The 57,137-nt window shown below is 67.0% G+C and carries 52 protein-coding genes and 2 pseudogenes (1 of these 54 running past the window's edge); 36 read left to right on the top strand and 18 right to left on the bottom strand.

Annotated elements, in window-relative coordinates; translation table 11 throughout:
• Positions 1–645, bottom strand: partial view of a LysM peptidoglycan-binding domain-containing protein gene (locus tag AC1D1A_RS19630; RefSeq protein WP_476873059.1) — the beginning only. The gene continues 750 nt to the left of window position 1, outside the view; only the first 645 of its 1,395 coding nucleotides appear in the window; its start codon is at positions 643–645; its stop codon lies off the left edge, out of view.
• Between the two features lie 308 nt (positions 646–953).
• Here AC1D1A_RS19630 and AC1D1A_RS19625 point away from each other — a divergent pair, with 308 nt between their 5' ends.
• Positions 954–1,307 carry an Rv2175c family DNA-binding protein gene (locus AC1D1A_RS19625; protein ID WP_026266238.1) on the top strand — a complete coding sequence of 118 codons (354 nt, stop codon included), beginning with the start codon at positions 954–956 and terminating at the stop codon, positions 1,305–1,307.
• Between the two features lie 136 nt (positions 1,308–1,443).
• Here AC1D1A_RS19625 and AC1D1A_RS19620 read toward each other — a convergent pair whose 3' ends face one another.
• Together AC1D1A_RS19620 and AC1D1A_RS19615 are read right to left on the bottom strand one after the other, a co-directional pair.
• Complete coding sequence (locus tag AC1D1A_RS19620) at positions 1,444–2,538, bottom strand: polyprenyl synthetase family protein (protein ID WP_028275891.1); 1,095 nt, start codon at positions 2,536–2,538, stop codon at positions 1,444–1,446.
• Positions 2,535–3,062: a RodZ family helix-turn-helix domain-containing protein gene (locus tag AC1D1A_RS19615; protein ID WP_028275890.1), complete on the bottom strand. Its 528-nt coding sequence runs from the start codon at positions 3,060–3,062 to the stop codon at positions 2,535–2,537. Before AC1D1A_RS19615 ends, AC1D1A_RS19620 begins: the two co-directional genes overlap by 4 nt.
• Before the next feature lie 115 nt (positions 3,063–3,177).
• Here AC1D1A_RS19615 and dinB point away from each other — a divergent pair, with 115 nt between their 5' ends.
• From dinB to dnaE, 23 genes are all read left to right on the top strand, one after another.
• Complete coding sequence (dinB, locus tag AC1D1A_RS19610) at positions 3,178–4,434, top strand: DNA polymerase IV (protein WP_476948493.1); 1,257 nt, start codon at positions 3,178–3,180, stop codon at positions 4,432–4,434.
• 295 nt (positions 4,435–4,729) lie between these two features.
• A complete protein-coding gene (locus tag AC1D1A_RS19605; RefSeq protein ID WP_028275888.1) occupies positions 4,730–5,101 on the top strand; it encodes a DUF3040 domain-containing protein in 372 nt (123 codons plus the stop codon).
• 435 nt (positions 5,102–5,536) lie between these two features.
• Positions 5,537–5,965 (top strand): division/cell wall cluster transcriptional repressor MraZ, encoded by a 429-nt coding sequence (gene mraZ / locus AC1D1A_RS19600; protein ID WP_028275887.1) that lies wholly within the window; start codon positions 5,537–5,539, stop codon positions 5,963–5,965.
• A gap of 218 nt (positions 5,966–6,183) precedes the next feature.
• Complete coding sequence (gene rsmH / locus AC1D1A_RS19595; protein WP_476857725.1) at positions 6,184–7,182, top strand: 16S rRNA (cytosine(1402)-N(4))-methyltransferase RsmH; 999 nt, start codon at positions 6,184–6,186, stop codon at positions 7,180–7,182.
• A complete protein-coding gene (gene ftsL / locus AC1D1A_RS19590) occupies positions 7,179–7,865 on the top strand; it encodes a cell division protein FtsL (protein WP_476850414.1) in 687 nt (228 codons plus the stop codon). The genes rsmH and ftsL overlap by 4 nt, the downstream gene beginning before the upstream one ends.
• Positions 7,866–7,906: 41 nt before the next feature.
• Positions 7,907–9,709: a peptidoglycan D,D-transpeptidase FtsI family protein gene (locus AC1D1A_RS19585; RefSeq protein WP_476948492.1), complete on the top strand. Its 1,803-nt coding sequence runs from the start codon at positions 7,907–7,909 to the stop codon at positions 9,707–9,709.
• 180 nt (positions 9,710–9,889) lie between these two features.
• Positions 9,890–11,563, top strand: a complete 1,674-nt coding sequence (locus AC1D1A_RS19580) for a UDP-N-acetylmuramoyl-L-alanyl-D-glutamate--2,6-diaminopimelate ligase (protein WP_476948491.1) — start codon at positions 9,890–9,892, stop codon at positions 11,561–11,563.
• A gap of 6 nt (positions 11,564–11,569) precedes the next feature.
• Positions 11,570–13,147, top strand: coding sequence for a UDP-N-acetylmuramoyl-tripeptide--D-alanyl-D-alanine ligase (locus AC1D1A_RS19575; RefSeq protein WP_476932344.1), 1,578 nt, complete (start codon positions 11,570–11,572; stop codon positions 13,145–13,147).
• Entirely contained in the window at positions 13,144–14,253 is a 1,110-nt protein-coding gene (gene mraY, locus AC1D1A_RS19570; protein WP_028275881.1) for a phospho-N-acetylmuramoyl-pentapeptide-transferase, read from the top strand. Before AC1D1A_RS19575 ends, mraY begins: the two co-directional genes overlap by 4 nt.
• Positions 14,235–15,836: a UDP-N-acetylmuramoyl-L-alanine--D-glutamate ligase gene (gene murD / locus AC1D1A_RS19565; RefSeq protein ID WP_476948490.1), complete on the top strand. Its 1,602-nt coding sequence runs from the start codon at positions 14,235–14,237 to the stop codon at positions 15,834–15,836. Before mraY ends, murD begins: the two co-directional genes overlap by 19 nt.
• A 2-nt stretch (positions 15,837–15,838) precedes the next feature.
• Positions 15,839–17,368: a putative lipid II flippase FtsW gene (ftsW, locus tag AC1D1A_RS19560; protein ID WP_476948489.1), complete on the top strand. Its 1,530-nt coding sequence runs from the start codon at positions 15,839–15,841 to the stop codon at positions 17,366–17,368.
• Positions 17,369–17,378: 10 nt separating this feature from the next.
• Entirely contained in the window at positions 17,379–18,566 is a 1,188-nt protein-coding gene (locus tag AC1D1A_RS19555) for a UDP-N-acetylglucosamine--N-acetylmuramyl-(pentapeptide) pyrophosphoryl-undecaprenol N-acetylglucosamine transferase (protein ID WP_476850420.1), read from the top strand.
• 4 nt (positions 18,567–18,570) lie between these two features.
• Positions 18,571–19,971, top strand: coding sequence for a UDP-N-acetylmuramate--L-alanine ligase (murC, locus tag AC1D1A_RS19550; RefSeq protein WP_476850421.1), 1,401 nt, complete (start codon positions 18,571–18,573; stop codon positions 19,969–19,971).
• Complete coding sequence (locus tag AC1D1A_RS19545; RefSeq protein ID WP_476948488.1) at positions 19,964–20,884, top strand: cell division protein FtsQ/DivIB; 921 nt, start codon at positions 19,964–19,966, stop codon at positions 20,882–20,884. Before murC ends, AC1D1A_RS19545 begins: the two co-directional genes overlap by 8 nt.
• A gap of 254 nt (positions 20,885–21,138) precedes the next feature.
• Entirely contained in the window at positions 21,139–22,356 is a 1,218-nt protein-coding gene (ftsZ, locus tag AC1D1A_RS19540) for a cell division protein FtsZ (RefSeq protein WP_476948487.1), read from the top strand.
• Positions 22,357–22,470: 114 nt separating this feature from the next.
• Positions 22,471–23,247, top strand: a complete 777-nt coding sequence (locus AC1D1A_RS19535; RefSeq protein ID WP_476948486.1) for a purine nucleoside phosphorylase YfiH/LACC1 family protein — start codon at positions 22,471–22,473, stop codon at positions 23,245–23,247.
• Positions 23,240–24,058: a YggS family pyridoxal phosphate-dependent enzyme gene (locus tag AC1D1A_RS19530; protein ID WP_476948485.1), complete on the top strand. Its 819-nt coding sequence runs from the start codon at positions 23,240–23,242 to the stop codon at positions 24,056–24,058. Before AC1D1A_RS19535 ends, AC1D1A_RS19530 begins: the two co-directional genes overlap by 8 nt.
• 87 nt (positions 24,059–24,145) lie before the next feature.
• Positions 24,146–24,676 (top strand): cell division protein SepF, encoded by a 531-nt coding sequence (locus tag AC1D1A_RS19525; RefSeq protein WP_230008814.1) that lies wholly within the window; start codon positions 24,146–24,148, stop codon positions 24,674–24,676.
• 137 nt (positions 24,677–24,813) lie between these two features.
• Positions 24,814–25,122 (top strand): YggT family protein, encoded by a 309-nt coding sequence (locus tag AC1D1A_RS19520; protein WP_230008815.1) that lies wholly within the window; start codon positions 24,814–24,816, stop codon positions 25,120–25,122.
• Positions 25,123–25,286: 164 nt separating this feature from the next.
• Positions 25,287–25,982: a DivIVA domain-containing protein gene (locus AC1D1A_RS19515; protein WP_476948484.1), complete on the top strand. Its 696-nt coding sequence runs from the start codon at positions 25,287–25,289 to the stop codon at positions 25,980–25,982.
• Positions 25,983–26,134: 152 nt separating this feature from the next.
• Positions 26,135–26,713: a signal peptidase II gene (gene lspA, locus AC1D1A_RS19510; protein WP_223916639.1), complete on the top strand. Its 579-nt coding sequence runs from the start codon at positions 26,135–26,137 to the stop codon at positions 26,711–26,713.
• Between the two features lie 25 nt (positions 26,714–26,738).
• Positions 26,739–27,707, top strand: a complete 969-nt coding sequence (locus tag AC1D1A_RS19505; protein WP_476948498.1) for an RluA family pseudouridine synthase — start codon at positions 26,739–26,741, stop codon at positions 27,705–27,707.
• A 118-nt stretch (positions 27,708–27,825) separates the two neighbouring features.
• On the top strand, positions 27,826–31,383 hold the full coding sequence (dnaE, locus tag AC1D1A_RS19500; protein WP_476850425.1) for a DNA polymerase III subunit alpha: 3,558 nt from the start codon (positions 27,826–27,828) through the stop codon (positions 31,381–31,383).
• A 95-nt stretch (positions 31,384–31,478) separates the two neighbouring features.
• On the opposite strand, the gene AC1D1A_RS19495 is transcribed toward dnaE, so the two are convergent.
• The 4 genes from AC1D1A_RS19495 to AC1D1A_RS19480 form a co-directional block, all read right to left on the bottom strand.
• The gene (locus tag AC1D1A_RS19495; protein WP_476873067.1) at positions 31,479–32,336 is read right to left on the bottom strand and encodes an anti-sigma factor; all 858 of its coding nucleotides are present in this window, start codon (positions 32,334–32,336) and stop codon (positions 31,479–31,481) included.
• On the bottom strand, positions 32,323–32,895 hold the full coding sequence (locus AC1D1A_RS19490; protein ID WP_476873068.1) for an RNA polymerase sigma factor: 573 nt from the start codon (positions 32,893–32,895) through the stop codon (positions 32,323–32,325). The genes AC1D1A_RS19495 and AC1D1A_RS19490 overlap by 14 nt, the downstream gene beginning before the upstream one ends.
• A gap of 182 nt (positions 32,896–33,077) precedes the next feature.
• Positions 33,078–33,794: a DUF4397 domain-containing protein gene (locus AC1D1A_RS19485; RefSeq protein WP_230008335.1), complete on the bottom strand. Its 717-nt coding sequence runs from the start codon at positions 33,792–33,794 to the stop codon at positions 33,078–33,080.
• A 140-nt stretch (positions 33,795–33,934) separates the two neighbouring features.
• Complete coding sequence (locus AC1D1A_RS19480) at positions 33,935–34,393, bottom strand: flavin reductase family protein (protein WP_018772361.1); 459 nt, start codon at positions 34,391–34,393, stop codon at positions 33,935–33,937.
• Between the two features lie 195 nt (positions 34,394–34,588).
• Between AC1D1A_RS19480 and AC1D1A_RS19475 the strand changes: the two genes are divergently transcribed.
• From AC1D1A_RS19475 to nrdR, 3 genes are all read left to right on the top strand, one after another.
• Positions 34,589–35,167, top strand: a complete 579-nt coding sequence (locus AC1D1A_RS19475; RefSeq protein WP_230008336.1) for a hypothetical protein — start codon at positions 34,589–34,591, stop codon at positions 35,165–35,167.
• 29 nt (positions 35,168–35,196) lie between these two features.
• A complete protein-coding gene (hisD, locus tag AC1D1A_RS19470) occupies positions 35,197–36,549 on the top strand; it encodes a histidinol dehydrogenase (RefSeq protein WP_374208246.1) in 1,353 nt (450 codons plus the stop codon).
• Between the two features lie 104 nt (positions 36,550–36,653).
• Entirely contained in the window at positions 36,654–37,157 is a 504-nt protein-coding gene (nrdR, locus tag AC1D1A_RS19465) for a transcriptional regulator NrdR (RefSeq protein ID WP_028275865.1), read from the top strand.
• A gap of 196 nt (positions 37,158–37,353) precedes the next feature.
• Here the strand turns inward: nrdR and ppgK are convergent, their stop codons facing one another.
• Positions 37,354–38,157: a polyphosphate--glucose phosphotransferase gene (ppgK, locus tag AC1D1A_RS19460; RefSeq protein ID WP_223916650.1), complete on the bottom strand. Its 804-nt coding sequence runs from the start codon at positions 38,155–38,157 to the stop codon at positions 37,354–37,356.
• 98 nt (positions 38,158–38,255) lie between these two features.
• A complete protein-coding gene (gene map, locus AC1D1A_RS19455; RefSeq protein ID WP_476873069.1) occupies positions 38,256–39,134 on the bottom strand; it encodes a type I methionyl aminopeptidase in 879 nt (292 codons plus the stop codon).
• 117 nt (positions 39,135–39,251) lie between these two features.
• Here map and AC1D1A_RS19450 point away from each other — a divergent pair, with 117 nt between their 5' ends.
• On the top strand, positions 39,252–39,416 hold the full coding sequence (locus AC1D1A_RS19450) for an SPOR domain-containing protein (protein ID WP_018772367.1): 165 nt from the start codon (positions 39,252–39,254) through the stop codon (positions 39,414–39,416).
• A gap of 145 nt (positions 39,417–39,561) precedes the next feature.
• Positions 39,562–41,607 (top strand): phage holin family protein, encoded by a 2,046-nt coding sequence (locus AC1D1A_RS19445; RefSeq protein WP_476948483.1) that lies wholly within the window; start codon positions 39,562–39,564, stop codon positions 41,605–41,607.
• A gap of 50 nt (positions 41,608–41,657) precedes the next feature.
• Here the strand turns inward: AC1D1A_RS19445 and AC1D1A_RS19440 are convergent, their stop codons facing one another.
• The 3 genes from AC1D1A_RS19440 to panB form a co-directional block, all read right to left on the bottom strand.
• A complete protein-coding gene (locus AC1D1A_RS19440) occupies positions 41,658–42,416 on the bottom strand; it encodes an MBL fold metallo-hydrolase (RefSeq protein WP_476887866.1) in 759 nt (252 codons plus the stop codon).
• 23 nt (positions 42,417–42,439) lie between these two features.
• Positions 42,440–42,829: an SHOCT domain-containing protein gene (locus AC1D1A_RS19435; RefSeq protein WP_028275861.1), complete on the bottom strand. Its 390-nt coding sequence runs from the start codon at positions 42,827–42,829 to the stop codon at positions 42,440–42,442.
• 205 nt (positions 42,830–43,034) lie between these two features.
• Positions 43,035–44,000: a 3-methyl-2-oxobutanoate hydroxymethyltransferase gene (gene panB / locus AC1D1A_RS19430; protein ID WP_476850432.1), complete on the bottom strand. Its 966-nt coding sequence runs from the start codon at positions 43,998–44,000 to the stop codon at positions 43,035–43,037.
• Positions 44,001–44,262: 262 nt separating this feature from the next.
• Between panB and glnA (AC1D1A_RS19425) the strand changes: the two genes are divergently transcribed.
• The 6 genes from glnA (AC1D1A_RS19425) (at position 44,263) to AC1D1A_RS19400 (ending at position 50,639) form a co-directional block, all read left to right on the top strand.
• The gene (gene glnA / locus AC1D1A_RS19425) at positions 44,263–45,603 is read left to right on the top strand and encodes a type I glutamate--ammonia ligase (protein WP_028275859.1); all 1,341 of its coding nucleotides are present in this window, start codon (positions 44,263–44,265) and stop codon (positions 45,601–45,603) included.
• Positions 45,604–45,612: 9 nt separating this feature from the next.
• A complete protein-coding gene (locus AC1D1A_RS19420) occupies positions 45,613–48,624 on the top strand; it encodes a bifunctional [glutamine synthetase] adenylyltransferase/[glutamine synthetase]-adenylyl-L-tyrosine phosphorylase (RefSeq protein WP_476948482.1) in 3,012 nt (1,003 codons plus the stop codon).
• 72 nt (positions 48,625–48,696) lie between these two features.
• Entirely contained in the window at positions 48,697–49,113 is a 417-nt protein-coding gene (locus tag AC1D1A_RS19415) for a VOC family protein (protein ID WP_026266248.1), read from the top strand.
• Positions 49,114–49,161: 48 nt separating this feature from the next.
• On the top strand, positions 49,162–49,677 hold the full coding sequence (locus AC1D1A_RS19410) for a GNAT family N-acetyltransferase (protein ID WP_476859841.1): 516 nt from the start codon (positions 49,162–49,164) through the stop codon (positions 49,675–49,677).
• 25 nt (positions 49,678–49,702) lie between these two features.
• Positions 49,703–50,395 (top strand): MBL fold metallo-hydrolase, encoded by a 693-nt coding sequence (locus tag AC1D1A_RS19405; RefSeq protein WP_476948481.1) that lies wholly within the window; start codon positions 49,703–49,705, stop codon positions 50,393–50,395.
• Positions 50,396–50,438: 43 nt separating this feature from the next.
• Complete coding sequence (locus AC1D1A_RS19400) at positions 50,439–50,639, top strand: transcriptional regulator (protein WP_079553982.1); 201 nt, start codon at positions 50,439–50,441, stop codon at positions 50,637–50,639.
• 71 nt (positions 50,640–50,710) lie between these two features.
• Here AC1D1A_RS19400 and AC1D1A_RS19395 read toward each other — a convergent pair whose 3' ends face one another.
• Complete coding sequence (locus AC1D1A_RS19395) at positions 50,711–52,336, bottom strand: hypothetical protein (RefSeq protein ID WP_476948480.1); 1,626 nt, start codon at positions 52,334–52,336, stop codon at positions 50,711–50,713.
• 250 nt (positions 52,337–52,586) lie between these two features.
• Positions 52,587–54,011: a type I glutamate--ammonia ligase gene (glnA, locus tag AC1D1A_RS19390; RefSeq protein ID WP_018772378.1), complete on the bottom strand. Its 1,425-nt coding sequence runs from the start codon at positions 54,009–54,011 to the stop codon at positions 52,587–52,589.
• A gap of 284 nt (positions 54,012–54,295) precedes the next feature.
• Between glnA (AC1D1A_RS19390) and AC1D1A_RS19385 the strand changes: the two genes are divergently transcribed.
• Positions 54,296–54,733, top strand: coding sequence for an RDD family protein (locus tag AC1D1A_RS19385; protein WP_476870588.1), 438 nt, complete (start codon positions 54,296–54,298; stop codon positions 54,731–54,733).
• Positions 54,734–55,091: 358 nt separating this feature from the next.
• On the opposite strand, the gene AC1D1A_RS19380 is transcribed toward AC1D1A_RS19385, so the two are convergent.
• The 4 genes and pseudogenes from AC1D1A_RS19380 to AC1D1A_RS19365 form a co-directional block, all read right to left on the bottom strand.
• A complete protein-coding gene (locus AC1D1A_RS19380) occupies positions 55,092–55,454 on the bottom strand; it encodes a DUF3817 domain-containing protein (protein ID WP_476857752.1) in 363 nt (120 codons plus the stop codon).
• Between the two features lie 230 nt (positions 55,455–55,684).
• Positions 55,685–56,434: a DUF4191 domain-containing protein gene (locus AC1D1A_RS19375; protein WP_243179470.1), complete on the bottom strand. Its 750-nt coding sequence runs from the start codon at positions 56,432–56,434 to the stop codon at positions 55,685–55,687.
• A gap of 90 nt (positions 56,435–56,524) precedes the next feature.
• Positions 56,525–57,010, bottom strand: a pseudogene (locus AC1D1A_RS19370) (lipoyl synthase); the annotation flags it as partial.
• A gap of 2 nt (positions 57,011–57,012) precedes the next feature.
• Positions 57,013–57,135, bottom strand: a pseudogene (locus AC1D1A_RS19365) (DUF4191 domain-containing protein); the annotation flags it as partial.
• Between the last annotated feature and the right edge of the window lie 2 nt (positions 57,136–57,137).

Genomic DNA, 57,137 nt, shown 5'->3' with positions numbered 1-57,137 from the left:
ACCGCCGCCGACCTTGACCTTCTGGCCGGGATAGATCACGGAGCTCATGCCGAGCCCGTTCCACTTGAAGATCTCGGAAAGGCCAACGCCGTGGCGGGTGGCGATGGCGCTCAGGGTGTCGCCGGACTTGACGACGTACACGCTGCCGCCGCCCGAGGCGGGCGTTGTCGGCGTCGATTTCGCCGGTGCGGACGGTTTGGGCGCTGCCGGCGCCGGCGTCGAGCCCGTGAGCTTGATCTTCTGCCCCGGGTAGATGATGGTGTTCGCCTGCAGGTTGTTCAGCTTGAGCACGGCAAACGTGTCCAGGCCGTAGCGGCCGGCAATGGCACTGATGGTGTCGCCGCGGGCGATCGTGTAGACGGCCGGAGCGGCCGTCTGCGCGGGCCGCAAGGCGCTCGGCAGCGTCACCGGGACGGAGGCGGCCGGGATCACTGCCGCCTTCAGGGATGTCGCCGCGTCAGCCTTCGCCTGGGCACGCATGGCGGCCGCGAGCGTTGCCGGGACCGAGCGCACCCGCGATTCGGCTGCGGCAGGCTGGGCGATCGCCAGGGAGGAAAGCACGACGGCGGGAAGCGCCGCCGTCGTCGCCGCGATGAGCGGCAGGCTGCGCCCCGGACGGAGCTGTGGCGAACGTGAGGTTGTCATTGGAAAGATCCTCTTCTCAGCGGCAACGCTGCGGTCAGGCCGGTAGAACTGGTGTTACCAGTGTGACAAAAGTTATTTCTGTTACAAATGTGATCTATGTGAATCTCTCATGAATTGGCAATTAGCACAAGAACCGTTTGACATTCCGCAAACCCGTTTCCGGTGGAGTGTCGTCCGAAAGTCGTTCCAGGGGAGTCCCCCGGTGAAGCCGGGCGGCATTCCGGCGCGGCGGGACCGGCCATGACCGCAGCGTGAATTCTGCGGATGCCGACTAGGCGGCGGGGCACCGGCCGTGGCAATCTTTATGCGTGAGTAATGTAGAAAGCCTCGTGGGCGAATGGCTGCCCCTGCCCGATGTCGCACAGCTTCTGAACGTATCTATCACCAAGGTCCATGCATTGCTGGACGAGCGTGCGCTGGCGGCCGTGAGAATCGGCGACCGGCGCATCCGGTCCGTGCCTGCGGCTTTCATCCAGGACGGGCATGCGGTGGAGAGCCTGAAAGGCACCATTGTTGTTCTCTCAGACGCCGGATACTCGGATGAGGAACTGATCAACTGGCTCTTTACGCCGGACGATTCCCTCCGCGGCCGGCCCATTGACGCCCTGCGGGAAGGGCGCAAGACCGAAATTCGCCGCAGGGCGCAATCACTGGCCTGGTAAAAGCAGACCGGCAGCAACTGCGCCGGCAGCATCCCCCGGACGTGCCATGACGGGCCGTGCACAGCGCAAGCGCCGTGCACGGCCCGCCGCGTTTCCAGGCACCGTTTAAAAAGGCATTGCTGCCGTGAGGGCCGGGTTAAGCGGCGCGGCTGACCGTGGCTTCTGCCAGCCTGCGGAGCGCGGTTTTGGGCAGCTCCTGAAGCGGCAGCAGGTCCAGGGCGGCGAAGGCGGCCTTGCCGAACTCCTCGATGAGCACTTCCGTGGCCTGGAGTGCGCCGCAGTCCACGATGATCCGCCGGATCTCCTCGATGTCCGCGTCGCCGAGATCGGGGCTGCCCAGCTTGGCGTCGATGAACTCTGATTCGGCCGCGGAGGCCTGGTCCAGGGCGAAGGCCACCAGGACCGTGCGCTTGCCCTCACGGAGATCGTCCCCGGCAGGTTTGCCGGTGGTGACGGGGTCACCGAAGACGCCAAGGACATCGTCCCGCAGTTGGAACGCCTCACCGAGCGGCAGCGCGAACGCGGAATAGCCGCGCAGCAGCTCGTCGCCGGCGCCGGCCAGGGCGCCGCCGAGGGCGAGCGGGTGTTCGGTGGAGTATTTGGCCGACTTGAACCGGATGATGGACTGGGCCCGGCTGACGGCCCCGGCGCGGTCCCGCCGGGGCCCGGCGACCTCTTCCAGGATGTCGAGGTACTGCCCGGCCATGACTTCTGCACGCATGAGGTTGAAGATCAGCCGTGCCGGGCTGCCGGAGGCGGCACGGTGTCCGATCTCCGTGAACGATTCCTCGCTGAAGGACAGGCAGAGATCCCCGGTCAGGATCGCTGCCGCGTGGCCGAACCGCTCGCTGTCCAGCGCCCAGCCCTGGGCCTCGTGCAGTTCAATGAACCTGCGGTGGACGCTGGGTCCGCCCCGGCGGGTGTCCGAGCGGTCAATGATGTCATCGTGGATCAGGGCCGCGGCCTGGAACAGCTCCAGGGCCGAGCCGGCGGTGACCACCTCGGCCGCGCCGGCTTCTCCGCCGGCGCCGCGCCACCCCCAGTAGCACATGAGCGCCCGCAGGCGCTTTCCGCCCGTGACCAGGTTTGAGATCGAGCCCATGAGCGGATCGATGTCCTGGGAGATCGAGGCCATGATGGCCTGTCGGCTGGTCAGGAACTCGGTGAGCTTGCCGGCGACGGCGGCCACGTAATCCGCCTGCTCGAGCCGCAGCTGTTCGGCGAGACTCACTTGACGGACTCGGCAGCGACGTTCGCACCGATCGTGAACGTGGACACCCCTGTTGTCTGCATGACGGAGATGTTCACGGTTTCGTTGTCCCCGCGCAGGAAGTCCTTGGAAGGCAGGGCACCGACGGTTTCCCCGGGTACGGGCTTGAATCCCTGCGCCTGCAGCCCCTTGGCGTAGAAAGCCAGGACATCGGCGGCCGGGGCGGTGATGCTGCCGACCAGTGCCGCGGTTGCCGGCACCGTGGTTTTGTCGAAGCTGCTGGAGACCACCTGGGCTCCTGGCATCAGCGGCAGGAGTTTCTGCGGGAAGCCGGGTACGAGGGCGCCGACCGTGGCTGACGTGCCGGGCTCCGCGGAAGGGCTGGGGGGAGCCGTGGTGGAGGACTGCGCAGAGGCGTCCGGGGTCGACGCCGGCGACGCCGCCGGGCTCCCGGTGCCGGCAGGCGTGCATGCGGCCAAGGCCAATAGCGCGCCAGCCGCCGCGATGGCGGCTGCGGCACGTTTGCGCTGTCCAAATACCTTCACAGGGACTTTCCTCCTGGGGTTGAAGCGGAATCAGCCTCCAGTTTAGTCAGTCCCCGGGCATAGGATTGAAGACGTGGGGCCGGACGCAGAGAATCAGCAGGGAGCGCAGAGGAATATGCACCCCAACGGGCCCTCGAATGCGCAGCCCCAGATCCAGCCTGCCGGCAGCCTGGGCGGGGACTCACTGCTGGAACTGCGGCGCAGCAGCATCATGCACGTGGACATGGACGCCTTCTTTGTCTCCGTGGAGTTGCGCAGCCGGCCCGAGCTGAAGGGAAAGCCCGTGATTGTGGGCTACCCGGCGGACCGCTCCGTGGTGCTCTCCGCGTCCTATGAGGCCCGCGCCTTCGGCGTCAGATCGGCGATGCCCATGGTGGTGGCGGCGCGCATGTGCCCCTCGGCTGTCATCATCGAGCCCCGCCACAAGCTGTACTACGAAGTGTCCGGCCAGATCATGGCAATCTTTGGTTCCATCACCGACCTCGTCGAGCCGCTCAGCGTGGATGAGGCGTTCCTGGACGTCGGGGGAGCCATCCGGAGGCTCGGGCCGCCACGGGAGATTGGCGAACTCATCCGGGCCCGCGTGTTCCGGGAGCTGGGCATTACGGCATCAGTGGGCATCGCCGCCAGCAAGTTTGTGGCCAAGATCGCGTCCACCCGCTGCAAACCGGACGGGCTGCTGCTGATCCGGCCGGAGGAAACCGTCCCCTACCTGCACAGCCTTCCCGTCAGTGCGCTCTGGGGAGTCGGCGGCAAGACCGTGGAGGTGCTGGCCCGACGGGGCATCAGGACGGTGGCGGACGTCGCAGCGTCGCCGCTGCCCTCGCTGCGCAAGCTGCTGGGCGCATCGGGGGAGCATGTCTACCGGCTCTCCTGGGGCATCGATCCGCGGCCCGTGACGCCGGTCCGCCTGGAAAAGAGCATTGGTGCCGAGGAGACGTTCGCCACTGACACCGCGGATGACGCGCTGCTTCACAGGGAGCTGCTGCGCCTTTCGCACCGGACGGCGGAGCGCCTCCGCAGTGCCGGTATGCACGCCCGCACCGTGGCGCTCAAGCTGCGCTACGCCGACTTTTCCACTATTTCCCGCAGCCGCACCGTGAGCACACCGATCGACAGCGCCCAACTCCTGTACGCGGTGGCAGTGCAGCTCCTGGAATCTGTGGGTCAGCGGCCCATGACGGTCCGGCTGGTCGGCATCCGCGCCGAGCAGCTGGAAGAGGCCGCCGATGCCCCGCTTCAGCTCAGTCTTGACCGCCGGGACGACAACTGGCGGGCCGCCGAACAAGCCCTCGATGCTGTCACCCGGAAGTTCGGCAACAAGTCCGTCCTTCCGGCCCGGCTCCTGGATTCCGGGGGCGCCCTTGAGTGAACCCGGCCGGAACCCCCGTCGGGCCGCCCGTTCCCAAGGGTTCCGGCGGCGAAAGGGCCTTAAGACTGTCTTTCAGAACAGGCCGCAACAATCTATCCTTATTAATACCTAGGTTTAGGACTACTGGATCGACCGTTAGGGCGACCTGGCCAGCTAAGACCGGCGCGGGAGAGCTGATTTGACCCCCTTTTCACCAATGGCGGTGACGGGGGAACCACTTCGGAATCCCGGGCGTTAGGGAATTAGGGCAATGGCCACGTCATGCCCGGACGTTGGCAGACTTGAGGAGGTCGTGATGCCGCTCTCGGAACACGAACAGAAGTTGCTGGAGCAACTTGAGAAGCAGCTGCATGAGGACGACCCAAAGTTTGCAAGCTCAATGGGATCGGTCCCCGGACGCTCATGGTCCACCCGCCACCTTGTCATCGGCGTGCTCGCGACTCTCGCGGGCGTGCTGCTGTTATTGGTCGGGGTGTCGATGCAGAACATCTTTGTCGGGGTCCTCGGCTTTGTTGTGATGGGCGCCGGCGTCTATTTCGCCACGATGCGCAGTTCTGCGGTCGGCAAGGCCAGGGCAGCCGGCGGACGCAAGCAGGGCAAGCCCAGGAGTTCGTTCATGAGCAACCTCGAGCAGCGCTGGGACGAACGGCACGGGGGCGAGTCCTAAACCGCTCAGTGACGGCCCCGTAAAGTCCTCCACTTCCCGCCACCGGTCCGCCGGGGAGCGGCGCGAGACCCGCTTCGGCGGGTCTTTCGCCATTTAACGCGGTTATTTCCGGCGCCTTTGCTGCAGCCTTGCTGGAATTTGGCTTCGATGGCGCCGCAAAAGGGACAACCGCACCGAATTATTCGCTCCCGCGCCGGTACGCCCCGTCAATCGGTGCGGGGTGGGAGGCAAGCAGGCAAAAATCGCTCCACTTTCCCCCACCAGTCCCGATTGCCTGCAAATGCTGGGAAGAAGGGGGATAAACATCCGCAGAATTGTCTAAACATCCCGGGCGTGTCGTTGACTGTGGAGCGATGTGGAGTAATGTGGAGGACGTAAGAGGGTAGTGGCAGCACAGGGGACGTTGGACTTCCTAAAACAGACAGGCGGTGGGCCGTGTTTCTCGGCACACATTCGCCGCGTCTGGATGAAAAAGGTCGAATTATCCTCCCCGCGAAGTTCCGAGAGGAACTTGCCAGCGGGCTGGTTCTCACAAGGGGCCAGGAGCGTTGCATCTACGTCTTCAGTGAGGCGGAATTCGGCCGGGTTCACGAGCAGATGCGGGAGGCTCCAATTTCCTCCAAGCAGGCACGTGACTACATCCGTGTTTTCCTCTCTGGAGCCTCGGACGAGGTACCTGACAAGCAGGGGCGCGTGACGATTCCGCCGGCGCTCCGGGAGTATGCAGGTCTTGGCCGGGAACTCGCCGTCATTGGCGCAGGATCCCGGGCAGAGATCTGGGACGCCCAGGCCTGGAATGAGTACCTGGCCGAAAAGGAAACCGCCTTCTCGGAAACAGACGACGCCATCCCGGGGATTCTCTGAACCCCCACTGATCCACCAGCAAACAACGTTCCTTGATCGAGATCTCCAGCCGCCCATCCGGTTGTTGTCCTGGCTCACTTCCCCGGAGCCAGGCCGGCGCAGGATAGGCGCGGATGGGGATCTGGACCAAGGAACGTTGCGTAAGAGCAGTACCAAGCAACTAGCAAAGCGCAACTAGCAAAGCTCAAAACAAACAAGGCCAACGAAAGGACGAAGGCATGACGGATCCCGACCAGGCGAAGCCGACGTCCGAACGCCATGTACCGGTCCTCAAGGACCGGTGCATCAATTTGTTGGCCCCCGGCATCGAGGCCGCACGGAGCCGCGGCGAGACCCCCGTGGTGATCGACGCCACGCTCGGCATGGGCGGACACTCGGAGGCCCTCCTGCAGCGCTTCCCGGACCTTCACCTGATCGGCATCGACCGCGACGAGGAAGCCCTGGCACTGGCGGGGTCCAGGCTGGCGCCCTTCGAGAACCGGACCGACCTCGTTCACGCCGTCTACGACGAAATCCCGGACGTCCTCGAAGACCTGGGCTTCACCGAAGTCCACGGAGTGCTCATGGACCTCGGCGTATCGTCCCTCCAGCTGGACGAGCGGGAACGCGGCTTCGCCTACTCCTTCGATGCGCCCCTGGACATGCGGATGGACACCAGCCGGGGCCAGACGGCCGCCGACGTCGTCAATAACTACAGCGAAGAAGAACTCGTCCGGATCATCCGGAAGTGGGGCGAAGAGAAGTTCGCCGGCCGCATCGCGAACAGGATCGTGGCCGCGCGCGCCGAAAAGCCCTTCACCACCACCGGCGAACTGGTCGACCAGATCCGGGCCGTGGTGCCCGCCGGTGCCGCCAAATCCGGCGGCCACCCCGCGAAGCGCACTTTCCAGGCGCTCCGGATCGAGGTCAACGAGGAACTGGACGTCCTCGAGCGCGCCATCCCGGCAGCGATCGAGGCCATCGCCCTCGGCGGCCGTGTGGTGGTCATGTCCTACCACTCCCTGGAAGACAAGATCGTCAAGGGCTTCTTCCAGGCCGGATCGAAGTCCTCGGCGCCGCTCGGCTTCCCGGTCGAGCTCGAAGAGCACAAAGCCGAACTCAAAACCCTGACAAAGGGCACCGAGGTACCCACCGCCGCTGAAATCGCCGAAAACCCCCGCGCAGCTTCCGCCCGGCTGCGCGCCGTCGAACGCATCAAAGCCAGGAGAGCCGCATGAGCACCGCCGCCGTCAACAGCTACCCCGTTGCCCAGGGCGCCACTGCCCGTGCCCTGCCCGGCCTCCGCCCCGGCCTTGACCAGCCCCGCAAGGCACGCACCCCGCTGTCGGTGGTCCGCTCCGTGCCGCGCAAGCGCCGCGCACCGTTCGTGGTGCTCTGCTTCGGGCTCCTGGCGATTGCCCTCATGGCCGTGCTGGTCCTGAACATCTCCGTCTCCTCAGCCCAGTACCAGCTGGTCCAGCTCCGCAGTGAACAGACCACACTGACCAAGCAGAACCAGGACCTCACCCAGCAGGTGCAGAACTTCGACGCCCCGCAGAACCTGGCGGCCAAGGCCACGGAGCTGGGCATGGTGGCTTCGGTCGCCAAGGGCCAGATCGACCTCTCCACCCTCAATGTCACCGGCAAGGCCAAGCCGGCCGTCAAGGGTGATGCCCCGGGCGCCGTCATCGCCGCACCGGCCGTCGCCGGGCAGCTCACGGTTGTCCCGCCGGCCACGGAGAACGAGCCTCTCGCCCAGCGCAAGGCGGCGGACACCAGGCCGGCCGACACCAAACCGGCGGACACAGACAAGGCGCCGGCAGCTGTGAAGCCCGCACCCGCACCGAAACCCGCCGCCCCCGCCGTGGAACTCCACGGCGGCTCGGTTCCCGCCCCCGCACAGAAGACGCCGGGGCAGTAACGTTCACTGACCACCAGCAAGGCAAGCAGCAAGGACTCACCGTGGCGAAGAACTCCGGCAGGGCAAGCAAGGCGAAAGCCCCAAACCCCACCCGGCGGCTCCGCGTGGGGCTTGGCATCATGCTGGCGCTCCTGCTGGTGGTCGGCGGCAAGCTGTTCATGGTCCAGGGCCTGGACATCGGGGGACTGGCTGAGGCCGCCCTCAACAACAGGCTCACGCCCACCGTGCTGCCCGCGGAGCGCGGCAGCATCCTCGATTCCTCCGGCGCGGTCCTGGCCAGCAGCGTCATCCGCTACAACGTCGTCGTGGACCAGACAGTCAACACCAAGACCGAAACCTTCCGCCGGTTCGAGACCATCAACGGCAAGGACGAGCTCGTCAAGGTCACCCGGGACCAGGGCATCTCCGAACTCGCCGCCGTGCTCGGCATGGACCGCGGCACCCTCCGCGATGCCCTGACCGGAACCCAGCGCTACTACATCGTGGCCAAGGACCTGAAACCGGACGTCGAGGACAAGGTCTCCAAGCTGCAGATTCCCGGCATCGTCACCGAAGGCACCAGCAAGCGGGTCTACCCCAACGGCTCCGTGGCCGGCGGAATTGTGGGTTTCCTCAAGGACGGCAGCACCGGACAGGCGGGCCTCGAGCAGACCCAGGACGAGGTACTCAAAGGCACACCGGGCAAGCGGCTCTTTGAAATCGGCGCCGACGGACTGCGCATCCCGGTGGGCGTGGACCAATTGACGCCGGCGGTGAACGGCAAGGACATCAAACTCACGCTGAATTCGGACCTGCAGTACTTCTCCCAACAGGCGATCCAAAGCCAGAAGGACAAGCTCAGTGCCGAGTGGGGCGTGATTGTTGTCCAGGACGTCAAGACCGGCAACATCGTGGCCATGGCCGATACCGATTCCCCGGATCCGAACGACCCCGGCAAGGTTGCCGCCGAGGACCGCGGGGTCCGGGCCGTCACCGCCGCCTACGAGCCCGGCTCGGTGGAGAAGATGATCACGGCCGCAGCTGCGATTCAGGAAGGGAAGTCCAGCCCGCTGGACAGGTTCACCATTCCACCGACCTACACAGTGGACGGCCAGACCTTCAGCGACGCGTTCGAACACGGCACCGAGCAGCGGACGCTGGCGGGCATTGTCGGCTATTCCATGAACACCGGCACAGTCATGGTGGGCCAGCGGCTGAGCAAGGAACAGCGCTATGACTGGCTGCGGAAGTTCGGCATCGGCGTTGCCCCCGACATCGGTCTGCCGGCCGAATCCAAGGGCATCCTGACCCCGGCCGACCAGTGGGACGGGCGCCAGCAATACACAGTGCTCTTCGGCCAGGGCGTCGCCCAAACCACCCTCCAGACTGTCCGGGCATACCAGAGCATCGCCAACGACGGCGTGATGCTCCAGCCCCGGCTGATCGACAGCTACATCAACCCGGACGGTGCCGAGGAAAAAGTCCCGGCCAAGGCCCCGCAGCAGGTCGTCTCCAAGGAAACCGCCAAACAGGTCCGCGACATCCTTGAGAGCGCCGTAACCGAGGGCGAGATCAAAGAGGCTGCGATCGACGGGTACCGGGTGGGCGCCAAGACCGGCACATCCGAATCGCCCTGCGACGACGGCAAATCAGGGTTCTGCGGCTATACAGCCTCCATCATCGGAATGGCGCCCATGGACGATCCGCGGTTTATTGTTGAGGTGGTCCTGCAACGGCCCAAGGGAAGCATCTTCGGAATCACCAACGGACCGGTGTTCCGTTCGGTGATGAGCCAGACGCTGCGCACATTCAACGTCCAGCCCTCCACCGGCGAACCCGCGCGGCTGCCGCAGTACGCCAAGTAGCGCCTGTTCCACCTGGCACCCGGAAGTCACCAGCCGACGCCACACCCATTGCCTGCGCGCCGGAGCATTTCCGCGTGCGCAGGTCCCGATCTACCAGTGCCCGATTTTTTTCAGTGCCCGATTAGTTCAGTGCCCGATTAGTTCAGTGCCCGATCCACTAGCACCACAACGGAGATCCACTTGTCAGAGCTCACCGACCCCGATGCTTCCGCGCCGTCCGGCCATGACTCCACCCAGGGCTTCCGGCCCACTGCGGTTGCCGCAGTGCCGCTGGCAGACATTGGCGCGGCGATCGGCGTCGCCGTTCCCGGCGCATCCGGCTCCGTCCAGGTCACCGGGATCTCCCTGAACTCCCGGTCGGTCCGCCCGGGAGACCTGTACGTGGCCCTGCCGGGCGCCACACGGCACGGGGCCGACTTCGTGTCCCAGGCCGTCGACGCCGGCGCCGTGGCGGTTCTGACAGACGACGCCGGGGCGCGCCTGCTGGCCCTGGGCCATGACATCGCCGTCCCGGTCCTGCTGGCCCACGAGCCGCGCAGCGTGGTCGGCCGGCTGTCCGCGCTCATCTACCAGAGCAGGCCCGACGGCGCCGGGGCACCGGCCCTCTTCGGGGTGACAGGCACTAACGGCAAGACCACCACCACCTATTTCATCAATGCCCTGCTGCGGGCGCTGGGTAAGCGGACCGGGCTGATCGGGACGATTGAGATCCTGGCCGGCGGGGAGCCGATCCCGAGCCTGCTGACCACTCCCGAATCCACGGATGTGCACGCACTGTTGGCGCTCATGCGCGAACGCGGGCTCGATGCCGCCTCCATGGAGGTTTCCTCGCACGCCGTGTCCTTCCACCGTGTCGACGCCGTGGTGTTCGACGTCGCCGGCTTCACGAACCTCACCCAGGACCACCTGGACCTGCACGGGACCATGGAGGAATACTTCCAGACCAAAGCCCGGCTGTTCTCGCCGGAACGCGCCCGCGCCGCCGTCGTGACCATCGATGATGACTGGGGCCGCAAGCTCGCGGCCACCGCCGAAATCCCGGTCACGACCCTGGCCACGGCCGGGACCGACGGCGCCGGGCCGGCTGACGCCGACGGGACCACGGACCGGACGGCGGACTGGACTGTGGTCCGGACTGCTCCGCGGGGCCTCGGCTCCGACTTCGTCCTCCGGCACCGCGACGGCGCCGAGCTGCGCGTCCACACGGGCCTGCCGGGCGGCTTCAACGTCGCCAATGCCGCGCTGGCCACGGTGATGGTCCTCGCCGGCGGCCACGAGCCGGCCGCGGTGCAGGCGGCCCTCGACGCCGCGGATCCCTTCACCGTTGCCGTGCCGGGCCGGATGCAGCTCGTGTCCACGGCCCCGGCCGCCGTGGTGGACTTCGCGCACAACCCCGACGCACTGGCCCGTGCCCTCGAAGCCGTCCGGTCCCCGGAACCCGGATCCAGAGTGATCATCGTTTTCGGCGCCACCGGACAACGGGACCAGGGCAAACGCCCCGCGATGGGTGCCATCGCGGCGCGGCTGGCGGACACCGTGATTGTCAGCGACGACGATCCCCACGACGAGGACGCGGCGGCCATCCGCGCGGACGTCCTTGCCGGGGCCCTCGCGGCCAAGGACGACGAAGGCCTGGACTGCACAGTCCTGGAGGTCTTCCCGCGCGACGCCGCCATCCTGAAGGCAGTAGAGCTCGCCGGAGCCGGGGACACCATCCTCGTGGCCGGGCGCGGTCACGAGGTCTGGCAGGAAGTCAAGGGAATCAACCTGGCACTGGATGACCGGGTGGAGCTTCGGAACGCCTTGACAGCACGGGGATTCACCGTTCTCGAAGACCACCGGATAGAGTCCTAAACCGAGATGATTGCATTTACAGCGGCGGAAATCGCCGACATAACCGACGGCCGGCTCGCCGCGGAACCGGGAATTACCCCCGCCTCCGTGGTGACCGACTCCCGCGAGGCCACGGCGGGTTCCCTCTATGTGGCCAAACCGGGGGAGAACGCCGACGGACACGACTTCGTCGGCGCAGCCTTTGACCGGGGCGCCGTATTGGCGCTCGTTGAGCGCGAAGTGGCCGACGCCGCCGGAACGGACTATCCCGCCGTCGTCGTTGAGGACACTGTCCTCGCCATGGGCGCGCTGGCCGCCGAAGCCGTCCGCCGGATCCGCACCAGCCGCGCCGCGGCCGGCGCCGCTTTCACCGTGGTCGGCATCACCGGCTCCGCCGGCAAAACCACCACGAAGGACCTGCTCGCCGGAATCTTCGCGGCCGCCGGCGCCGAAGGTGCCACAGTTGCGCCGCAAGGGTCCTACAACGGCGAGATCGGCGTGCCGCTCACAGTCTTCAAAGCCGACTTCGACACCCGCTACCTCGTCATCGAGATGGGTGCCACGGGCATCGGCCACATCCAATACCTCGCGGACATGGTCCGGCCGGAGATCGGCGTCGTCCTCGGCGTCGGCTCCGCCCACGCCGGGGAGTTCGGCGGCGTCGAGAACATCGCGGTGGCCAAGGGCGAACTCGTGGAGGCGCTCCCGGCCGGGGGCACCGCCGTGCTGAACCTGGACGACTCCCGCGTCGCCGCGATGGCCACCCGGACCCGGGCCCGCGTGCTCGGCTACACCTCACGCGCGGCCGGCACAGGCCAGGACAACACCATCCAGGCCGACGTGGCCCAGGCCAATGTGGTGAGGGCCGCGGATGTGGAACTGAACGCCGACGGCCACCCGGAATTTGAGCTCTACCTGCCCGCCGACGTGACGGACGGGAAAGCACAGCAAGGGCCAACCCGGCACCACGTCGCCGCCAAGCTGATCGGCGCCCATCACATGGCCAACCTCCTCGCGGCCGCGGCTGCGGCGCACGCGGCCGGCATCCCCGGGGCGCAGATCGCCGCCTCGCTCAGCGCGCAGACCGCCGCCAGCCGCTGGCGGATGGAACGCACGGAGCGTCCCGACGGCGTGACCGTCATCAACGATGCGTACAACGCCAACCCGGAGTCCATGCGGGCAGCACTGCGGACGCTGGCCGAGCTGGGCCGCGGCCGCCGCACCTGGGCGGTCCTGGGCGCCATGCTGGAACTGGGCCCGGATTCCATCCGCGAGCACATGGCAGTCGGCACCCAGGTGGTGCGGCTGAACATCTCGCGGCTCGTCGTGGTGGGCCGGGAGGCGCGGTCGCTGTATGTTTCCGCCGTCAACGAAGGCTCCTGGGGCGACGAATGCGTTTTCGCCGAGACGGCGGACGAGGCCTACGAGCTTCTCCAAGCCGAGCTCCAGCCCGGCGACCTGGTCCTGTTCAAGTCTTCGAACGGCATCGGGCTGCGCCACTTGGGGGATCGGATAGCATTACCCCCACATGCCACCCAAGACTCTCCCGAGCGACCTGCTGAGGGAACTGCCGCAACCGCCACAGAAGGGAGTGCACAGCTGTGATTGCACTGCTGATGGGCGCCGGAATGGCGCTGCTCCTCGCGTTTGTGGGCACCCCGCTGTTCATCCGGTTCCTGGTCCGCAAGGGCTACGGACAATTCATCCGGGACGACGGACCCACCTCCCACCACACCAAGCGGGGCACGCCCACAATGGGCGGCACCGTGGTGGTCGTGGCGGTCCTGGTCAGCTACGGGCTCACGCACCTGATCATGTGGATGATGAACCCGCACTCACCGGGGCCAAGCGCCTCCGGGCTTCTCCTGCTCTTCCTCATGGTGGGCATGGGGCTGGTCGGATTCCTGGATGACTTCATCAAGATCTCCAAGCAGCGCAGCCTGGGCCTGGACGCCAAGGCCAAGCTGATCCTCCAGGGCGCTGTTGGCATCATCTTTGCCGTGCTGGCACTGAACTTCCCGAATGCGGCGGGCCTGACCCCGGCGTCCACCCAGATCTCGCTGGTGCGCGATATTCCGTGGCTTAACCTCGCGTTCGCCGGAACCGTACTCGGCGCCATCTTGTTTGTGCTGTGGTCCAACCTGATCGTCACGGCCGCGACCAACGGCGTGAACCTCACCGACGGCCTCGACGGCCTGGCCGCGGGCGCTTCCGTCATGGTGTTCGGGGCCTACACGCTCATGGGCATCTGGCAAAGCAACCAGGCCTGCGGATCCCCGCGGCAGGCCGGCAGCGGCTGCTACTCGGTCCGCGACCCCCTGGACCTGGCCCTGCTGGCCGCCATCCTGAGCGCGGCGATGGTCGGGTTCCTGTGGTGGAACACCTCGCCCGCGAAGATCTTCATGGGCGACACCGGCTCCCTTGCCATCGGCGGCGCCGTCGCAGCTTTTGCGATCCTGTCCCGCACCGAACTGCTGCTGGCCTTCATCGGCGGGCTCTTCGTCCTCATCACGCTCTCGGTCATCATCCAGGTGGGCTACTTCAAAATCACCAAGGGCAAACGGTTCTTCAAGATGGCACCGCTCCAGCACCACTTCGAACTCAAGGGCTGGGCCGAAGTCACGGTGGTGGTCCGGTTCTGGATCCTGTCCGGGTTGTTTGTCGCCGCCGGCCTGGGCATCTTCTACGCCGAATGGGTGGTGCTGCTGTGACCGGTCCCATCCCCGCCCCGCTCACCACCTCGCCCCGGCTGCAGGGACTCACCACCTGGGATTCCGACTGGGCCGGCCTGCGCGTCGTGGTCACCGGCATCGGCGTCTCCGGCTTCGCCGCCGCCGACACCCTCATTGAACTCGGCGCCCGGGTGGTGGTGGTGGACGCCGCCACCAGCGCCAAGGCGCTGGCCCAGGCCGACACACTCCGGATCGTCGGCGCCGTGGACGTCCTGCTGGGCGAGGAAGCGGTGGAGTCCGTTCCGAAGATCGACGGGCAGAAGCCGGACCTGGTGGTCACGTCCCCGGGCTGGCGCCCGGACCAGGCCCTGCTCGCCGCAGCGGCGCGGGCGCACATTCCGGTGTGGGGCGACGTCGAGCTCGCCTGGCGGCTCCGCGAACGCGAGGGCCGCAAGACCGCCGACTGGCTGGCCATCACCGGCACCAACGGCAAGACCACCACGGTCGGCCTGACCGAATCCATGCTCCAGGCCGCCGGCCTGAAAGCGATCGCCGTAGGCAACGTCGGAACCCCGATCCTGGACGCCCTGCGCGATCCCGTGGACTACGACGCCTTCGCGGTGGAACTGTCCAGTTTCCAGCTGCACTGGAGCCACTCGGTGTCGCCGGTGGCCAGCGTGTGCCTCAACGTCGCTGAAGACCACGTGGACTGGCACGGCTCCTACGCCTCCTACCTCGCCGACAAGGCCAAGGTCTACGCCAACACGAAGAAGGCCTGCATCTACAACGCCGAGCAGATCGAGACCGAACGCATGGTCGAGGACGCGGACGTGGTTGAAGGCTGCCGGGCCGTGGGATTCACCACACTGACCCCGGCCATCAGCATGCTCGGCGTCGTGGAAGGGCTGCTGGTTGACCGGGCGTTCATCGCCGAACGCAAGGACAGCGCGGCCGAACTCGCCTCGATCGCCGACCTCGGACCGGTGGCGCCGCGCCACATGGTGGCCAACGCGCTGGCAGCCGCTGCCCTGGTACGGGCCTACGGGGTGGAGCCATCGGCTGTGCGCCAGGGCCTGCTGAACTACCTTCCGGGAGACCACCGGATCCAGCTGGTGGCCCGGCATGAGGGTGTGCTGTGGATCAACGATTCCAAAGCCACCAATCCGCACGCCGCCGCCGCCTCGTTGTCCGCGTTCCAGAATGTGGTGTGGATCGCGGGAGGTTTGTCCAAGGGCGTGAATTACGACTCCCTGATCCAGGAACAGGGCAGCCGGCTCAAGGCCGTGGTCCTGATCGGCGCGGACTCCAGCGATCTGCAGGCCGCCCTGAAGCRACACGCGCCGGATGTCCCCGTGATCGGGCAGGGCAAGGGCGAGACTGAAGACGTGCAGACTGCCGGTACGGCCAAAGCCGACGCAGGCCCTTCGCCGATTTTCGGCGAGACTGTGATGGCCCAGGCCGTTGCCTCGGCGGCGCAGCTGGCCGCCTCCGGGGACACTGTGCTGCTGGCCCCGGCGGCTGCTTCCATGGACCAGTTCTCTTCCTATGCTCACCGTGGCGATGCCTTCATCGAAGCTGTCCGCGAGCTCGTGGAAGGGCAGGCTCAGACCAGCGAGGAGTAACAATGGTCAGCACGCCCACACGTACGACGGCGGCACGACCCGCCGCAGGCGGGGCCACCAGTGGCACGCCCGCCGGCCGTCCGGCCCCTTCGGCGGCGCGGCCAACGGCCGGCGGCCCCGCCGTCACCCCCGCGGCCCGGGTGCGTGCCTGGAGCCGCGGATTCTGGTCCGCGCTGGAAGGCACCGGCAAGTCGCGCAACGGATCCACGTACTACCTGATCCTTGGCTCCACCCTGGCGCTGACGGCGATCGGGATCATGATGGTCCTCTCGGCCTCCAGCGTGGAAGCCATCGCCGCGGGGGAGTCGCCGTACTCCGCCGCCCTCAAACAGGGCGGATTCGCCGCGATTGGCGTCTTCGCGATGCTTGTCCTCTCCCGCGTGAACGTCGTCTGGCTCAGGCGCTTCGCCTGGCCGCTCATGTTCCTGGCCATTGCGCTGCTGGGCCTGGTGCTCCTCGTGGGACGCAGCGCGCTGGGCAACCAGAACTGGATCGACGTCGGTCCGTTCACGTTCCAGCCCTCCGAAGCCGCCAAGCTCGCCCTCGCGCTCTGGATGGCCACCGTGCTTGACCGCAAGGCCAAGCTCCTCCACGAATGGCGCCACGCGCTCATTCCGGTCGTGCTCCCGGGCGCCATTGCGGTCCTGGGCCTCATCCTGGCCGGAAACGACCTCGGGACGGCCATGATCGTGATGATCATCGTGGCCGCCGCGCTGTTCTTCGCCGGCGTGCGGCTGTACCTTTTCGGGTTCGCCGGGGCGGTCCTGGCCCTTGGCGCGACGATCCTCGCCGTCACGAGCCCGAACCGGATGTGCCGCATCCTGTCATGGACGGGCCAGACCTGCGCCGACGGCTCCGACCTGAACTACCAGTCCACCAACGGCCTGTACGGGCTCGCGTCCGGCGGCTGGTTCGGCGTCGGACTGGGCCAGAGCCGGCAGAAGTACAGCTGGATCCCGGAAGCGCACAACGACTTCATTTTCGCGATCATCGGCGAGGAACTCGGACTGGTCGGCACGATCGTCGTCCTGGTCCTGTTCGCCATCCTCGGCACCGCCATCTACCGGGTGGTCGTCGCCCAGCACGATGTCTTCCACCGCGTCCTGGCCGGCACGATCATGGTCTGGCTGCTGGGCCAGGCCAGCGTCAACATGGCCGTGGTCACCGGGCTGGCACCGGTGATCGGTGTCCCACTGCCCTTCATTTCCTATGGCGGCTCGGCCCTGCTGATGTCACTGTGCGCAATCGGCGTCGTCCTGTCCCTGGCCCGGGCCCAGATGGACCCCGGCATGCAGCCGAAGAAGATGCTCAGGTTCGGCCCGGCCGCCTTCGCCAATTCCGTCCGGAGGGCCCGCGCTGCCCGGGCTGCAAGGACTGCCGCCAGCCGGTCCGCCGCCAGCACGGCCTCCAGCCGGTCCGCCGCCCGCACGGCCGCCCGGCCCAAGGCCCCCGCGGGCAAGAGCCCAGCCACCAAGAACCCCACCAAGAACCCCGCCAAGAGCCCCGCCACCAAGAACCGTACGAAAGCGTAAACAGCCCTTCATGAACACCGAGTCGCCCTTGTCCGTGGTCCTTGCCGGCGGCGGAACCGCCGGCCATATCAGCCCGCTGCTGGCAATTGCCGGCGCCCTCCGGCAGTCCCGCCCCGGAGTGCAGCTCCTGGCTGTCGGGACCCCCGGGGGAATGGAAGCGCGGCTCGTCCCGGCGGCCGGCCTGGACCTTGCCACCATCAGCCGTGTCCCGCTCCCGCGCAGGCCTTCCGCGGATCTGCTCCGGCTGCCGGGCCGGATGGCCGGTGCGGTGAAGCAGGCGGGTTCCATCCTGGACGAGGCAGGCGCCGACGTCCTGGTGGGGGTCGGCGGGTACGTGTGCACACCGATGTACCTCGCTGCCCGGCGCCGGAAGATCCCAATCGTGGTCCACGAGGCCAACACCCGTCCCGGCCTGGCTAACCGCGTTGGCGCAGGCCTCGGCGCCCACGTGGCAGTGGCCTTCGCCGCGACCAAACTGGGCCGCGCCGCCCGGCACGTAGGCATGCCCATGCGCCCCGAAATTTCCGGCCTCGACCGCACGGCCGCCCGGGCCGGTGCACGGCAGGCGCTCGGCCTGGACGCGGACCGGCCGACGCTCATCGTCACGGGCGGGTCCTCGGGCGCCCAGAGCATCAACCGGTCCCTCGCCGCGGCCGTCGGGGCCCTCGCCGACGCCGGCGTGCAGACCCTGCACATCACCGGTCGCGGCAAGTCCGTCCACGACGCCGACGGCAAACCGCTCGCCGCGCCAGGCTACCGGCAGGTGGAGTACGTCGACGGGATGGAAACCGTCTACGCCGCCGCGGACCTGCTGCTGGCCCGTGCCGGAGCCGCCACGGTCTGCGAGGTGGCCGCCGTGGGCGTGCCTGCCGTTTTCGTGCCCCTGCCCATCGGCAACGGCGAGCAGGCGTTGAACGCCGCGGGCCTGGTCGCCGCGGGCGGCGCATTGATAATCGATGACAAGGCCTTCTCCGCCGACTGGATCAGCGGGAACATCATTCCCCTGCTGCTGGACACGGACAGGCTGGCCCGGATGGCAGCCAGCTCCGAACAGCTCGGCATCCGCGACGCCGACCGGCGCATGGCCGATCTCATCCTCGGCGTCGCGTCTTCGAACGAGCGCAGCGGGAACCGGCAGCGTCCGAAACAGCAGCGTCCGAAACAGCAGGGCACGAACCAGCACGGCAGGAAGCAGTAGAGCAATGACCCAGCCCCAACACGGCACGCATGCCCTGGAATCCCTCGGCCGCGTCCACTTCATCGGCATCGGCGGCGTCGGCATGTCCGCCGTTGCCCGCATCATGGTGGCCCGCGGCATCCCGGTGAGCGGCTCCGACGCCAAGTCGCTGCCCGTCATGGCGGACCTCGCGGCCGCCGGGGCGCGGATCGCCGTCGGCTATGCTCCCGGCAACCTGGGAGACGCCCAGACGGTGGTCGCCGGATCCGCGATCCGGCCCGACAACCCCGAGCTCGCAGCGGCCCGTGCCGCCGGACTCCCGGTGCTGCACCGCTCCGAGGCGCTGGCCGCCACGATGGCGGATGACACGGTGGTGGCCGTCGCCGGAACGCACGGCAAGTCCACCACGACCTCCATGATCACGGTGCTGCTGCAGGGCGCCGGACTGGACCCGTCCTTCGCGATCGGCGCCAACGTCCCGGCGCTCGGAGTCAACGCGGCACACGGCACGGCGGGCATCTTCGTCGCCGAGGCCGACGAGTCGGACGGCTCCTTCCTGAACTACCGCCCCACGATCGCCGTGGTGACCAACGTCGAGCCGGACCACCTGGACTTCTACGGCACCGCCGAGGCCGTCTATGCCTCCTTCGACAGCTTCACGGCCCTGCTCCCGGCGGACGGCGTCCTGGTGGCGTGCGCTGACGACCCCGGGGCCAGGGCACTGGCCGAGCGCACCCTGGCCCGCGGCAACACCCGCGTGGTGCTTTACGGAATCGCCGACGACGCCGCCATCCGGCTGCACGACGCGGGACCCGGCCGGATGGGGATCTCGACGACGGCGGGCACGTTCGGCGTCGAACTCCAGGTTCCGGGCCGGCACAACGCACTCAACGCTGCCGCCGCCTTCGCCGTGGCGATCGAACTCGGCGTCGCGCCCGGCACCGCCGCGGCGGCATTGGCCCACTTCTCCGGCGCCTCGCGCCGTTTCGAGTTCAAGGGGGAGGGCCGCGGCGTCCGCGTCTACGACGACTATGCCCACCATCCCACGGAGGTCCGCGCCGCCCTGTCCGCGGCAAGGGCCGTCGCCGGGGAGCACAAGGTGCACGTGCTCTTCCAGCCGCACCTGTTTTCCCGGACACGGGAATTTGCCCGCGAGTTCGCCGAAGCGCTCAACACCGCGGACACGGCCCTGGTCCTGGACATCTATCCTGCCCGCGAGGATCCCATTCCAGGGGTCACCAGCGGGCTGATCGCCGAGCACCTGGGCTCAGGCGGCCGCCTTGTCGGACCCGACGGGGAGGCTGTGCAGGCACTGCTGGCGGCCGCCGGGCCCGGGGACATCGTGCTGACCGCCGGCGCCGGTGACGTCACGGCCTACGGGCCGCTGATTGTCGAGGCCCTGACAGCCGAGGCCGCCGGTGCCTAGCACCAGGCGCCCCACCTACCGTGGCGGGTCCGGCACGAGTGGATCCGGCACCGGCTCCCGGCCGCCGTCCGCCGGTACGGGCACGGATGTCATTTCTGCGTCCAAGACCGCCACGGACACCGCCGCGGACACCGCCGTCGGCCGGTCCCGCAATCCGCAGAACCCGCAGGGCACCCCGGACCACGGTCCCGGCAAGGTGCTGTCCTTCCCCGAGCCCAAGGGCAAGCGCCGCCGGCGGATCCTGCTGAGCACCATCGGGATCGTGGCCGTGCTGATGGCGGGCATCGTCGCGGCCGCCGTCTACTCGCCGGTGCTGGCCCTGCGCACGGTCACGGTGGAGGGTACAAAGATGCTGCACCCGGATCAGGTCCAGGCCGCCCTCGCGCCCCTTCAGGGCAAGCCGCTGCCGCAGATCAGCGAGGAGGAGGTCACGGCCCTGCTCAAGCCGCTGGTCCAGGTCAAGGACGTCACCGCGAAGGCGCTGCCGCCCGCCACTTTGCAGGTGCACGTCACCGAGCGCATTCCCGTGGCCCTGGTCAAGCAGGGCAAGACATTCCAGCTGGTGGACGTCGACGGTGTCCAGCTCAGCACCACCGCCGATGCGGCCTCGGTATCGCTGCCGGTGATCGACGGCGGCAGCGGAACGCTGCCGAAGGACCTGTTCCAGGCCATCACGGCAGTGCTGGGGGCCCTGCCGGCGGATGTGCTGGCGCGGCTCTCCAACGCCTCTGCCGCGTCGGCCGACGCCGTCGAACTCAAACTCGTCGACGGGCAGACAATCGTCTGGGGCAACGCGGGGGAGAAGGAGCTGAAGGCACGGGTCCTTTCTGCCCTCCTGAAGGTCCCGGCCGACGCCAAAAACCCGGTGAAGGTCTACGATGTCAGCGTGCCCCGGCACCCAGTCACGCGGTAGCCGGCAATCGGATCCGCCGCGTCACGGATGTCCAGCGGACGTCCAGCTGCCCGCGGGACTACTTACAGGGGCTATTTGCCCGGTAATCGCGCGACACGCGGCGCCGGTTATTGAATGTCCCCTGCATAGGAAATACCGTCACAGACATGAGTTACTTGACATAACTATAACCTTCAAGTCGAAGGTTAAGGTTCAAAGCTTCAAGCAGGACTCGATCAGTTTTCGCATTAGTACACGAACAAGGGACACGTAACGTGGCAGCTCCGCAGAATTACTTGGCCGTCATCAAGGTCGTCGGCATCGGCGGCGGTGGCGTGAACGCAGTCAACCGCATGATCGAGGTCGGTCTTCGCGGCGTCGAATTCATCGCCATCAACACCGATGCCCAGGCATTGTTGATGAGCGATGCCGACGTCAAGCTCGACGTCGGGCGTGAGCTGACCCGTGGACTCGGTGCTGGCGCGAACCCTGAAGTTGGCCGGCAGGCCGCGGAGGACCACGCCGATGAAATCGAAGAGGTCATCCGGGGCGCAGACATGGTCTTCGTCACCGCCGGCGAAGGCGGCGGAACCGGAACCGGCGGCGCCCCCGTCGTCGCCCGGATCGCACGGTCCCTTGGCGCCCTGACCATCGGCGTCGTGACGCGCCCCTTCACGTTTGAAGGCCGCCGCCGTGCCGGCTCCGCCGAGGCCGGCATCGACGCCCTGCGCGATGAAGTCGACACCCTGATCGTGATCCCGAACGACCGCCTGCTCTCCATCAGCGACCGCAACGTCTCCGTCCTGGACGCGTTCCGTTCCGCCGACCAGGTTCTGCTCTCCGGTGTCCAGGGCATCACGGACCTCATCACCACCCCCGGCCTGATCAACCTCGACTTCGCCGACGTCAAGTCCGTCATGCAGGGTGCCGGTTCCGCGCTGATGGGCATCGGTTCTGCCCGCGGCGAAGACCGCGCCGTGAAGGCCGCGGAGCTGGCCATCGCCTCCCCGCTGCTGGAAGCATCGATCGACGGCGCGCACGGCGTGCTGCTGTCCATCCAGGGCGGCTCGGACCTTGGCCTCTTCGAAATCAACGAGGCAGCCCGCCTGGTCCAGGAAGTCGCCCACCCGGAGGCCAACATCATCTTCGGCGCCGTGATCGACGACGCCCTCGGCGACGAGGCACGCGTCACCGTCATCGCCGCCGGCTTCGACGACGTCAAGGCCACCTCGCCGTCCATGGACCAGTCCCTGCCGGCCGCGCCGCAGCGTCCCGCGTCCCCCGCCCCCGCCCCGGCGCAGGCACCCGCCTCCGCCCCGGTTCAGCCGCTGCACGCCACCGTCGGCGCCTCCGGCTACGGCGGCTGGGGCCAGCAGCGTCCCTCTCCCGTACCGGCCGATTCGGGCTTCGACGTCGACCTTCCGGCCGTCGTGGAGCCGGACCTGTCCGGCCGGCACTCCGATGACCTGGATGTCCCGGACTTCCTGAAGTAAATAGTTCCGCTCCTGCATGGCACCGCCGTCCGGCGGTGCCATGCTGCTTTGCGGCGGGTTACGGTGGATTGTATGAACGCAGGTATTCCGGACATGTTGATGGCGGTGGTGTGATTGTTTTGCTGGCGGGCTGAAGTCCGGCCGGGCGTATGGGTGGCCTTCACCGACGCCGGAGCCGGGAACCTGGCACTGCATGTCGGTGATGACCCCGTGGCGGTGCGCCGCCGGCGCGCGGAGCTCGAAGCGGCCGCCGGGCTCGGCGGGCGCTCCTTCCGTTACATGAACCAGGTCCACGGCAGTGACGTCGCCACCATCGTTGGGTCCACGGCCGCGGACTCCGCGGGTGAAGGTCCGGCCGCGCCCACGGCCGATGCCATGGTCTCCCTGACTGAGCCGCTGGCCGTCCTGGTAGCCGACTGCGTGCCTGTGGTGCTGGTCGGCGAGGATCCGGCCGGGGCGCCGGTGCTGGGCGTCGTCCACGCCGGACGGCCAGGCGTCGCCGCCGGGGTGGTGCCAGCCGCCGTGGCCCGCCTCCGGGAGCTCGGTGCGGACCGCATCAGCGCCTGGGTGGGCCCCTCGGTCTGCGGGCGCTGCTATGAGGTCCCCGGCAGCCTGCGCGCGGACGTTTCCGCGGCCGTGCCTGCCACCTGGTGCACCACCTCGACCGGCAGCCCTGGTCTGGACCTGCCGGCCGGAGTGCGGAGCCAGCTGGAAGCTGCGGGCGTCGCGATCGAATACTCCGGGGGATGCACCCTCGAGGACGACACCCTCTTCTCCTACCGCCGCAACAGCCACACCGGCCGCTTCGCCGGGCTGGCGTGGACGGACGGCACCCACGGGACTGACGGCACTGACGGGACTGACGGGAAAAGGGAGTATGGCCATGACTGAACCGGCGCAGCGCCCGGACGCACACGCCGTCCAGCCCGTCACGGCGCCGGGGGAGAACCATGAGAACCGAACGGACGCGCTGGAAGGCCCCCGTCTGGCCCAGCTGGAGGCGAACCTCGCGGCCGTCCGCCGCCGGATCGACGCCGCCGTGGCCGCCGCGGGCCGGCAGGCGGCGCCGCCGCGCCTGATCGTCGTCACCAAGTTCCATCCTGCGCTGGACGTCCGGCGGCTGGCGTCGCTGGGGGTCACCGACGTCGGGGAGAACCGGGACCAGGAGGCCGCGGAAAAGGCGGCGCAGCTTCAGGACCTTGGCCTGAGCTGGCACTTCATCGGTCAACTCCAAAGCAAGAAGGCCAAATCCGTGGTGAAGTACGCCGCGTCCGTGCACTCCGTGGACCGGGAAGCCGTCGCCTCGGCCCTGGCCAAGGCGATGGCCGTCGAAGCCGACCGCACCGGCCGCCCGCCCCTGGACTGTTTCATCCAGGTCAGCCTGGCCGAGCAGGCCGGCGACGCAGCAGCGGCCCACCGCGGCGGCGCGGCGCCCGGCGAAGTCCCCGCGCTGGCCGAACAGGTCGCCGGTGCCGGCGGACTGAGGCTCGCCGGCGTCATGGCCGTGGCCCCGCTCGGGGCGGACCCGGCGGCTGCCTTCGAAAAGCTGGCGGGCATTTCCGGGCGGCTGGCCGAACAATTTCCCTACGCCACGGGAATATCCGCCGGCATGAGCCAGGACCTCGAAGAGGCCGTCCGCTTCGGGGCGACACACCTGCGCATTGGCTCCGATATTCTCGGTCCGCGTCCGGCCCTGCGGTAAGTTCGACATATTGGAAGGTAATGGCGGGGATTCCAAGGCTGTCTAGTCACTAAGCGGCCCGCTTACGGACAAGATTAGGAGTCGACCATGGCTGGCGCTCTGCGCAAGACAATGATCTATCTTGGGCTCGCCGACGGCGACGAACACTACGAGTCTGAGCACCCCACACCGCACAAGGATGAGGACGAATCCATGGAGCAGGACCGCGAGGAACGACGTGCTCCGGCGCCCGTCCGCGAGGTCCCCCGGGAAGAGCCCCACGCCGCTGAAGAGGAATATCGCGCACCTGTGACACCCATCAAGCGTGCGGCATCGAGCCGCGAAGAGACCACCGGACTCCGGCAAATCACGACCATCCATCCGCGGTCGTACAACGACGCCAAGCTCATCGGCGAAAGCTTCCGCGACGGGATCCCCGTCATCATGAACGTCACCGACATGGGCGAGGCTGACGCCAAGCGCCTCGTGGACTTCTCCGCCGGTCTTGTTTTCGGCCTGCGCGGCAGCATCGAACGGGTGACGAACAAGGTCTTCCTGCTCTCGCCGTCGTACGTCGAAGTCATTGGCGACGACAAGAAGGTCAGCGAGACGCAGGCAAGTTTCTTCAACCAGAGCTAGGCCCGAATATTCGGTACTGATGCCAGGCGGGGACACCTGCCTGGCATCCGTGCGGAATTATCCGTGTTGAAATAGAAGTGACACTTTCCTTAGGACACTTCGGTATCCGGAATGAACATGGAGATATGAGTTAGCTCATGGGAATTGTTTTGGGGCTCGTCTATATCGTTCTGTTGCTTTTTTTCGTGGCATTGATCATCCGTCTGGTCTACGACTGGGTGCAGATGTTTGCCCGAAGTTGGCGGCCGCGCGGTTTGGCACTCGTGACCGCTCATGCTGTGTATTCGGTCACGGACAAGCCCCTCAAACTGCTCCGCCGGCTCATCCCGCCGCTGCGGTTGGGCGGAATGTCGCTGGACATAGGCTTCCTGCTGCTGTTCGTGGCCGTGAGCGTGGCGATGTGGATCGTCAAGGGCCTGGTGTACGCCCAGCCGATCGCGGCATAGGCCGCAGCCGCAGCCGGGCAGCGACCTGCCCGGCCCAGGCCCAAACCGAAAGTAAACTCCGGTTTGACACTGCGGTGTTGAATTAGAGGAACCAGACCATATTTAGGTACCGTAGTTTGACGGCCGGAAGGCCTACTGACTAACTAGACCAACGAGGTGACCAGATGGCTTTGACGCCAGAAGACGTTGTCAACAAGCGCTTTCAGCCGACCAAGTTCCGCGAAGGCTACGACCAGGACGAGGTTGACGACTTCCTGGACGAGATCGTCGTCGAACTTCGGCGCCTGAACCAGGAGAACGACGAGCTGCGCAAGAAGCTCGCCGAATCCGGCGTCGGCACGCCTGCCAGCTCCGCAGCCGCCGCACCCGTGGTGGAAAAGGTCCCGGCACCCGTCAAGGCCGAGAAGGAAGACACCGCCAAGGCCGAGGCCGAGGCCAAGGCAAAGGCGGCCGCAGAAGCCGCTAAGAAGAAGGAAGCCGAGCAGGCCGCCAAGGCCGCCCAGGTTGTCGAGCCGGCGCGCAGCGCCGCCACCCCGGCGTCGGAGTCCGCCGCCGGCCTGCTCGCCATGGCGCAGCAGATGCACGACAAGCACGTCGCCGACGGCGAGCAGCAGCGGGACAAAATCATCGCTGAAGCTCAGATCGAGGCCAGCAGCCTCGTCAACGATGCGCAGGAAAAGTCCCGCAAGATCCTCGGTGCCCTCGAGCAGCAGCGCTCCGTCCTGGAACGCAAGGTCGAGCAGCTTCGCGGCTTCGAGCGCGACTACCGCTCACGCCTGAAGGCCTACATCGAAGGCCAGCTCCGCGACCTGGACGCCCGCGGCTCCGTCGCGGCCCCCGAGGTTGGCGAAGCCAGCTAGGGCAAAAAGCAAGTATTCTGAAAGCCGGTGGCTGAGGATTCCTCGGCCGCCGGCTTTTCCCTTTTCCCGCAACGTGCCGGCACCGGCCCAGGTGCCCGGCGCTTTCCGGTACCTGAACCCGGTCCCCGCACTGGCTCCCGATCGAAAGCCCTATGACTGACGCACCATCACCAGACGCCATGCAGCCTGTCGAGGCGGCACAGCCCGTGCGCGCCCGGCCGCGGCGGGCAAAGCTGTTTGTCCTGTTCGCTGCCTTCGCGGTCTTCGCCTACGTGTTCGACCAGCTCACCAAGCTCTGGGTCACGACCACCATGACCGAGGGTGAGCGGATCCCCGTGCTTCCCCCGCTGCTGCACTGGTTCTACATCCGCAACTCGGGGGCGGCGTTCTCGATCGGCGAGAACGTCACCTGGGTGTTCACGATCATCATGGCGGCCGTGTCTGTCGCGATCCTGCTGCAGCTGCGCAAGCTCGGTTCGCTCTGGTGGGCCCTGGCGCTGGGGCTGCTGCTCGGCGGCGCACTCGGCAACCTGACGGACCGGCTGTTCCGCGAGCCGTCCTTCGCGATGGGCCATGTGGTGGACTTCATCCAGCTGCCAAACTTCGCGATCTTCAACATCGCCGACTCCGCCGTCGTCTCCGCCGTCGTGATCATTTGCCTGCTCACGCTCCGCGGAATCTCCCTGGACGGCTCGCGCCATACGAAGGATACGGTGGCCAACGATGTCTGACACTGCCTCAGGAAACGCCGCTGATATGGCGGCCGATATGGCCGCCGAAGCCGGCACCGCACCCGCCGGGCACCACCGCTTCACCGTCACGGAGAACCTCGCCGGTTCCCGTGTGGACGCCGGACTGGCCCGGCTGATGGACATCTCCCGCTCGCAGGCCGCAGTCCTGATCGCCGAAGGCAACGTCACCAGCAACGCAGGGAAGGTCGGAAAGTCCCTCAAACTCACCCTGGGCACCGTGCTTGAGGTCGTGGTGCCGGACCGCAGGGACCCCCTGGAAATCGTGGAGGAAGTAGTGGACGACCTGTTGATCCTGCTGGACGATGACGAATTTGTAGTCATCGACAAACCGGTCGGTGTCGCCGCCCACCCTTCGCCCGGCTGGGTGGGACCCACGGTGGTGGGTGGCCTCGCCGGGCTCGGCTACCGGATTTCGACGTCGGGCGCCCCGGAGCGCGCGGGCATCGTCCATCGGCTCGATGTCGGCACTTCCGGCGTCATGGTGGTGGCCAAGACCGAAAATGCCTACACCGTGCTCAAGCGCGCCTTCAAGGAGCGCACCGTGGACAAGGTCTACCACGCCGTCGTCCAGGGCCTTCCCGATCCGCTGGCGGGCACCATCGACGCGCCCATCGGCCGGCACCCGGGCCATGACTGGCGGTTTGCCGTGACCGAGGACGGCCGTGATTCGGTGACGCACTATGAGGTCCTGGAAGCTTTCGGGAAGGCCTCACTCGTGGAGGTGCACCTCGAAACGGGCCGCACCCACCAGATCCGCGTGCATTTCTCGGCCCTGCGCCACCCCTGCGCCGGTGACCTCACCTACGGCGCGGACCCGAGGCTGGCCGCCACCCTCGGCCTCACCCGGCAGTGGCTGCACGCCCGGGAACTGTCCTTCGACCACCCGCGGACAGGGGAGCGGGTTACCGTCGCCAGCGGGTACCCGCAGGACCTGCAGTACGCGCTGACGGTCCTGGAGTCCGGAAACGCCTGAGCCGCACGGCACGGGCGGTCTGAATCCACGGGGTTCTGCCGGGCCGCCCGTTGCCGCCGTTCGGTGCCCACCGCCGTGGCTGCACGCCGCCGTCGTGGCACGGCACTAGAATGGTGCGGTGACTTCCAGCAACGACTCGTTTGTCCATCTCCACAACCACACCGAGTACTCGATGCTGGACGGTGCCGCCCGGCTCGGTGAGCTGTTCGACGAAACCGAACGGCTCGGCATGCCGGCCCTCGCCACGACGGACCACGGCTACCTGTTCGGCGCCTTCGACTTCTGGAAGCGCGCAACAGACCAGGGCATCAGACCCATCATCGGCGTCGAAGCCTATGTGACTCCCGGGACCGCCCGCACGGACAAGACCCGTGTGCGCTGGGGCGAGGAGCACCAGCGCAAGGACGACATTTCCGGCGGCGGCTCGTACACGCACATGACCCTGCTCAGCTACAACAACGTGGGCATGCGGAACCTTTTCCGGGCCTCCTCGATCGCCTCGCTGGACTCGGTCTTCGGCAAATGGCCCCGGCTGGACCGTGAGCTGCTGAACACCTACTCGGAAGGGCTCATCGCCACCACCGGCTGCCCGTCCGGCGAGGTCCAGACCCGGCTGCGGCTCGGCCAGTACCGCGAAGCCCTGGAGGCCGCGGCGGAGTTCCGCGACATCTTCGGGGCGGAGAACTACTTCTGTGAGCTCATGGACCACGGCCTGGACATCGAGCGGCGCGTCACAGGTGACCTCCTGCGCCTGGCCAAGGACCTGAACCTGCCGCTGGTGGCCACCAACGACCTGCACTACACGCACGAGCATGACGCCAAGGCGCATGAGGCCCTGCTGGCCATCCAGTCCGGTTCCACCCTCCTGGAGCCGACCTACGACAACGGCGGCTCGCGCTTCGCCTTCTCCGGCAGTGGCTACTACCTGAAGTCACCGCAGGAAATGCGCGAACTGTTCCGCGACCACCCCGAGGCGTGCGACAACACGCTCCTGATCGCCGAACGCTGCGAAGTTTCCTTCAACACCGGCGCCAACTACATGCCCCGGTTCCCCTGCCCGGAGGGGGAGGACGAAACGTCGTGGCTGGTCAAGGAGGTCGACAAGGGACTCCGCTACCGCTATCCCCAGGGCATCCCGGACAAGGTCCGCAAGCAGGCCGACTATGAGCTCGAAGTCATCACCTCGATGGGCTTCCCGGGCTACTTCCTCGTCGTCGCCGACTTCATCAACTGGGCCAAGAACAACGGCATCCGGGTCGGTCCCGGGCGCGGCTCCGGCGCTGGCTCCATGGTGGCCTACGCGATGCGCATCACCGACCTGGACCCGCTGCACCACGGCCTGATCTTCGAGCGCTTCCTCAACCCGGACCGCGTCTCCATGCCTGACTTCGACGTCGACTTCGATGACCGGCGACGTTCCGAAGTGATCGACTACGTCACGCGCAAATACGGCGACGAGCGCGTGGCGATGATCGTCACCTACGGCACCATCAAGACCAAGCAGGCCCTCAAAGACTCCTCGCGCGTGCTGGGCTACCCGTTCAGCATGGGCGAGACGCTGACCAAGGCGCTCCCGCCGGCCGTGATGGCCAAGGACATCCCGCTGGCCGACATCCAGAACAAGGACTCCAAGCGCTACAGCGAGGCCGGCGACTTCCGCCAGCTCATCAGCACCGACCCGGAGGCCGCCAAGGTCTTCGAGACGGCGCTGGGCATCGAGGGCCTGAAGCGGCAATGGGGCGTGCACGCCGCCGGCGTCATCATGTCCTCGGACCCCATCATCGACGTGATCCCGATCATGCGCCGTTTCCAGGACGGCCAGGTCATCACCCAGTTCGACTACCCGACGTCCGAAGGCCTCGGCCTGATCAAGATGGACTTCCTCGGGCTGCGAAACCTGACGATCATTTCCGATGCCCTGGAAAACATCAAAATGAACCGCGGCATCGAGCTCGACCTCGAAACGCTCGAGTTGGATGACACGGCGTCCTACGAACTGCTTGCCCGCGGAGACACACTGGGCGTCTTCCAGCTCGACGGCGGTCCCATGCGGTCCTTGCTCAAGCTGATGAAGCCTGACAACTTCGAGGACATCTCCGCCGTGCTGGCCCTCTACCGGCCCGGACCCATGGGCGCCAACGCGCACACCGACTACGCGCTGCGCAAGAACAAGATCCAGGAAGTCATACCGATCCACCCGGAGCTCGAGGAACCGCTGTCCGAGATCCTCGGCGGGACCTACGGGCTGATCGTGTACCAGGAGCAGGTCATGGCCGTGGCGCAGAAGCTCGCCGGCTATACCCTGGGCCAGGCCGATATCCTGCGCCGCGCCATGGGCAAGAAGAAGAAATCCGAGCTGGACAAGCAGTTCGCCGGCTTCTCCCAGGGCATGCAGGACAACGGCTATTCCATGGCCGCGGTCAAGACCCTCTGGGACATCCTGCTGCCGTTCTCCGACTACGCCTTCAACAAGGCGCACTCGGCCGCCTACGGCGTGATCTCCTACTGGACCGCGTACCTGAAGGCGCACTACGCGCCGGAGTACATGGCGGCCCTGCTGACCTCAGTGGGCGACGACAAGGACAAGTCGGCGATCTACCTCAACGAATGCCGGCGCATGGGCATCACTGTCCTGCCGCCCGACGTCAACGAGTCAGCCCTCAACTTCACCCCGGTGGGCACCGACATCCGCTTCGGCATGGGCGCCATCCGCAACGTCGGCGTGAACGCCGTCGAAGCCATGGTGGCGGCGCGCGAAAAAGAAGGCGCCTACACCTCCTTCAAGGACTACCTCCTGAAGGTCCCGGCAGTGGTCTGCAACAAGCGCACCATCGAATCCCTGATCAAGGCCGGCGCCTTCGACTCGCTCGGCCACCCCCGGCGGGCCCTGGCCATGATCCATGAAGAAGCGATCGACTCCGTCATCACCCTCAAGCGCAACGAGGCGATCGGCCAGTTCGACCTCTTCGCCGGCTTTGAGGACCAGGAGCCCGAGGCGTCGCTCAGCACCGAGATCCCGGACCTGCCGGAATGGGAGAAGAAGGACAAACTGGCGTTCGAGCGCGACATGCTCGGCCTCTACGTCTCCGACCACCCGCTGCAAGGACTTGAAGGGCTCCTGAGCCAGCACGCCGACCGGTCGATCACCTCGATCATCGCCGAAGACGGCCCGCCGGACGGCTCGATCGTGACCATCGCCGGTATGATCACCTCGCTCAGCCGGCGGATCGCCAAGGCCAGCGGCAACGCCTACGCCCGGGCCGAAATCGAGGACCTCGCCGGTTCCATGGAGGTCATGTTCTTCGGCCAGGTCTACGGCCCCATCGCCTCGGTGCTCGCGGAGGACCTGATCGTGGTGGTCAAGGGCCGGCTGCAGCGGCGCGACGACGGCGCCGTCACCTTGAACTGCATGGAACTCTCCGTGCCGGACCTCAGCGACAGCCAGAACGGGCCCGTGGTGATCACCATGGCCACGCACAAGGCCACCGAGGCCGTGGTCACCGAGCTGGGCGACGTGCTGCGCACCCACCGCGGAAATTCGGAGGTCCGCCTGCACCTGCAGGGCGACACCCGGGTGGAGGTCATGGGCCTGCCGGTGCACCTGCGCGTCAACCCGAGCCCGTCACTGTTCGGCGATCTGAAGGTGCTGCTCGGCCCGACCTGTTTGGATAACTGACATGCAGGGGGTTGCTGGCGGCCAGGCAAGGCTGAGCGATCCAGGGCACCCTGAGTATCGCCGCCCCGCGAGGGTTCACGCACAGCATCCGAGGATCATGTTTTCGGGTTGAGCGTTCCCCGGGCGATGCTGTCGGCGGAGTGGGCCGGGTTCCCGTTGTATGGCTGGTTGGAGACGTCCACGATGGGGTACTGGGCCAGATCAATGCCGTCCGGGATGGTGAAGATGCCGGATTCATTGTCGAGGACACCCAGGCTGACCATTCTGGACAGGTCGGCAGAGCCGACCCACACTCCCCGGAATCCGGTGATGTGGTCGTTGGAGAGCCGGATGATCAGGTGCCGGGTTCCATCGGGGAGTTGCTCCACCCGGGCGTCTCCGCTCCCGGTATGTGCGGGCAGCGGAGTCAGGGACGTTTGGGCGACGACTGTCGAAGCGGGACCCGACTGGGTGGAGGTGGGTGTGGGAGTGCCGGTGTGTCCGAGAACTCCGGCAGCGGTCCATCCGGCGGCCGTGCCAAGAACGATTCCGGCCGCAGCCGCGATAACCCACAGACCGGGACGGCCATGCCTGTCTTTGGCGCGGGGCCGCAGTGGTATCGGTGCGGGCTTTGTGCCGCCGCCGTGGTTCGGGCGCGCCTCCGCCGCGGCAGGTTTCTCCGGTGCGGCTGGTTTCTCCGGGGCAGGGTGCCCGGAGCTGGGCTGGCTCAAGGGATCCGATGCGAGGGCCGGCGAGAGGCCGAGGGCCTGATGGATGGCGGCCCAGTTCTGGCTGCCGGGTTGCTCGAGTTCGATGCCTGCGGTGTCGAGGGTGGCAACGTGCACGGCATGTTGCAGGCCTCGGAGGGTTTCGCTGCACGTGGGGCAGCTGGCGAGGTGGTCGGCGTCGGCGTCCGTGCCCAGGGGCTCGCCAAGGGCCAGCAGACTAAGAAGTTCGGCGTCAAGGTGTTCCATGTTCCACCTCCAGGCGGGTGCGTAAGCGGGTGAGGCTGCGCCGGATGTGGCTTTTGACAGTACCGAGCGGCAAGTTGAGGCGCGACGAGATCTGGTCGTGAGTCAGGTCTTCATAGAACGCCAGCCGCATTATTGCTTGCTGTGGATCCCCTAAATGCTCCAGTTCTTCGTCCAACGTCAGGCGGTCGGCGACCTCTTCTACGTCCCCGGCGTCCGGGCGGGAAGCGGGGTCAACGACCAAGAGAGTGGCTGCTTGTTCGAGATGGCGCTGGCGGGAGCGAGCGGACAAGGCGTCGGAGATTGCATTGCGGGCGATCCCGATCAGCCATGCCGGCAGCCGCCCCGCCTCCGGGCGAAATGTGGTCCGTGATTTCCAGGCCCGAATGAAGACCTCCTGGGTGACGTCGTCGGCAGCGGCACGCTCTCCCAAGGATCTTAGCGCCAGCGTGTAGACGAGCGGACTGAACCGTCGGTACGCCTCCGCGAGGACGCGTTCGTCGCCGCCGGCAAATGCGTGGTCGAGACGAGAGTCCCAATCGTGCGATGCGGCAGCCTCCATCAGGTGCTCCTTTGAGCGGCAGTGGCCCCTGTTGCACCACATTATGCCGCTCGCGCGGGGACTCCGCCATGGTCCAACTGGGTCAGCCTTCCGGGCTGTCACTGTGTGCGTGCCGGTGGGGCCGCGGTTGATGCGACCCCACCGGGCGAGAAAACAGGATGCCTGCTGGAGCTCCGGTTGGCTTACTCGTGGTGGCCTTTGTGTCCGCGCGATGAGGAGTCCACTACCTGTACGGCGGCCCCAAGGTTGTTGTCGGCGAGGCTTCCCCAGGCATAGACGATGGTGTTTTTCCCCGCAGTGACCTTGATGTCGGCCGGGCCGATCAGCGGGGCAGTGGTTCCCTCGGCTGCGACCGAGGCCGGGACGGTTCCGGCCTTGAGAGTGAGGGTCTTTTGATGCCGGTTGGTGAGTCCCTCAATGACCGCGTTGCCACCGGCCAGGACATCGACGGCGGGGGCCGCAGCGACGTGCCGGACGGTCAGCTTGCCCTTTCCATCCGGGCTGGCGGAGGTGTCATTGGTGAAAAGGGTGGCCGTGGGCGTCCCGTCAGCGGCCAGATGTGCGACCGCTGTGTAGTCCCGACCTTCTTCGAGGTCCACTGTGACCGGGCCTATCACGGGGTGGTCGGCGCTGGTGGCGTCGGCGCCGGTGATGGCGACCTTGTGGTCTCCGTCGGGGACGTTCAACGGCCCGGCCAATGTGCCCGGTTTGAAGTTGTCCAGGGCGAGTTTGCCGTCGACCCAGACATCGACGGTAAGGCCCGGAACGCCGTGGAGGACGGACAGTTTTGCCGTCCCCTCGTCGCGGTGATGCCAGGTCCCGGCCTGGGCCGGGGCGGCCAGGGCCAGTGCTGCCAGCAGCGTCATTGCTCCGGTGGCTGCAGAGAGTGTCTTGCGCATTTCCAACTCCTCATCGGGGCCCACATGGGGGCGGTGGTTGTGCTTACACCCTTATTACCGGCCGAAGGCCGTCGCCGGATGCACCACCGGGGAAGTTTTAATGTGCCGTGTTAATTTTCCGTGGCCCGTAGAGGCGTCTGTCAGATCTCGTAGTCGAGCGGAACGGGCTGGCTGTAGGCCCCGGAGTGGTAGAGCAGGGGAACACCGTCGTCGCCGACCTGGCCCTCCACCACCTCGACCACCACGACCGCGTTGTTCTCGAAGGAGAGCCGCATCTGGACCTTGCCGATCAGCCACCCGCTGACGCCCTTGAGCACGGGCACCTCGTGGGGTCCGAGCTCCCAGTGGTCGCCGTCGAACCGGTTGCCGGCCCGGGCGAAACGGTCGGCGAGCTCCTGGTTTTCGAGCCCGAGCATGTGCACGCCAATGTAGGTCGTGTTCGCCACGGCCGGCCACGAGCTGGAGGTCCTGGCCATGTTGAACGTAAAGCGCGGCGGCTTGGCGGACAGAGAGGCCACGGAGGTCGCCGTGAATCCGAACGGGACGCCGTTGTGGTTGGCCGTGATGATGGCCACGCCCGCTGCGTGCCGGCGGAACATTTCCCTGAATGTTCCCTCGAAAATACCTTCATCTGTGGCCACTGCGATCCAACTCCCTGCTGCACGTGCGTGTCGTACTTCTACTCTGCCAGCGTATTGCGCAGGGGAATCGAGTGCGGCATTTTCTTTACGTCTCCCGTCATGTGCTGCCGGCCGGCGTCATGCGCCGCGGGAATCCTTGTTACGGTTTGTTGCATGACACAGTCCGCAGTCGACGGCCCCGTCCACCACGCCGGGGAGCCCGCACAGCCCGAGCGGCGTCCCGAGGGGCAGCCCGGTTCAGGGGGGACATGGCGGAAGGCCGCGGTCATCGCGGCCGCCGGCATCCCGGTGGGGCTGCTTTGGTGGCTTCTGGCGCCGTCGGGCCTGAACCTCCTGACCGGAAACCCTGACCTCGCCGCCGGCACCAACACCGCCACCTGGCTGCCCCGTGACCTTGTGCTGGCGGGGCTGTGCCTGCTCGCAGGGTGCATTGCCGGGTCGTTCGTCGCCGGCAACAAGCACCAGCAGCCCGGCCCCGGCACTGTTGTCCTCGTGGTCCTCGCCGGCGCTGCCGGTGCGCTCATCGCGTGGGGAACCGGTGTGCTCAGCGCCCAATGGTGGGGAGCGCCGGCAGATACTTCGGCCAGCGCCAGCGTCGCCTTCTCCCTGCGCTCCTATGCGGTCCTCGCCATCTGGCCGGCAGCGATCGCCCTGGCCATCTTCCTGAACAGCCTCTTCCCGGGCAACGGCGGCAAACCCCGCCGCGGCGGGGCACGTAAAATGATCGGGTGAGCCTAACTCCTGACAGCCCCGTGACCCCGATGACCGCCGCCCTTAACTTCCGCACGGTGGACGTGCGCGGTGCGCACCTGTCTCTCGCCGGACTCCGCGCAGCCGTGCCCCGGGCACAGTCCGGGACGATGGCCGACGCCGAGGGCAAGGTCCTGGATATCATCTCCGCAGTCCGCGCGCGGGGCTTCGGCGCACTGCGGGAGCTGGCGCTGGCTTTCGACGGCGTCGAGCAGACGCATCCCCGCGTCCCGGCCGAGGCGCTGCGAGCAGCCCTCGAGAACCTGGATCCCGCCGTCCGCGCGGCCCTGGAGGAGTCCATCAAGCGGGCCCGCGCCTTCGCCGACGCCCAGCGCCCGGCAAACATCGACGTCGAACTCGGCGAGGGCGCCGTCGTCAGCCAGAACTGGGTGCCGGTGGCGCGCGTGGGGCTCTATGTCCCCGGCGGCCTGGCCGTCTACCCGTCCTCGGTGATCATGAACGTGGTCCCGGCCCTGGCCGCCGGCGTCGAATCGATTGCCCTGGCCTCGCCGCCGCAAAAGAACTTCGGCGGCCTCCCGCACCCCACGATCCTGGCTGCGGCCTGCCTGCTGGGCATCGAGGAGGTCTACGCGATCGGCGGGGCGCAGGCCATTGCGGCCTTCGCCTACGGCATCCCGGCCGACGCGTCCGACGGCGGCCACCTCCCCGGGATCGACCCCGTGGATGTCGTCACCGGTCCGGGCAATATCTTCGTGGCCACCGCCAAGCGCCTGGTCAAAGGGGTTGTCGGGATCGATTCCGAGGCCGGCACCACGGAGATCGCGATCCTCGCGGACGCCACCGCCAGTCCTGCCCTCGTGGCCGCTGACCTCATCAGCCAGGCCGAGCACGACCCCAAGGCTGCATCGGTGCTGTTCACCGACTCCGAGGCCCTCGCCGCAGAGGTCCGCGTGGAGCTTGAGCGGCAGGCCGCTGCCACCAAGCACTCCAGCCGCGTCCGCGAGGCGCTCTCGGGCCCGCAGTCCGGGGTGGTGCTGGTCGAGGACCTGGAGCAGGGCATTGCCGCCTGCGACGCGTACGCCGCGGAACACCTTGAGATCATGACCGCCGACGCCGCCCGGGTGGCCGGCCGGATCCGCAGCGCCGGTGCGATCTTCGTGGGGGACTACAGCCCCGTGAGCCTGGGGGACTATTGCGCCGGCTCCAACCACGTGCTGCCCACCAGCGGCACCGCGGCCTTCTCCTCCGGACTGAATGTGACCACGTTCCTGCGCGCCATCCAGGTCATCAACTACAGCCGGGCCGCGTTGGAGCAGGTCAGCGGCCATATCGTCAGCCTCTCCGGCGCGGAGGACCTGCCGGCGCATGGCGAGGCCGTCACGGTGCGGTTCGCCGCACGGTAGTTCCAGGACCCAGACCACTACATGTAGTAATTACAGGCTTGTTATTCAGCTACATCTAGTCGTAAACTGAGGTCACAGCGGATTGCGACAGGGGAGGAACCGACATGTATTGCCCGTTCTGCCGGAACCCTGATTCGCGCGTCGTGGACAGTCGGATCGCCGACGACGGCTCCGCCATCCGGCGCCGCCGGCAGTGCCCCGAATGCGGCCGCCGGTTCACCACCGTGGAAACCACGAGCCTGACCGTCATCAAGCGCTCCGGGGTCGGCGAGCCGTTCAGCCGCAGCAAGGTCATCAACGGCGTGCGCAAGGCCTGCCAGGGCCGCCCGGTCACCGAAGACGATCTCGCCTTGCTGGCGCAGGAAGTCGAGGAGGCGATCCGGGGCTCCGGCGCCGCCGAAATCGAGGCCCACGAAGTCGGGCTGGCGATCCTGGAGCCGCTGCAGCGTCTCGACGAGGTTGCCTACCTGCGGTTCGCCAGCGTCTACCAGGCCTTCGAATCGCTCGAGGACTTCGAATCGGCGATTTCCCTGCTTCGCCATGAGGCAGAGACCAAGGGCCGGGACGGCAAGAGCCCGGACAAGCGGCCGCTGCAGGCGCCGTCGTAAATGTCCTGATTGTCCTGGCGACTGCGTCCCAGGATCCACCACAGACTCCGGTGGTGGCAGCGGAGGGGAAGCCGCAGCCACCACCGGCTCTACGTCACCGCTCCACAAAGAAATTGAGCTATCACTCCGGGTCGTTCCCAGCGTTCAGAACGACCCGGAGTGATAGCTCAATTGGTTTTAATCCCGCGATGGGCCTTTATTTTGCCAGCTTGTGCTTGAGGGCAATCTCGATGGCCGCGCCCACGATCCCGGCGTCGTTCTTCAGCTCGGCCGGGACGATCGGCGTGCGCAGCTTCATGTGCGGCAGGTACTCGTCCGCACGCTTGGAGATGCCGCCGCCCACAATGAAGAGCTCGGGGGAAAACAGGAATTCCACGTGGGAGAAGTAGCGCTGCAGCAGGACGCTGTACTGTTCCCAGCTGAGGCCCTCGCGCTCACGGGCCACGGCCGAGGCCTTGGTCTCGGCGTCGAAGCCGTCAATCTCCAAGTGACCGAGTTCGGCGTTGGGAACCAGCTTGCCGTCGAAGATGAACGCCGAGCCGATGCCGGTGCCAAGGGTGATCACCAGCACCGTGCCGGCGACGCCCTCGCCGGCGCCGAAGCGGGCCTCGGCGAGTCCCGCGGCGTCGGCGTCATTGATGACCTCCACCGGGCGGCCGAGACGCGCCGTGAGCATGGCGTCGATGTCGGCTTCCAGCCACGACTTGTCCACATTCGCGGCCGAATGGACCACGCCGTGCTGGATGATGCCGGGGAAGGTCACGCCCACGGGGCTGCTGGCGTCGGGGGCATCGGAACGGGCAGAGAGCTCGGCGACAACCTGCGCGACGACTTCGGCCACCGACTCAGGAGTGGAGGGCTGCGGCGTCGGGAAGCGCACGCGGTCACCGATCAGCTTCCCCTTCTTCAGGTCCACGATCCCGCCCTTGATTCCGGTCCCACCGATGTCAATGCCGATCAGGGGGGCGTTTTTCTTCGACTTTTCGTCCTTCTTGGCCAATGTCGTTCCGTTCGTGGCAGGGGCGGGCTGTAGTGACCGGGCAGGGCCGGTGGTGAGAGAGCGGGGTGGTTACGGGAACTAGCGTGTGGAGCAGGCGGTCAGGGCAGCGTGAGGACCTCGGCACCGGACTCCGTCACGAGCAGGGTGTGCTCGAACTGGGCGGTGCGCTTGCGGTCGCGGGTCACGACGGTCCAGTCATCGGCCCACATGTCCCAGTCAACGGTGCCCAGGGTCAGCATCGGCTCGATCGTGAACACCATACCGGTTTCCATGGTGGTGTTGTATGCCGGGGCCGCGTCATAGTGCGGAATGATCAGCCCGGTGTGGAAGGCTTCGCCAACTCCGTGCCCGGTAAAGTCGCGGACCACGCCGTAGCCGAAGCGCTTTGCGTAGGACTCGATGGTACGGCCGATCACGTTGATTTCGCGTCCGGGAGCCACGGCCCGGACGGCGCGGGTCAGCGATTCCCGGGTGCGCTCGACGAGGAGGCGGGATTCCTCGTCGACGTCGCCGACCAGGAAGGTGTAGTTGGTGTCGCCATGGACGCCGCCGATGAAGGCCGTGATGTCGATGTTGAGGATGTCGCCGTCCCGGACCACCGTGCTGTCCGGGATCCCGTGGCAGATGACCTCGTTGAGGGACGAACACAGGGACTTCGGAAAGCCCCGGTATCCGAGGGTGGAGGGGTACGCGTTGTGGTCCAGCAGGAACTCATGGCCCACCCGGTCCAGCTGGTCGGTGGTGACGCCGGGTTCGATGTGCCTGCCGACCTCCACGATGGCCTGGGCGGCGATCTTGGAGGCGATCCGGATCTTCTCGATGGTCTCCGCCGACTTGACCTCGGAGCCTGTGAACTTCGCAGGAGCCGGCTTGCCCACATATTCCGGACGCGGGATGGACGGCGGCACGGGAAGCTGCGGGCTCACTGTCCCCGGGACCAGCGTGCCGATGGGTGCAGTTGAGGCTAGAGAAGGCATAGATTGATCATATAAGCCCCCGGGCTCGCCCCGGAAAATACAGCCCGGAAAAGACACCCCGGAAAAGACACCCCGGTAAAGACACCCGGACACGCTCCGGGCCATGAAGGAGCCCCGATGCCCGAATACTGGTACAACGTCAACACCCACGAGATCGAGGAAGACGCGATGTCCGACTGGAGCCAGCTGATCGGACCGTACAAGACCCGTGAGGAAGCCGAACACGCCCTGGAAAAGGTCAAGGCGCGCAATGAGGCTTGGGACAAGGACGAGGACGACTAGCCCGTACGGACCTGCTGCGCCCGCGGGAACGTCCCCCGGCGATCGCGGACCGGACACCGCGCAGGCTGACTGATTTTCTCCCGGCCCGTGATTCTCACCCTGTGAGGGTGGGTGCGAGCCGGTTGCCGACAGCCATACTGGGAAAATGCCGACGCGCGTTGCCCGCACCCGCGGCGCCCGAATATCAGACCTCGCCAGGCTGGCCCTTGCCTGGGCTGCCTCGACTGTAGCCCTCATTATCACCGGCGCCCTGCTGCCGGGGTTCTCGGCGGCCAGCTGGTGGTCATACGCCGCCGTGGCGGCGGCAGCCGGCCTCGTCGGCCTGGTCCTGCGCCCCGTGCTGGTGGAGATCTCGGCCAGGGTGGGCTGGGTGGCAGTACTTCTCACCGCCCTGGTGGGGCAGGCCCTGATCATGTACGTCGCCATCCGTCTGGTGCCCGGCATCGAGTCGACGCCGTTGACAGCCCTCGCCGCTACCTGGGTCAGTGCCGTGGTGGGCACGCTCATTTCGTGGGCCACCACAGCCGGAACCGATGACGGCCTCATCACCTCGCTGGCAGGACGGGCACGCCGGCAGGAAACGGTGACCGATCCGGAGGTGGACGGTGTCCTGTTCGTCCAGCTCGACGGGGTCCCCTTCCCGGTGCTGCAGTGGGCTATCCAGTCCGGGGGAGTGCCCCATCTCCGCCGCTGGCTGGCCTCGGGGGATTATCAGTTCCGTGAATGGACTCCCCAGCTGCCTTGCACGACGCCGGCGAGCCAGATGGGCATTCTGCACGGCACGGTCGCCGGGATCCCGGCCTTCCGGTGGTATGACCGTGAGCTCCAACGCGTCCTGGTGGCCAACCGTCCGGCAGACGCCCGGGTGATCGAGGACAGGCACAGCACCGGCCAAGGACTGCTCTGCGACGACGGCGTCTCCATCTCGAACCTGTTCACCGGTGACGCGCCCCGCTCGTTTTTGACGATGAGCCGGGTAGAGGTCCGGCGCGGCTCGACCCAAACCCGCCGGGCGTTCGCCTGGTTTTTTGCCACCCCGAACGGCTTCATGCGCAGCTTCACGCGGACCGTCGCCGAGATCTTCAAGGAGCGTTGGCAGGCCCGGAGACAGGTCAAACGTGACCTCAATCCGCGGGTGCGGCGGGACTGGACCTTCGCCCTGCTGCGGGCAGTCACCAACGGTCTGCTGCGGGACCTGAACACGGCGCTGGTGGCAGAGGAGCTGCGTCGCGGCACGAAGTGCATCTATGTCGACTACGTTGACTACGACGAGATCGCCCACCACGCAGGCATGTTCCGCCCCGAGTCGCTTGCAGCCCTGGATGGCTTGGACCGCACGCTCGGTGCCTTGGCCGAACTCGCCGGGTCCGCTCCCCGCCGCTACCGGCTGGTGGTGCTCTCGGACCACGGCCAGTCCCAGGGCACGCCGTTCGCGGACCGGTATGGCCAGGCGCTTGGTGATCTGTGCGCGGAACTGATGCAGGAACACGTTCAGAACGTGGACGCGTCCGTCGAGGGGCTCGGGCGCGCGGACTCCCTCGCCGGCGACGTTGCCTCTGGCGGATTGTCCGGGAAGCTCGCCGGCCGTGCCGACGAGGTGCTGACCAAGGCACAAGAGACGCCGGCACAGCAGACTTCCGGCCCAGGCGGCGCGGAGGATCCGGTGGTCGTGTTGGGCTCGGGCAACCTGGGCCTGGTGTACCTGCGCGGTGACCGGCGCCTGAGTCTCCAGGCCCTCGAGCATCGGTGGCCTGCCCTGGTCCCTGGCCTGGCGGGCCATCCCGGCGTCGGGTTCGTGGCCGGCATCGATGAGGAGGGCGGGGCGTGGGCGATCGGAAGCGGCGGGCGCGTCAATATCACCAGCGGGGCAGTGGAGGGCACCGACCCGCTGGCCGGTTTCGGGCCGCATGCGGCGCGGGTGCTGAATCTCGCGCTGATGCACCCCGAGGCGCCGGATCTCTATGTCAACAGCGCGGTGGATCCCGTGACCGGCGACGTTGCAGCATTCGAAGGCCTCGTCGGATCCCACGGGGGTCTGGGGGGTTGGCAGGACCGCGCCGTGCTGATGGGCCCGGCCGATCTCATGGCGGGGCTGCCCGAGCGGATCGAGGGTGCCGAGGAACTCCACCGGGTGCTGGTGGCGATGCTTGAGTCCTGTGGCCAGCGCACCACGACGGCGTCCCGCGGCTGAGCGACCAACGGGGGGATTTCCCGGGGCGGGTCCAATTCGAGGCCCTGGGCTTACGAGGGCGCGACCCAGGTCTGGCCGGGAGCGAGGACGACTGCCGTGCAGCCGGGAGCCTGTTCCGCCACGGCAGTGGCGAACCGGTGGCCGGGCCGCTCGAGCCAGCTCCGGGCAAAGTAGGTGACGAACGGAGGGTGCAGCGTCCCCCAGTGCACCGGCAGAGCGAACCTTGCGCCGCTCATCGCGACAGCCCGTGCGGCGGTCTCCGGAGTCAGGTGCCCCGCCGAGAGCCTCGGTCCCCACCCCCAGACCGGCACCAGGGCGACATCGATCGGCCCTCCGGCCATGGCGGGGAGCGCGGCCATCTCCGGGAACAAGCCCGTGTCACCCGCGATCCACACGATGCCCGACTGGCCGCGGACGAGCTGGCCATTGGCGTCGTTGGGCCGGTGCGGCATTGGCCGGCTGCGATGCTCGGCCGGCACCTGGCGAATCTGGACGCCGCTGCCTACCGGGGTCCAGCCGTCGCCCAAGGAAACTGTGTGCGCCAGCTTTCGGCGACGCAGCCAGGCCACGTTCGCCGGCGCGCTCATCAGCGGTGCCCCGGGCAGCATGCGCAGGGAGCGCAACTCGGCGTGGTCGTGGTGCAGGTGAGAGAGGAGCACCGCGTCCGGTCGGTCCCACGAGACCGGGTCCGGACGCGGTGCCAGGCGTCGGAGCAACCCGGCATGGGAACGGAGCAGCGGATCGGTGAGGATCCGAACCCCGTCGAGATCCAGAACCACCGTGGAGTGACCAAGCCAGGTGATTCTCATGTCGGGCGTAGCCCGTTTTCGTGTCAGGCCAAGGCCTTTGCCTTGAGGGAATCAAACTCGGTCTGGTTGATGGCTCCGGAATCAAGCAGCGCCCTGGCATCGGCGATCTGGCCGGCCGGGCTGGCCGTCGAGCCTGCGGCCTGCTTGATGTACTCCTGCTGGGCAGCCTGCTGCTGGGCCAGCATCTTCATCTGACGATCGGTCATGCTCCGGCCCCGGGCGATCAGGTAGATGAGGGCGCCGAGCCAGGGAACGAAGATCAGCAGGATAACCCAGCCGGCCTTGGCCCAGCCGCTGAGCTCGTGGTCGCTGAACAAGTCCATCAGGCAGCGGAACCACACCATCAGCGCAGCGATCCAGATGAAGAACCAGAAACTCCAGAGCAGAACGTCCCAGAAGCTATTCGTGTCCATCGATACTCCTCGAATCGTGTCCGCCGGAGCCTGACCTTACGCTTAGCGCATGAAACCGTCGGGGCCGGCGGAACATCTTGAGGTCCTAATGCGGACCTTATTGGTCAGCCTGCCCGCACCTGAGGCGCAACGCATCGCCCGTGAAGGATGAGGTCTTGCAAAAGAGGCCCCGGATCCGGGAGGTCAGGGGCCCGCTGGAGCGGAACTAGAAGGAGTGTTCCGGGCCGGGGAACTGGCCTGAGCGCACGTCGTCGCCGTAGGCTTTTGCGGCGTCACTGAGGGACGTGCGGAGGTCGGCGTATTGTTTGACGAATTTCGCCATCTTTCCGCCGCGCAAACCGGCCATGTCCTGCCACACCAGGACCTGTCCGGTGGTGGCGCTGCCGGCGCCGATGCCGACCGTGGGGACGTCGACGGCGGCATCCACGGCGGCTGCCGTGGCGGCCGGGACCATTTCCATGAGCACGCTGAACGCGCCGGCGTCGGCCAGCGCGACGGCGTCGTCGATCAACCGCTGGGCGTCATCGCCGCGGCCCTGGACGCGGTAGCCGCCGAGGGAGTGTTCGCTCTGCGGGGTGAAACCGATGTGCGCCATGACGGGGATGCCGGCCTGGACCATGGCGCGGACGGTCTCGGCGTAGAACTTTCCGCCTTCAATCTTGACGGCGTGGGCCAGGCCCTCTTTCAGGAACCGGACGCCGGTGGCAACCGCCTGCTGGGCCGAGACCTCGTAGCTGCCGAACGGCAGGTCAGCGACCACCAGGGCCCGCCGTGCGGAGCGGGCGACGGCGCGGCACAGCGGAAGGAGCTCGTCCACCGTCACGGGAAGGCTGGTTTCGTTGCCGAAGACGTTGTTGGAGGCCGAATCGCCGACCAGGAGCACCTCGATGCCTGCCTGGTCAAAGATTTCTGCGGTGTACTGGTCATACGCGGTGAGCATGGCGAAGCGCTCACCGTTGGCCTTGGCCGCCTGGAGATGATGCGTGCGGATCCTGGCCACCGGTTTCCGGGCCGCCTCCGCAGCCCCGCCGGTGCCGCCGTCGGCAGTCCCGCCTGTGCCACTGGCCGACGTGCCCGAAGAGGCGGCCGCTGAAGCCGCTGCCGGGCCGCTGCCGTAGGGGGCCGCAAGTTCTGCGGGCGTGCTGGAATCGGAGCTGTTACTTGAGGCCATGCCACGAGCGTAGTGCGAGACGAAGTGCCGCAGCTACCGCGGGTTGCCCCCGCCCGGCGTGAATCACGTCACACGGGTGGCCTGCGCGACGGCGCAATGCCCCCTCCCGCCGCGAATTCGTCCGGCTTTGTGTTAACGGTGTGTTACGCGGGGGTCCGGCTTCAGCAATCGGTGGCAATGCTTAGTAAAGTGAACCGTGAGCAGCCGCGGGGCCCATGTATGCCGGGCCCGGGGCGGATGGAAGAACCGGAAAGAGGCCAGTATGGACCGCCAGCAAGAGTTTGTCCTGCGGACGATCGAAGAGCGCGACGTGCGGTTTGTGCGCCTGTGGTTCACCGACGTCGTGGGATCGCTCAAGTCCGTGGCCCTGGCCCCGGCCGAGGTGGAAGGCGCCTTCGAGGAAGGACTCGGATTCGACGGTTCCTCGATCGAAGGCCTGGCCCGCGTCTTCGAATCCGACATGCTGGCCCAGCCGGATCCGGCCACGTTCCAGATCCTGCCGTGGCGCGGCGAGACCGAGGCCACATCGCGGATGTTCTGCGACATCCTGACGCCCGACGGCGAACCTTCCGCCGCGGACCCGCGCAACGTCCTCAAGCGCACCCTGGCCAAGGCCGCGGACATGGGCTTCACCTGCTACACCCACCCCGAGATCGAGTTCTACCTGCTCAAGTCCCAGGAGCCGGGCCCGGACGGATCACCCATCCCCGTGGACGAGGGCGGCTACTTCGACCACGTCCCGGGCGGCGTGGCCCAGGACTTCCGCCGGACCGCCGTGACCATGCTCGAATCGGTGGGCATCTCGGTGGAATTCAGCCACCACGAGGCAGGCCCGGGCCAGAACGAAATCGACCTGCGCTACGCCGACGCCCTGCAGACCGCGGATAACATCATGACGTTCCGCACGGTCATCAAGGAAGTCGCGCTGCAGCAGGGCACCTATGCCACCTTCATGCCCAAGCCCTTCACCGCCCACCCGGGTTCCGGCATGCACACCCACTTTTCCCTCTTCGAAGGGGACACCAACGCCTTCTACGAGGCCGGTTCCGAGTTCCAGCTTTCCGAGACGGCGCGCCAGTTCATCGCCGGCATCCTCAAGCACGCCCCCGAATTCACGGCCGTGACCAACCAGTTCGTCAACTCCTACAAGCGGCTCTGGGGCGGGGGAGAGGCACCGAGCTACCTGAGCTGGGGCCACAACAACCGCTCCGCCCTGGTCCGCGTCCCGCTGTACAAGCCCGGCAAGGGCCAGTCCGCGCGGATCGAATACCGTGGCATCGACTCCGCCGCTAACCCCTACCTGGCCTACGCCGTGCTGCTCGGTGCCGGCCTCAAGGGCATCGAGGAGGGCTACCAGCTCCCCGCGGCGGCGGAGGACGACATCTGGTCGCTGAGCTCGGCGGAACGCCGCGCCATGGGACACGACCCGCTGCCGGCCAGCCTGCACGACGCCATCCGGACCATGGAGGATTCCGAGCTCATGCCGCAGATCCTCGGCGAGCAGGTGTTCGAGCACTTCCTGCGCAACAAGCGTGCAGAATGGCAGGACTACCGCCTTCAGGTGACGCCCTACGAACTGCAGCGCAATCTCGGCATTCTGTAGGTTGCCCCGATGAGCCTGGCACGACGCCTCATTGCCGCCGGCTTCAGTGATCTCGACAAGGGCGAGCGGTTCCTGGCGGCCCGGGAACTGGAGGGACTCGACCAGGATGCCCTGTTCGCGGGGCTGCAGCTGGCGGCCAACCCGGACACGGCCCTGCAGTCCCTGGTCCGGCTGATCGAGAAGCACCCGGAACTGCGCAAGCTTGCCGTCGCAGACCCGGAAAGCAGCGAACCGCTGTACCGGGTCCTGGGGGCCTCCGAGGCGCTGGGCGAGTTCCTCATCCGCCACCCCGAACACCTCGATGCCTTCGACGTCCGGGTCAGTCCGGAACCGATGCCCGCGGACGCCGTGGCCCTGCGGACGCGCCTGCTGCAGTCGGTGCGGGCCGATCCCAAGTCTGCCCGGCCGGTGGCGGCCCTCAGCGGTCAGGAAGCCTACGCGGCCCTGCGCACCGCCTACCGGCGCGGGCTCGTGGAGCTCGCCATCAAGGACCTGTGCGCGGCCGATCCGCTGGACTTCATGCCGGCCGCGGGTGCGGAACTGGCGGATCTCGCCGGGGCTGCGCTCGAGGCGGCCCTCGCCGTGTCCCGGGCCGAGGCGGCGGAGAAGTTCGACGCCGCGGAGGTGGCCGACGTCGGCCTCGCCGTGATCGGCATGGGCAAGTGCGGTGCCCGCGAACTGAACTACATTTCCGACGTCGACGTCATCTACGTGATCGAGTCCGGCGCGCTGGAGGAGACCCGGGCCACGACCATCGGCACCGTCCTCGCCTCCGGGATCTCGCGCGCGATCATGTCCACGAGCCGCGAACCCGGGCTGTGGGAAGTCGATGCGAACCTCCGGCCCGAGGGCAAGTCGGGGCCGCTGGTCCGGACCCTCGCCTCGCACGAGAGCTATTACGCGCGCTGGGCCGAGAGCTGGGAATTCCAGGCCCTCCTGAAGGCCCGGACCATCGCCGGCGACACCGTCCTGGGGGCCCGCTACGAGGCAGCCCTGACGCCCCTGATCTGGTCTTCGGCCGGCCGGGAGGGCTTTGTCGAATCCGTCCGCGCCATGCGCCGCCGCGTCACCGAGCATATTCCGGCCGATGAGGAGCAGCGGCAGATCAAGCTGGGCCGCGGCGGGCTGCGCGACGTCGAATTCACCGTCCAGCTGCTGCAGCTCGTGCACGGCAAGTCGGATGAATCCTTGCGCTGCCGGGACACCACGTCGGCCATCGCCGCGCTCTCCGCCGGCGGGTATATCGGCCGTTCCGACGCCGCGGAGTTCGACCGCGACTACCGCTACCTGCGGCTGCTCGAACACCGGATCCAGCTGTTCCAGCTGCGCCGGACGCACCTCATGCCGGTGAACGAAGCGTCTTTGCGTTCCCTCGCCAAGGCGGTCCTGGGACCGTTCTCCGCCGAGCGGCCCAAGCCGGACGCTCTGGTCGCCGCATGGCGAAAAACCAAGCGCTCCGTGCGGGAACTCCACGAACGAATCTTCTACCGCCCCCTGCTCAATACCGTCGCCACCCTGAGCAGCGAAGAGGCACGCCTGACCCCGGAAGCCGCCCAGGGCCGCCTCGCCGCCCTCGGTTACCTCGATCCCCCCGGCGCCATGCGGCACATCGAGGCCCTCACCGCCGGCGTGAGCCGGCGCGCGGCACTCCAGCGCCAGCTCCTGCCCATCCTGCTGGACTGGCTCGCCGACGGCGTGGATCCCGACGCCGGGCTGCTCGCCTTCCGGCGGGTCAGCGAGGCCCTCGGCACAACGCACTGGTACCTGGGCATGCTCCGGGATTCGACGGCCGCGGCCGAGCGGCTCTGCCACGTGCTCGCCAACTCCCGGCTGATCGCGGACCTGCTGGAGGTTTCGCCCGAATCAGTGGCGTGGCTGGGCACGGACAAGGAACTGGTGCCGCTCAGCTTCGAATCCCAATGGCTTGAAATCACCTCGAAGATGTCCCGGCACGCGGACCCGGAGAGCGCCATGCGGCTGATCCGGCTGATCCGGCGCCGGGAAATCCTCCGGGTCGCCATCGCGGACAGCGCCGGGCTGCTGGACCAGGACCAGGTGGGGGAAGCCCTCGCTGACACGGACCGGGCCGCCGTGCTGGGGGCCCTGCGCGTGGCGGAGACAATCATCACCGCCGGGGAACCGCTGAAGACCCACGTGCTGGTGGTTGCGATGGGCCGTCAGGGCGGCCGGGAGATCGGCTACGGCTCGGACGCCGACGTCATGTACGTTCACCGCGGACTCCCCGGCGTGCCGGAAGAGGAGGCACAGGCTCAGGCCCTGCAGATCGTGGGCAAGCTCTCCAGCCTGCTGACCCAGCCGCTCAGACCGGCGATCCTGGCCGAGCGGGTACTCGCGGTGGACGCGGACCTGCGCCCCGAGGGCAAGAGCGGACCCATGGTGCGGTCTCTGGAGTCCTATGCCGAGTACTACCGCCGGTGGTCCCTGGTCTGGGAGTCCCAGGCGCTGCTGCGGGCGCGCCCCATGGCCGGCGACGACGCCCTGGCCGAGGATTTCGTGGCGCTGATCGACAACATCCGGTACCCCGGGTCTTTGTCTGACCAGGACGTCCGGGAGGTGCGGCGGGTCAAGGCCAGGGTCGAGGCGGAGCGCCTGCCGCGCGGCGCCGATCCCGCCCGTCACCTGAAGCTTGGCCGGGGCGGGTTGAGTGACGTCGAGTGGCTGGCCCAGCTGCTCCAGCTCCGGCACGCCGGCCGGCATCCGGAGCTGCGGACCACGTCCACGGTGGACGCGCTCGAGGCGGCCGCGGCCCTGGACCTGATGGACGCGGGGGACACCGTCATCCTCCTCCGGGCCTGGCGGCTGGCGAGCCGGATCCGTTCGGCCAACGTCATCTGGACCGGCCGGCCCTCGGACCTGCTGCCCTCGTCCCGCCGCGACCTTGAGGCGGTGGCCCGCTGGTGCGGCTACGGACAAGGCAACGCCGCGGCGCTGGAGGAGGACTACCTGCGGTTGAGCCGGCGCGCCCGGGCGGTCTTCGAGCGGGTCTTCTACGGCCAATAGCGCCCGGCGGCGGCCTGCCGGCTGCTGACAGGGCCTACTGACACATGCTGCGGGCGGTGCTACCTTGGGCCAATGGCCAGGCAACTTTTTGTGAACCTTCCCGTCCGGAATCTGGATAAGACCGTTGAATTCTTCACGGCGCTGGGATTTTCCTTCAACCCCGACTTCACCGATGAGAACGCCACCTGCATGATCGTCAACGACGGCGCGTACGTGATGCTGCTCGTCGAGTCCTACTTCAAGACCTTCACCTCGAAGTCCGTCGCCGCTACGGCCGGCACCGCCGAGGTGATCATGTCCTTCTCGCTGGAGAGCCGCGAAGCCGTGGACGAGGTCATCCGCACCGCCCTGACCTCCGGGGGCACGGCATCGGAGGAGGCCCAGGACTACGGCTTTATGTACACGCACAGCTTCCAGGACCCGGACGGGCACCTCTGGGAAGTCTTCTGGATGGATCCGGCCGGACCGCCCAAAGACGCTGCGCTGTAGCCCCTTTCCGCTAGGGGCGGGCGCCGCCGGCGCGGGTACGCTGTCTACATGTCTGGACATGTATGGCTGCTGCCTTTGAAGAATCTCGACGACGACGCCCGGGCCATCAAGCTTGGGGAGATCGCGCTGCTGGAGCTCGGCGCAGGGCAGCAGAAGTTCGTGGGGGACCCGCTGCGGATGATGCTGATCGGGCTCGAGGAAGAGTCCCGGCACCCGTTCGCCGTGGATGAGAACGGGGCCGCCGTGGGAGTCCTGACGCTCCAGGCTGGGGCGGCGACCCTCGCGGGCTGGCCAGAGGACCACACGGCCTGGCTCCTGCGCGGCTTCCTGATCGACCGGCGGCAGCAGGGCAAGGGCCTCGGCACCCTCGCCGCGGAGGCCGCCGTGCGGGAGGCCGCCAAACTGACGGCGGACCTCGGCAGCGGCCAGGCCGGCGTAGTACTCTCCGTCAACGAACTGAACCCCGGCGGCCAAGCCGCATACCGCAGGGCCGGATTCGAGGACCGCGGCCGCTACGAAGGCGGCGACGCCGGACCGCAACGCATCATGTACCGGGCATTCTGACCGAAAGCGCATCTTGACTGGGACGATGCGTGCCGCAGTATTGAACCAAGACCAGCCGCTGGAAAGGTGCATGATGGGTCACTCACAGATGCAGGTAGAACCGGTCATCCAGGAGCTCCACATCCCCGCCGGGCTGGCAGGGCCCGTTGAGTTGACGATGGACGTACGCTGTTTCCTTGTGCCGCACACCGGGGGATTGCTGTTAATCGATACGGGCCTCAAGGGCAGCGAGCATGCGATTGCGGCGGCCTTGGACCGTGTCGGAGCAGCATGGAGTGACATCACCGACGTCGTCCTCACCCATTGGCATCCGGACCATGTCGGCGGCCTCGGCGAAGTAGTGGAACGGAGCCCGTTGGCAGCGATCTGGGCGGGCGTGGCGGACGTTTCCCAGATTCCTTCCGCGGTGCCGCTGCGCCCGCTCGTGGAACGTGACAGGGTCCGCGATGTCCAGATCGTGCAGACGCCTGGCCATACCGCAGGACATATCAGCTTGCTGCATGACGACGGAATGCTGTTCGTAGGGGACGCTGTGGGGACAGCCGGAGGTGTGATGAGACGGGCGCCGGAGCAGTTTACAGCGGACTCTGCGCGGGCCGAAGAGTCGCTTCTAAAACTGAGTTTGCTGGAGCCGGACAGGATGCTCTTTTCCCACGGACCGGAGATCCCCGATCCCGTAGGGGAATTGCGCCGGCTTCTCGCCGTCAACGAGGGTTGACGCCTCTCCCGGTGTCAACTAACGTTGACGCCGGAGGTGCTTCGTGCAGACATTGATAGGTTCCATGGACGGCAAAGGGCCGGCCGAGGCGCTCTACGCCGTGGCGGAACTCCACAAAGAACTGGCGCGCACGGAAACCGAAGTGGTGCTGCGTGCCCGGCAGGCCGGACTGTCGTGGGAGGCCATTGCGGTGTGCCTTGGCGTCAGCAAGCAGGCCGTGCACAAGAAGTACGGAAAGCGCTGAGGTGCTGGAAAGCGCTGAACCAGAAGGCCGGCCCCAGGCCGCGGCCGGATGCCCGAGGTAACTCGCGGGTCCTAACTTCCCTTTCGGCCCACGAATCGGATCACCGAGGCACGCAGCGGTCGGATCACCCAGACCAGGCCCGCAACGATCAGCACACCGGCGATCGAGAAAAATAGCGGCAGCGGGTTTGAGCGGTCGGTACCGGCCACTTGCGCCGTGGCAACGGGAGGTCGGGGCGTGGATGGCGCTGCCGGGCTGGCCGTGGCAACCGGTGCCGGCTTCGCGGACGCGTCGTCGGCCGGGGCCGCTGCCTTGACCGGGCCGGCAGCATCGGCGACGTGCGACTCAGTTTGCAAGGCTGCCTGCGGCTGGACGAAACCAACGCTGGCACGCGCAGGAACGACGGTGTTTGCGGGGGCAATCCGGGTTGTTGGCTGGACTGCCTTGACCTGACGGATGGTCTGTTTCCCGGGCCGCGCCGGAGCGGGAGCTTGTCCGGCGGGAGCTTGTCCGGCTGGGGCGGGGGCGTGTTCTGCGGGGGCCTGTTCTGCGGGGGCCGGGCCGGGAGCGGGCTGATCGCCGCCGACCTCGCCGTTTCCTCCCGTGTCGCCGTCGACCTCGCCGCTTCCGCCCGTGTCGCCGTCGATCTCGCCGTTTCCGCCCGTGTCGCCGTCGATCTCGCCGTTTCCGCCCGTGTCGCCGTCGATCTCGCCGTTTCCGCCCGTGTCGCCGTCGATCTCGCCGCCCTCAACGATGTCGACGTATAGCGACGATTGGGTATTCGGCCCGTGTCCCTGAGCCGTTGCGGTAACCTGGGCCCGGATCCGATGGCCCTGGTCCGCGGCCACGACAGTGTAGGTGGGTGCGGTGGCCCCGGTGATCGGCTGGCCGTCCCGCTCCCACTGATAGAGGAGGGAAATCGGCTCACCGTCGGCATACCAGCCGCCGCTGCCCTCCACACTGAGAGTATCGCCGACCGTGGAGCCGCCAGAAAGCCACATTTCATCTGTGGGCTCGATATACCCGCGGGTAACGACCGTGGACGTGTTTGACTTCGATACGCTGCCTTGGCTTGGGCCGCCGCCGGTCACCTTGAGGGTAACCACTTTGCCCAGGTCGGCAGTCCTGATCTTGTAGCTGTCGGTGGTGGCTCCCTCGATGTCCACCCCATCGGCTTGCCACTGCAACGCCACAACGTCGGTGGACCAGGTGCCCAAATCGTCGACGTCCAACGAGAATCCGACCCTCGTCCAACCCGACACAGATGGAGCCTCGCCGGTAATGATGATGGCTGGCCGGGCCGTATACGCTGCGGTGTTGGTTGCACTGACCTTCGGGGACGGCAGGGTAGTCTCCACCCCATCCTTGAGCCCAGGGGCGGACCCAGTCACGCGCAGCGTTAGGGACCGGCCGTCGTCGGGCGCCGTGATCTCGTAAGTTTTGCCCTGGGCGCCGGGGATGTTGACCCCGTCGCGCAGCCACTGATACTTCAGCGTTTGCGCCCGTTCCCATTCGCCGGGATACGACGTGAGTGTCTGTCCTGCCTTGAGGATGCCAGTGAAGGTCGGGCGCTCCAACGCCCGGACCATGGTGCGGCCCGTGGCACCCTCGCCGAAGTCCCGGCACCTATGCCCGGTTGCGGAGTCCCAGCAGGCGACGGCCGCCTGGGCCGGGCCGGCGAAGCCGATAGTGGACAAGATAATAGCGGCGCCGACGGCTGAAGCCGCACGCGACAGAGTGCTTTTCAAATTTTCCCCCAAAATAGTGCCCTTCGCGTGACCGGGAAGGGACAAAGGGAAATGCTACAAGAAGGATGGCGCTCTATCGATGAATCAAGACCGACTTATGACGGATATTTCCGGGCAAGCAAAAGAGCCCGTCCGGGCTGCCATGTGTGGCAGACCGGACGGACTCTCCTGGCGCTGTGCGGTGCGTGGCCCCTTGGGACTAGACGCCGTAGTAGAGCTCGAACTCGTACGGGTTCGGGCGCAGCGAAAGCGGACGGATCTCGTTCTCGTACTTGTACTCGATCCAGGTGTCGATCAGGTCCTGGGTGAAGACGCCGCCGGCCTGCAGGAACTCGTTGTCCTCGGCCAGTGCATCCAGGGCCTCCTCGAGGGTGCCCGGAGCCTTGGGGATGTCCTTGGCTTCTTCGGCCGGGAGCTCGTAGAGGTCCTTGTCGATCGGAGCCGGGGGTTCGATCCGGTTACGGATGCCGTCGATGCCGGCCATCAGCTGGGCAGCGAACGCCAGGTACGGGTTGGAGGAGGGGTCCGGCGCGCGGAACTCGATGCGCTTGGCCTTCGGATTGGACCCCGTGATCGGGATACGGATACCGGCGGAGCGGTTGCCCTGCGAGTAAACCATGTTGACCGGGGCTTCGAAACCCTTGACCAGGCGGCGGTAGGAGTTCACCGTCGGGTTGGTGAAGGCCAGGACAGCGGAGGAGTGCTTCAGCAGGCCACCGATGTACCAGCGGGCGGTGTCGGACAGGCCGGCGTAGCCCTTCTCGTCGTAGAACAGCGGCTCGCCGCCGGTCCACAGCGACTGGTGGCAGTGCATGCCCGAGCCGTTGTCACCGAAGACAGGCTTCGGCATGAAGGTCACGGACTTGCCCCAGGCATCGGCGGTGTTCTTGATGACGTACTTGAACTTCTGCAGGTCATCAGCCGCGTGGGTCAGGGTGGTGAACTTGTAGTTGATTTCAGCCTGGCCGGCGGAGCCGACTTCGTGGTGGCTGCGCTCGACCTCAAGGCCGGCCTCGTCCAGGGCAACGCACATAGCGTCGCGCAGGTCGGCCTGCTTGTCGGTGGGGGAGACCGGGAAGTATCCGCCCTTGACCGGGGTCTTGTAGCCGAGGTTTCCGCCCTCTTCCTCACGGCCCGAGTTCCAGTGTGCTTCCTCGGAGTCGATCTTGTAGAAGCTGCCCTGCGGGGAAGACTGGTACTGGACGTTGTCGAAGACGAAGAACTCGGCCTCGGGAGCGAAGAAAGCGGTGTCGGCAATGCCGGTCGAAGCCAGGTAGGCCTCCGCCTTCTCGGCCACGCCGCGGGGATCGCGGTGGTACGGGTCACCGGTACGCGGGTTCACGATCGAGAAGTTCAGTGCAAGGGTCTTCTCCATGCGGAACGTGTCGATGAACGCCGTCGTGACGTCCGGGATGAGCTGCATGTCAGACTCGGCGATGCCCTGGAAGCCGCGGATCGAAGATCCGTCGAAAAGCTGGCCGTTGACGAAGAAGTCGGCGTCAACGCTCTTGGCAGGCACGTTGAAGTGCTGCTGAACGCCCGGGAGATCGGTGAAGCGGATATCGACGAATTTGATGTCTTCGTCCTTGATGAACTTGAGGACTTCGTCCGCAGTCTTGAACATCTATGCTCCTTACGCATATGAAAGATCTGGCCGTCAGGCACATTTGTCCAGCGCAGTCCAACAGCGGAGAAGGCAAAAAAGCTTCCCCGCTTCGCAGTCGCTAGCAACTGTTACCACCCTAAGGACAAGGGATTTCCCCGCAGTGTCCGCATTGTTTCGGGGAGGTTACAGAATGTCCTGACACGTAAACGCTAGTCGCCAGTCCACACTGTGGCCTATCTGGTCCACAATGTGACACCCTACCTCCCACACTATGGACAGGCCAGAGCCGATAAGCTTGGAGGGTGGTTGATCGCAAAGACATCGGTTCATGGCTCACCGGGCCGGACACATCCGGCATCTCCAGGTACCCGGGGGAGCGGCTCGGGTTGCCCGAGTCCGGGGCAGGGTCGATTGCCCGCGCCGGCCGGCGCATCCTGGCGATCTGCATTGACTGGGGCATCGCGATGTTGATCAGCAATTTCGCCTTCGGCGGCGACTCCTGGGCCACGCTTGCCGTGTTTGCCATCGAGCAGATCCTGCTGATCGGCACCCTCGGCTACGGCATCGGCCACCGGATCGTGGGAATCCACGTGGTCCGGCTGGGCGGCGGCCCGGCGGGTCCGCTCGCGGCCCTGGTGCGCACTCTGCTGCTGTGCCTCGTTATCCCTGCCGTCATCTTCGACCCGGACCAGCGCGGCCTCCACGACAAGGCCATGAATACGGTGCTCGTCCGGATGTAGCAATCCGCGGCCGGATGCGCGACGGCGGTGCCAGGCAACCAGGCGCGGCGGGCTCTCGTGCGTTTGCCGCAAATGGCCGCTGACCTCCCCGCATAGCGGCCATGTGCGTCAGATGGGCACAGCGATGTTGTCAGGGCTCGCCGGGCCTTCGTCCGTTTGCCACGAATGGCCGCTGACCTCCCCGTTTGGCGGCGGCCCCCCGTCCGGTTGCCACGAACGGCCGCTAACCGCCCCGTTTGGCGGCGGCCCCCGTCCGTTTGCCACGAATGGCCGCTACCCGCCCCGCATAGCGGCCATGTGCGTCAGATGGGCACAGCGATGGTGCCGGGGCGCACAGAAACCCGAGGTCCTCGGCGGACTAGACCCCCGCCGTCTCCTGGGCCGGCGTCGGCGCAGCCTCTCCCGACCGTTCCGTCAGGTATCCGTGGCGGCCGGCCCAGCGCTCAAACCACACCGTCGCGAAGGGGAAGACGGCGGAGAGCCCTGAGAGCAAGGCAATCCGGAACGGCCAGCGCAGCATTGCCCACAGGCTCAGTGCCGCAATCGCGTAGCCGATGAAGAAGGCCCCGTGGATCGGACCGGCAATCTCCACGCCGAGTTCCGTCGTCCGGGTGATCCATTTGAGCACCATGCCGAGCAACAGCGCGGCCCAGCTGAACGCTTCGGCGATCGCCAGCCCCCGGAAGATGCGGATCATCGTGGCGGTCGAGGGAAGTTTCATGCGTATCTCCTGAGTTCTTGCGTCCGTTTTCGCGGTGTCCGGTGTCGCTTTGTCCTGCACCCCGCGTCCGTTGTCCCGCGTCCGTTGTCCCGGGTCCGCTGGCCCGGCGCCGGGCGGGCCGACGTCGGGCAGTAAGAGAAACGCCCCGGCTGGCGGCCTGAGGCGGCCGTGAACCGGGGCGATTCTATACTGCGGGCAATTCCATCATGCGGTGCGTTACTGCCGCCCGACTAGCGTCCGCGGGTGGGACGGGCCTTGTAGGGATCGATGCCCTTCGGGATGGGCAGGCGGCCGCCAAGCGAGGAAATGCGCTTCGACACGGCGCTGACCTCGGTCTTGGTCAGTTCGCCCTTGAGCTTGTTCATCTTCCTGGCGATCTGGCTGAGCGGCACTTGGCCCTCGCCGCGGCCGCTTTCGATCACGTGGATGGTGACGTTGGGGAGGATGCGCGCAAGGCGCTTGCGCTCGGCGTCGACCAGCGGCTTGACCCGGTTGCTGGGGCCTTCGCTGACGAGCACGACGCCGGGACGGCCGATGGCGCGGAAGACGGCATCCTGCGTGCGGGGGTTCACGGCGACGGGCTGGTCCTCGGTGATCCAGCCGCGCTTGAGCGTGCCCAGCGCGGCACCTGACGCGCCGGGCTGGTTCTCGATCTGCGCGAACGCGGCGCGCTCGGCACGGCGGGACAGGATCAGCGTGGCCGCAAGGGCGCCCAGGGCGATGCCGATGATCAGGCCGGTGATCCAGTTGTCGAGCAGGAAACCGACCAGCAGGCTGAGGGCAACAACACCCAGGAACGCCAGCAACATGAGCCACGGAACCATGGGATCGTGGCGGCGGGTCATCTGGAAGACCTCGCCGATCTGCTTCAGCCGGCTCGGCTTCTTGGCCTTTGCTTCCTTGGGCTTACGGGAGAAAAGGCCGCGCTTCGGAGCTTCGGAAGCCGGGCTGGAGTTGCTGGGATCAGGGGAATTCGCCATAGTTCCTTAATTCTACGTGATGGACGGCCAAGGGCCGGCACCGGAGTCATCCGGTGCCGGCCCTTAAGTGGAAGGGTGTCAGAGCAGGGTTCAGGAATGTGCCGCGAGCAGCGAGCTGGCTTCCTGGCGGGTGCTTCCGGAGCTTTCGATGTGCGCGAGTTCGGCCGGGATTTCCCAGCCCTTCTTGCGCATCGCGGTGGCCCAGAGCCGGCCGGCGCGGTAGGAGGAACGCACCAGGGGCCCGGACATGACGCCGAGGAAGCCGATCTCGTCCGCCTCATTTTGCAGGTCGACGAATTCCTGCGGCTTGACCCAGCGGTCCACCGGCAGGTGCCGTTCGGAGGGGCGCAGGTACTGGGTGATGGTGATCAGGTCGCAGCCGGCCTCGTGCAGGTCCCGCAGCGCCTCGGAGATTTCCTCGCGGGTCTCGCCCATGCCGAGGATCAGGTTGGACTTGGTGACCATGCCGAGCTTGCGGCCCTGGGTGATGACGTCCAGGGAGCGCTCGTAGCGGAACGCCGGGCGGATCCGCTTGAAGATCCGGGGCACGGTTTCGACGTTGTGGGCGAAGACCTCGCGCCGATCTGCTTCAGCCGGCTCGGCTTCTTGGCCTTTGCTTCCTTGGGCTTACGGGAGAAAAGGCCGCGCTTCGGAGCTTCGGAAGCCGGGCTGGAGTTGCTGGGATCAGGGGAATTCGCCATAG

It is taken from the genome of Arthrobacter sp. P1_B9, assembly GCF_056406495.1.
This window is presented reverse-complemented; position numbering and strand designations above follow the sequence as displayed.

What these genes read in the sequence shown, in the direction of transcription:
- dinB (WP_476948493.1), top strand. Translation starts at nt 3,178, where the DNA reads ATGCACCCCAACGGGCCCTCGAATGCGCAGCCCCAGATCCAGCCTGCC.
- AC1D1A_RS19605 (WP_028275888.1), top strand. Translation starts at nt 4,730, where the DNA reads ATGCCGCTCTCGGAACACGAACAGAAGTTGCTGGAGCAACTTGAGAAG.
- rsmH (WP_476857725.1), top strand. Translation starts at nt 6,184, where the DNA reads ATGACGGATCCCGACCAGGCGAAGCCGACGTCCGAACGCCATGTACCG.
- ftsL (WP_476850414.1), top strand. Translation starts at nt 7,179, where the DNA reads ATGAGCACCGCCGCCGTCAACAGCTACCCCGTTGCCCAGGGCGCCACT.
- AC1D1A_RS19575 (WP_476932344.1), top strand. Translation starts at nt 11,570, where the DNA reads ATGATTGCATTTACAGCGGCGGAAATCGCCGACATAACCGACGGCCGG.
- ftsW (WP_476948489.1), top strand. Translation starts at nt 15,839, where the DNA reads ATGGTCAGCACGCCCACACGTACGACGGCGGCACGACCCGCCGCAGGC.
- AC1D1A_RS19555 (WP_476850420.1), top strand. Translation starts at nt 17,379, where the DNA reads ATGAACACCGAGTCGCCCTTGTCCGTGGTCCTTGCCGGCGGCGGAACC.
- murC (WP_476850421.1), top strand. Translation starts at nt 18,571, where the DNA reads ATGACCCAGCCCCAACACGGCACGCATGCCCTGGAATCCCTCGGCCGC.
- AC1D1A_RS19530 (WP_476948485.1), top strand. Translation starts at nt 23,240, where the DNA reads ATGACTGAACCGGCGCAGCGCCCGGACGCACACGCCGTCCAGCCCGTC.
- AC1D1A_RS19525 (WP_230008814.1), top strand. Translation starts at nt 24,146, where the DNA reads ATGGCTGGCGCTCTGCGCAAGACAATGATCTATCTTGGGCTCGCCGAC.
- AC1D1A_RS19520 (WP_230008815.1), top strand. Translation starts at nt 24,814, where the DNA reads ATGGGAATTGTTTTGGGGCTCGTCTATATCGTTCTGTTGCTTTTTTTC.
- AC1D1A_RS19515 (WP_476948484.1), top strand. Translation starts at nt 25,287, where the DNA reads ATGGCTTTGACGCCAGAAGACGTTGTCAACAAGCGCTTTCAGCCGACC.
- lspA (WP_223916639.1), top strand. Translation starts at nt 26,135, where the DNA reads ATGACTGACGCACCATCACCAGACGCCATGCAGCCTGTCGAGGCGGCA.
- AC1D1A_RS19505 (WP_476948498.1), top strand. Translation starts at nt 26,739, where the DNA reads ATGGCGGCCGATATGGCCGCCGAAGCCGGCACCGCACCCGCCGGGCAC.
- AC1D1A_RS19495 (WP_476873067.1), bottom strand. Translation starts at nt 32,336, where the DNA reads ATGGAACACCTTGACGCCGAACTTCTTAGTCTGCTGGCCCTTGGCGAG.
- AC1D1A_RS19490 (WP_476873068.1), bottom strand. Translation starts at nt 32,895, where the DNA reads ATGGAGGCTGCCGCATCGCACGATTGGGACTCTCGTCTCGACCACGCA.
- AC1D1A_RS19485 (WP_230008335.1), bottom strand. Translation starts at nt 33,794, where the DNA reads ATGCGCAAGACACTCTCTGCAGCCACCGGAGCAATGACGCTGCTGGCA.
- AC1D1A_RS19480 (WP_018772361.1), bottom strand. Translation starts at nt 34,393, where the DNA reads ATGTTCCGCCGGCACGCAGCGGGCGTGGCCATCATCACGGCCAACCAC.
- AC1D1A_RS19475 (WP_230008336.1), top strand. Translation starts at nt 34,589, where the DNA reads ATGACACAGTCCGCAGTCGACGGCCCCGTCCACCACGCCGGGGAGCCC.
- hisD (WP_374208246.1), top strand. Translation starts at nt 35,197, where the DNA reads ATGACCGCCGCCCTTAACTTCCGCACGGTGGACGTGCGCGGTGCGCAC.
- nrdR (WP_028275865.1), top strand. Translation starts at nt 36,654, where the DNA reads ATGTATTGCCCGTTCTGCCGGAACCCTGATTCGCGCGTCGTGGACAGT.
- map (WP_476873069.1), bottom strand. Translation starts at nt 39,134, where the DNA reads ATGCCTTCTCTAGCCTCAACTGCACCCATCGGCACGCTGGTCCCGGGG.
- AC1D1A_RS19450 (WP_018772367.1), top strand. Translation starts at nt 39,252, where the DNA reads ATGCCCGAATACTGGTACAACGTCAACACCCACGAGATCGAGGAAGAC.
- AC1D1A_RS19445 (WP_476948483.1), top strand. Translation starts at nt 39,562, where the DNA reads ATGCCGACGCGCGTTGCCCGCACCCGCGGCGCCCGAATATCAGACCTC.
- AC1D1A_RS19440 (WP_476887866.1), bottom strand. Translation starts at nt 42,416, where the DNA reads ATGAGAATCACCTGGCTTGGTCACTCCACGGTGGTTCTGGATCTCGAC.
- AC1D1A_RS19435 (WP_028275861.1), bottom strand. Translation starts at nt 42,829, where the DNA reads ATGGACACGAATAGCTTCTGGGACGTTCTGCTCTGGAGTTTCTGGTTC.
- panB (WP_476850432.1), bottom strand. Translation starts at nt 44,000, where the DNA reads ATGGCCTCAAGTAACAGCTCCGATTCCAGCACGCCCGCAGAACTTGCG.
- glnA (WP_028275859.1), top strand. Translation starts at nt 44,263, where the DNA reads ATGGACCGCCAGCAAGAGTTTGTCCTGCGGACGATCGAAGAGCGCGAC.
- AC1D1A_RS19420 (WP_476948482.1), top strand. Translation starts at nt 45,613, where the DNA reads ATGAGCCTGGCACGACGCCTCATTGCCGCCGGCTTCAGTGATCTCGAC.
- AC1D1A_RS19415 (WP_026266248.1), top strand. Translation starts at nt 48,697, where the DNA reads ATGGCCAGGCAACTTTTTGTGAACCTTCCCGTCCGGAATCTGGATAAG.
- AC1D1A_RS19410 (WP_476859841.1), top strand. Translation starts at nt 49,162, where the DNA reads ATGTCTGGACATGTATGGCTGCTGCCTTTGAAGAATCTCGACGACGAC.
- AC1D1A_RS19405 (WP_476948481.1), top strand. Translation starts at nt 49,703, where the DNA reads ATGCGTGCCGCAGTATTGAACCAAGACCAGCCGCTGGAAAGGTGCATG.
- glnA (WP_018772378.1), bottom strand. Translation starts at nt 54,011, where the DNA reads ATGTTCAAGACTGCGGACGAAGTCCTCAAGTTCATCAAGGACGAAGAC.
- AC1D1A_RS19380 (WP_476857752.1), bottom strand. Translation starts at nt 55,454, where the DNA reads ATGAAACTTCCCTCGACCGCCACGATGATCCGCATCTTCCGGGGGCTG.
- AC1D1A_RS19375 (WP_243179470.1), bottom strand. Translation starts at nt 56,434, where the DNA reads ATGGCGAATTCCCCTGATCCCAGCAACTCCAGCCCGGCTTCCGAAGCT.